40 protein-coding genes (2 of these 40 running past the window's edge) are annotated in these 57,671 nt (G+C 65.5%); 24 read left to right on the top strand and 16 right to left on the bottom strand.

Annotation, left to right across the window (positions count from 1 at the left end; genetic code table 11):
- On the top strand, positions 1-554 hold the end of the coding sequence (locus tag WG901_RS21215; RefSeq protein WP_339589120.1) for an NACHT domain-containing protein. 3,172 nt of this gene lie to the left of the window's left edge; the window shows 554 of its 3,726 coding nt (coding positions 3,173-3,726); its start codon lies beyond the left edge, outside the window; its stop codon occupies positions 552-554.
- A gap of 262 nt (positions 555-816) precedes the next feature.
- Positions 817-2,025 (top strand): MFS transporter, encoded by a 1,209-nt coding sequence (locus tag WG901_RS21210; RefSeq protein WP_339589119.1) that lies wholly within the window; start codon positions 817-819, stop codon positions 2,023-2,025.
- A gap of 50 nt (positions 2,026-2,075) precedes the next feature.
- Here WG901_RS21210 and WG901_RS21205 read toward each other — a convergent pair whose 3' ends face one another.
- Complete coding sequence (locus tag WG901_RS21205) at positions 2,076-2,972, bottom strand: HEPN domain-containing protein (RefSeq protein ID WP_339589118.1); 897 nt, start codon at positions 2,970-2,972, stop codon at positions 2,076-2,078.
- Between the two features lie 423 nt (positions 2,973-3,395).
- Between WG901_RS21205 and WG901_RS21200 the strand changes: the two genes are divergently transcribed.
- On the top strand, positions 3,396-4,922 hold the full coding sequence (locus WG901_RS21200) for an acyl-CoA carboxylase subunit beta (RefSeq protein ID WP_339589117.1): 1,527 nt from the start codon (positions 3,396-3,398) through the stop codon (positions 4,920-4,922).
- A gap of 118 nt (positions 4,923-5,040) precedes the next feature.
- Here WG901_RS21200 and WG901_RS21195 read toward each other — a convergent pair whose 3' ends face one another.
- The 3 genes from WG901_RS21195 to WG901_RS21185 form a co-directional block, all read right to left on the bottom strand.
- On the bottom strand, positions 5,041-5,697 hold the full coding sequence (locus WG901_RS21195) for a GntR family transcriptional regulator (protein WP_339589116.1): 657 nt from the start codon (positions 5,695-5,697) through the stop codon (positions 5,041-5,043).
- A gap of 121 nt (positions 5,698-5,818) precedes the next feature.
- Positions 5,819-6,337 carry an SCO family protein gene (locus WG901_RS21190; RefSeq protein ID WP_339589115.1) on the bottom strand — a complete coding sequence of 173 codons (519 nt, stop codon included), beginning with the start codon at positions 6,335-6,337 and terminating at the stop codon, positions 5,819-5,821.
- A gap of 10 nt (positions 6,338-6,347) precedes the next feature.
- Positions 6,348-8,081 carry a linalool dehydratase/isomerase domain-containing protein gene (locus tag WG901_RS21185; protein WP_339589114.1) on the bottom strand — a complete coding sequence of 578 codons (1,734 nt, stop codon included), beginning with the start codon at positions 8,079-8,081 and terminating at the stop codon, positions 6,348-6,350.
- A gap of 312 nt (positions 8,082-8,393) precedes the next feature.
- Here WG901_RS21185 and WG901_RS21180 point away from each other — a divergent pair, with 312 nt between their 5' ends.
- The 6 genes from WG901_RS21180 (at position 8,394) to WG901_RS21155 (ending at position 17,629) form a co-directional block, all read left to right on the top strand.
- Positions 8,394-11,306 carry a TonB-dependent receptor plug domain-containing protein gene (locus WG901_RS21180; RefSeq protein ID WP_339589113.1) on the top strand — a complete coding sequence of 971 codons (2,913 nt, stop codon included), beginning with the start codon at positions 8,394-8,396 and terminating at the stop codon, positions 11,304-11,306.
- 384 nt (positions 11,307-11,690) lie between these two features.
- Positions 11,691-12,587: an AraC family transcriptional regulator gene (locus WG901_RS21175; protein WP_339589112.1), complete on the top strand. Its 897-nt coding sequence runs from the start codon at positions 11,691-11,693 to the stop codon at positions 12,585-12,587.
- Between the two features lie 291 nt (positions 12,588-12,878).
- A complete protein-coding gene (locus WG901_RS21170; RefSeq protein WP_339589111.1) occupies positions 12,879-14,096 on the top strand; it encodes an acyl-CoA dehydrogenase family protein in 1,218 nt (405 codons plus the stop codon).
- Positions 14,086-15,162, top strand: a complete 1,077-nt coding sequence (locus tag WG901_RS21165; RefSeq protein ID WP_339589110.1) for a phosphotransferase family protein — start codon at positions 14,086-14,088, stop codon at positions 15,160-15,162. The genes WG901_RS21170 and WG901_RS21165 overlap by 11 nt, the downstream gene beginning before the upstream one ends.
- Positions 15,159-15,950 carry an enoyl-CoA hydratase/isomerase family protein gene (locus tag WG901_RS21160; RefSeq protein ID WP_339589109.1) on the top strand — a complete coding sequence of 264 codons (792 nt, stop codon included), beginning with the start codon at positions 15,159-15,161 and terminating at the stop codon, positions 15,948-15,950. The genes WG901_RS21165 and WG901_RS21160 overlap by 4 nt, the downstream gene beginning before the upstream one ends.
- A gap of 116 nt (positions 15,951-16,066) precedes the next feature.
- Positions 16,067-17,629: a tannase/feruloyl esterase family alpha/beta hydrolase gene (locus WG901_RS21155; RefSeq protein ID WP_339589108.1), complete on the top strand. Its 1,563-nt coding sequence runs from the start codon at positions 16,067-16,069 to the stop codon at positions 17,627-17,629.
- A 162-nt stretch (positions 17,630-17,791) separates the two neighbouring features.
- On the opposite strand, the gene WG901_RS21150 is transcribed toward WG901_RS21155, so the two are convergent.
- From WG901_RS21150 to WG901_RS21135, 4 genes are all read right to left on the bottom strand, one after another.
- Positions 17,792-18,565, bottom strand: coding sequence for a crotonase/enoyl-CoA hydratase family protein (locus WG901_RS21150; RefSeq protein ID WP_339589107.1), 774 nt, complete (start codon positions 18,563-18,565; stop codon positions 17,792-17,794).
- Positions 18,565-19,827, bottom strand: a complete 1,263-nt coding sequence (locus WG901_RS21145; protein WP_339589106.1) for an acetyl-CoA C-acetyltransferase — start codon at positions 19,825-19,827, stop codon at positions 18,565-18,567. The genes WG901_RS21150 and WG901_RS21145 overlap by 1 nt, the downstream gene beginning before the upstream one ends.
- Positions 19,828-19,885: 58 nt before the next feature.
- Positions 19,886-21,406 (bottom strand): acyl-CoA synthetase, encoded by a 1,521-nt coding sequence (locus WG901_RS21140; protein WP_339589105.1) that lies wholly within the window; start codon positions 21,404-21,406, stop codon positions 19,886-19,888.
- A 212-nt stretch (positions 21,407-21,618) separates the two neighbouring features.
- The gene (locus WG901_RS21135; RefSeq protein WP_339589104.1) at positions 21,619-22,431 is read right to left on the bottom strand and encodes an enoyl-CoA hydratase-related protein; all 813 of its coding nucleotides are present in this window, start codon (positions 22,429-22,431) and stop codon (positions 21,619-21,621) included.
- A 276-nt stretch (positions 22,432-22,707) separates the two neighbouring features.
- On the opposite strand from WG901_RS21135, the gene WG901_RS21130 reads away from it, so the two are divergent.
- The 7 genes from WG901_RS21130 (at position 22,708) to WG901_RS21100 (ending at position 30,580) form a co-directional block, all read left to right on the top strand.
- A complete protein-coding gene (locus WG901_RS21130) occupies positions 22,708-23,391 on the top strand; it encodes a TetR/AcrR family transcriptional regulator (RefSeq protein WP_339589103.1) in 684 nt (227 codons plus the stop codon).
- 244 nt (positions 23,392-23,635) lie between these two features.
- Positions 23,636-24,367 carry a nitroreductase gene (locus tag WG901_RS21125; RefSeq protein WP_339589102.1) on the top strand — a complete coding sequence of 244 codons (732 nt, stop codon included), beginning with the start codon at positions 23,636-23,638 and terminating at the stop codon, positions 24,365-24,367.
- A gap of 168 nt (positions 24,368-24,535) precedes the next feature.
- A complete protein-coding gene (locus tag WG901_RS21120) occupies positions 24,536-25,795 on the top strand; it encodes a spinster family MFS transporter (protein ID WP_339589101.1) in 1,260 nt (419 codons plus the stop codon).
- Positions 25,796-25,876: 81 nt separating this feature from the next.
- A complete protein-coding gene (locus WG901_RS21115) occupies positions 25,877-26,695 on the top strand; it encodes a phytanoyl-CoA dioxygenase family protein (protein ID WP_339589100.1) in 819 nt (272 codons plus the stop codon).
- Between the two features lie 109 nt (positions 26,696-26,804).
- A complete protein-coding gene (locus WG901_RS21110; RefSeq protein ID WP_339589099.1) occupies positions 26,805-27,599 on the top strand; it encodes an SDR family oxidoreductase in 795 nt (264 codons plus the stop codon).
- A gap of 503 nt (positions 27,600-28,102) precedes the next feature.
- Complete coding sequence (locus WG901_RS21105) at positions 28,103-29,908, top strand: tannase/feruloyl esterase family alpha/beta hydrolase (RefSeq protein WP_339589098.1); 1,806 nt, start codon at positions 28,103-28,105, stop codon at positions 29,906-29,908.
- A 102-nt stretch (positions 29,909-30,010) separates the two neighbouring features.
- Positions 30,011-30,580, top strand: coding sequence for a TetR/AcrR family transcriptional regulator (locus WG901_RS21100; protein ID WP_339589097.1), 570 nt, complete (start codon positions 30,011-30,013; stop codon positions 30,578-30,580).
- 22 nt (positions 30,581-30,602) lie between these two features.
- Here the strand turns inward: WG901_RS21100 and WG901_RS21095 are convergent, their stop codons facing one another.
- Both WG901_RS21095 and WG901_RS21090 read right to left on the bottom strand, forming a co-directional pair.
- Positions 30,603-31,433 carry a DeoR/GlpR family DNA-binding transcription regulator gene (locus WG901_RS21095; RefSeq protein ID WP_339589096.1) on the bottom strand — a complete coding sequence of 277 codons (831 nt, stop codon included), beginning with the start codon at positions 31,431-31,433 and terminating at the stop codon, positions 30,603-30,605.
- Positions 31,426-32,691 (bottom strand): MFS transporter, encoded by a 1,266-nt coding sequence (locus WG901_RS21090; protein WP_339589095.1) that lies wholly within the window; start codon positions 32,689-32,691, stop codon positions 31,426-31,428. Before WG901_RS21090 ends, WG901_RS21095 begins: the two co-directional genes overlap by 8 nt.
- Before the next feature lie 497 nt (positions 32,692-33,188).
- Between WG901_RS21090 and WG901_RS21085 the strand changes: the two genes are divergently transcribed.
- The 5 genes from WG901_RS21085 (at position 33,189) to WG901_RS21065 (ending at position 43,472) form a co-directional block, all read left to right on the top strand.
- Positions 33,189-35,894 (top strand): TonB-dependent receptor domain-containing protein, encoded by a 2,706-nt coding sequence (locus tag WG901_RS21085; protein WP_339589094.1) that lies wholly within the window; start codon positions 33,189-33,191, stop codon positions 35,892-35,894.
- Positions 35,895-36,049: 155 nt separating this feature from the next.
- Positions 36,050-38,704 carry an alpha-L-rhamnosidase gene (locus tag WG901_RS21080; RefSeq protein ID WP_465263055.1) on the top strand — a complete coding sequence of 885 codons (2,655 nt, stop codon included), beginning with the start codon at positions 36,050-36,052 and terminating at the stop codon, positions 38,702-38,704.
- Positions 38,705-38,814: 110 nt separating this feature from the next.
- Entirely contained in the window at positions 38,815-40,215 is a 1,401-nt protein-coding gene (locus tag WG901_RS21075) for a sugar porter family MFS transporter (RefSeq protein WP_339589092.1), read from the top strand.
- A gap of 175 nt (positions 40,216-40,390) precedes the next feature.
- Positions 40,391-41,245 carry an aldose 1-epimerase gene (locus WG901_RS21070; protein ID WP_339589091.1) on the top strand — a complete coding sequence of 285 codons (855 nt, stop codon included), beginning with the start codon at positions 40,391-40,393 and terminating at the stop codon, positions 41,243-41,245.
- 241 nt (positions 41,246-41,486) lie between these two features.
- Positions 41,487-43,472 carry a PKD domain-containing protein gene (locus WG901_RS21065; RefSeq protein ID WP_339589090.1) on the top strand — a complete coding sequence of 662 codons (1,986 nt, stop codon included), beginning with the start codon at positions 41,487-41,489 and terminating at the stop codon, positions 43,470-43,472.
- Positions 43,473-43,516: 44 nt separating this feature from the next.
- Here the strand turns inward: WG901_RS21065 and WG901_RS21060 are convergent, their stop codons facing one another.
- Positions 43,517-44,038, bottom strand: a complete 522-nt coding sequence (locus tag WG901_RS21060) for a winged helix-turn-helix transcriptional regulator (protein WP_339589130.1) — start codon at positions 44,036-44,038, stop codon at positions 43,517-43,519.
- 133 nt (positions 44,039-44,171) lie between these two features.
- Positions 44,172-45,860, bottom strand: a complete 1,689-nt coding sequence (locus WG901_RS21055; RefSeq protein WP_339589089.1) for a tannase/feruloyl esterase family alpha/beta hydrolase — start codon at positions 45,858-45,860, stop codon at positions 44,172-44,174.
- Positions 45,861-46,167: 307 nt separating this feature from the next.
- Between WG901_RS21055 and WG901_RS21050 the strand changes: the two genes are divergently transcribed.
- Positions 46,168-47,769, top strand: coding sequence for a carboxylesterase/lipase family protein (locus WG901_RS21050; protein ID WP_339589088.1), 1,602 nt, complete (start codon positions 46,168-46,170; stop codon positions 47,767-47,769).
- An 88-nt stretch (positions 47,770-47,857) separates the two neighbouring features.
- On the opposite strand, the gene WG901_RS21045 is transcribed toward WG901_RS21050, so the two are convergent.
- The 3 genes from WG901_RS21045 to WG901_RS21035 form a co-directional block, all read right to left on the bottom strand.
- A complete protein-coding gene (locus tag WG901_RS21045) occupies positions 47,858-48,232 on the bottom strand; it encodes a hypothetical protein (RefSeq protein ID WP_339589087.1) in 375 nt (124 codons plus the stop codon).
- Positions 48,233-48,608: 376 nt separating this feature from the next.
- Positions 48,609-50,186: an AMP-binding protein gene (locus WG901_RS21040; protein WP_339589086.1), complete on the bottom strand. Its 1,578-nt coding sequence runs from the start codon at positions 50,184-50,186 to the stop codon at positions 48,609-48,611.
- Positions 50,179-51,099 carry an NAD(P)H-dependent flavin oxidoreductase gene (locus WG901_RS21035; RefSeq protein ID WP_339589085.1) on the bottom strand — a complete coding sequence of 307 codons (921 nt, stop codon included), beginning with the start codon at positions 51,097-51,099 and terminating at the stop codon, positions 50,179-50,181. The genes WG901_RS21040 and WG901_RS21035 overlap by 8 nt, the downstream gene beginning before the upstream one ends.
- Positions 51,100-51,779: 680 nt before the next feature.
- On the opposite strand from WG901_RS21035, the gene WG901_RS21030 reads away from it, so the two are divergent.
- Together WG901_RS21030 and WG901_RS21025 are read left to right on the top strand one after the other, a co-directional pair.
- Positions 51,780-54,281, top strand: a complete 2,502-nt coding sequence (locus WG901_RS21030; RefSeq protein WP_339589084.1) for a TonB-dependent receptor — start codon at positions 51,780-51,782, stop codon at positions 54,279-54,281.
- Positions 54,282-54,385: 104 nt separating this feature from the next.
- The gene (locus WG901_RS21025; RefSeq protein ID WP_339589083.1) at positions 54,386-55,843 is read left to right on the top strand and encodes an MATE family efflux transporter; all 1,458 of its coding nucleotides are present in this window, start codon (positions 54,386-54,388) and stop codon (positions 55,841-55,843) included.
- Positions 55,844-55,869: 26 nt separating this feature from the next.
- On the opposite strand, the gene WG901_RS21020 is transcribed toward WG901_RS21025, so the two are convergent.
- A protein-coding gene (locus WG901_RS21020) for a tannase/feruloyl esterase family alpha/beta hydrolase (protein ID WP_339589082.1) crosses the window boundary here: on the bottom strand, positions 55,870-57,671 show its 3' portion. Its footprint extends 136 nt past the window's final position; only the last 1,802 of its 1,938 coding nucleotides appear in the window; its start codon lies beyond the right edge, outside the window — the gene reads right to left on this strand; the stop codon is at positions 55,870-55,872.

Raw genomic sequence — 57,671 nt, 5'->3', positions numbered from 1 at the left:
CCAAGACACTGCTCAAGCTTGTCGATACGCTCGAAAGCATACTCGGCGGCTTGCCTGCCGATGAGTGGGTTGCTCTCGACCGGGATTTCCAAGTGATCGGAGGGCGCCTGCGCGGCGTCATGACCTTGCCTAGCAACCAGGCTTTGGCGCGGCAAGCGCCGCGCCTCTGCGTTTATCTCGGCAGCCGTTTAGATCACGCCGGGCGCTTCGCGCTAGCGGGCGAACTTGCTCGGTCTACCGCCGAGTTTCAGGCGCCAGAGCGGAATTTCGTGTATCGGGGCATTTGCGATGGCATGCGTTTCGGTATGGACTGGGAGGATATGCTGCCCAAGATCAGCGAACTCTACCTAGAGGGATGCACCGCACCTCTCCCCATCGCGCCGGACGCAACGTTGTCGCAGGGCACCGCTGAACGCGTATCGCGCGATCCGGCACATTACCCGCTCTCGCTTGTCGCCCGAGCTGATAGCACCTTGCGCTCGCTTGCCGGCGCGGAGACGAGTAGCCTGGGCGAAGTCGCCGAGAGGGATCAGTGGTTCAAACTGCCCTGCTAGCGCGCGAGCGATCGAATTGCACTGGTGAACGAACGTCCGCTTCAGCACGGTTCGCCTTTGATTTCGGACAGTCCCTTTCGTCCAACAATGCCGGCGTTAGAATCACGTGAATGTATGGCCGGTTGTCGCGTTTGAGCCCGGGATTCCAGGCAAGCGCCCATGTCTAACCGAGTGGGCTCTAGACGGGAGGCCTCGCCGACAAAGCCCTTGCCCGGCCTCCTCGCAGTCCCGATAGATCGGTCTATAAGATCTGGGGAGTTCGATGCGCAATTTCGGCGAGTTTCGGCAGCACTGGCGGCCGTTGACGGCTTCCTTCCTGGGCATGGGGTCGGCGCTGTCGCTCAACAGCTATATCCTAAGCACCTTCGCGCCCTACATGATCGGGGAGTTCGGCTGGAGCCGCGCGCAATGGGCCATGCTGGGCATCGTGCAGGGTGTGATGATCGTCTGCCTGCCGTTGGCGGGGAGGCTGACCGATCTCTATGGCGTTCGCCGTGTTGCGGCGACTGGCGCGCTGACCTTTCCGCTGTTCCTGGTCGCGATCTCGATGATGAACGGCGACCTTCATGTCTATCTGGCCATCTATGTCGCCCAGACGATCGTTGGCGCGACCACGACCGCGACGGTCTATGCGCGCGTCGTTGCGGAAGCCTTCACGCTGCGCCGCGGTTTGGCTCTGGCCATCGCGGGCAGTAGTCCGCCGCTCGTCGCCGCGATCGGCAGCCCACTCGTCACCGCTTTCGTCGATAGTCACGGATGGCGGGCAGGCTATCTTGCCGTCGCGATCTATTGCGCGATCTGCGCGGTCGCGACGATCGCGCTGTTGCCGCGCGGTCGACCGCGCGGTGTCAGGTTGGAGGCGGGCGTGCAAAGGCGTGCAGGTGTCTATCGCGCGATTTCCGCGATGCCGGTGTTCTGGATGCTGCTGCTGGCCTGCTTCCTGGTGAACTTGCCCTTCACGCTGGCGATCTCACAGATCAAGTTGGTCGTGCTCGACCAGGGCATTTCCGATGCAGACGCCGCGATCATGATCTCCGCATTCGCCATCGGCTCGATTGTCGGTCGCTTCATCGCGGGCTTTGCGCTCGATGTGATCGCCGGGCACATTGTCGCGGCCATCGGCTTCGGGCTGCCGTTCATAGGGCTAATGCTGCTGGCCTCGAGCTATGACACGGTGCCCGTCGTCGGCCTGGCTATTCTATTGATGGGGCTGTCCTTCGGCAGCGAGGGCGACGTCATCCCGTTCCTGATCACGCGTTATTTCGACATGGCGATATTTAGTACGGTAATGGGGCTGCTCTCCGCCGCGATCGGGCTCGCGATGGCCATGGGCAACGTCATTCTCAGCGCCTCACTAACGGCGACCGACAGCTTCGATCTCTACCTGTTCATCGCTGCGGCAGGGTCGTTCCTGGGCAGCGGAATCTTCCTGGCGCTAGGTCTGCGCAGGTTCCGGCCGGCGGGGGCGTGATTGCCGGTTGGTAAAGGGCGGATCGGATATTGCGGCCGATAAGGCCAGCCTCAGGGGCGTGCGAGGTCGCCGATCCGTTTTTCGCAGAGAGCGGCCACGATGTCGCGCAGTCGTTTCACCGACACGTAAAGGGCGTCTAGATCCTCGATCGAGATGCTGTAGTTCGGCGAGTATCGTGCTTCGACATAGGCGCGCTTCAGCAACTCGAAGCGTCTGCGGTCGAGCTTGGTTTCGCGCGGCCATGCCTCGACGAGCCGATGCTCTTTGTCCTCGGATAGCGAGCGCAGGAATTTCACATTGTGCGACTTCGGGAAGTAGAAGGTCGAGGTCAGCAGGAAGCAGGCGTAAGCGCGCTCAGCTGCCTGATGCAGTAGAAATGCCGCGTCGTTATTTTGTCCTTCGGTCATCGCGAAATGCGCAAGCTTCAGCGCGCCATCGACGCGTTCGAGCCAATGCGAGAGATAGCGCTCAGCCTGCCGGACCGCGTCAAACTTGCTCAGCGGCACGGGGGTGGTGAGCGGGTGGTGCGGGAGCTCGTAGAGCAAGATACCGTCTCGCACGATGTCGGCCCAGAAATACTCGCCGCGCTTGAGCGCCTGGTTCACGTCATTGAGGTCGTGGACGATGATATTGACCTGGCGGCCGATGGTCTCGTCCCTCAAGATGCGGTCTTCGGCGATGTACCAATATTCGGCGATGTCGGTCAGCTTCTCGTGGCTGACCACGATCAGCAGGTCGAAATCCGACTGGTATCCGCCCTTGGGATCGTCGACCCAGTCGCTGCGCGCGTAAGAGCCGAAGAGGATGATCTTGAGGATCTTGCCGCCGCGCTTCCACGCCTGGTTGCCCAGCATGATCGCCTTCTCGAACTCCTCCATGAGGATCTTCGTGGCGCGCGAGAGCTCGGCCTGCTGCCGCTCGGGCAGGTGGGTCAGGTCGTCACGCATGGCCGGTAGCCGCCGGCCGAGAGCGGGGCGCCTGGATTGGCTTCGGGTATCTACGATCGGCCGGGGTCATGCGCCATTTTCGGCGGGCTCGCGGGGAAAAGCAATCGCGAGGGCACGCTTCTGCCGGTGAAATGGATCGGGTTTGAATCCAGTTTTGCCGGCGCCACGGGCGCGGGATCGCAGCGTGCTTGTGGAAGGCCTTTGCGATCGTCTCGAGGCAGTTGGGGTTGAGAGAAAATCTAACGGAATGCATGATCGGATTGTGGAATTCAAACTTGCATCAATTGTTGAATAGTCTTCGATCAATAATTGTATATCGCGAAATATCGTTCGGATTGAAGCTAAGCTTAGTGAGTTTAAATACTTTGATATTGGCTGGGCGTTCTGGGATGGGCGCCGCGATGTCAATGTCGGAGTCGTGATTTGTCGTCCAACATCGCGGAAATGGAGCGCCGTCGCGCTGGCGCACGTCTTGGCGGCGGCCAGAAGCGGATCGACGCGCAGCATGCCAAAGGCCGCCTGACGGCCCGCGAGCGGCTCGCCGTCCTGCTCGACGAAGGCAGCTTCGAAGAGGTCGACATGTACGTCGAGCACAACTGCGTCGACTTCGGCATGGAGGCGCAGGTCATTCCCGGCGACGGCGCGGTCACCGGGTCGGGCACGATCAACGGCCGTCTCGTCTTCGTCTTCAGCCAGGACTTCACGGTCTTCGGCGGCTCGCTCTCCGAGCGCCAGGCCGAGAAGATCTGCAAGATCATGGACATGGCGATGAAGGTCGGCGCGCCCGTCATCGGGCTCAACGACTCCGGTGGCGCGCGCATACAGGAGGGTATTGGCTCGCTGGCCGGCTACGGCCATATCTTCCAGCGCAACGTCAATGCTTCGGGCGTGATCCCGCAGATCAGCGTCATCATGGGGCCCTGTGCGGGCGGGGCGGTCTATTCGCCGGCGATGACCGACTTCATCTTCATGGTGAAGGATTCCTCCTACATGTTCGTCACCGGCCCCGACGTCGTGAAGACCGTGACGGGTGAGATCGTGAGCCAGGAGGAACTGGGCGGCGCCGCCGTTCACACGACCAAAACCTCGGTCGCGGATCTGGCCGGCGAGAACGATCTCGACACGCTCTTGGCCGTGCGGGACTTCTTCGACTACCTGCCGCTCTCGAGCCGCGAGGAGCCGCCGCTCCGGCCGAGCGCCGATCCCTGGGACCGCGCCGAGGCGAGCCTCGACACGCTGGTGCCGAGTATCGCCACGCAGCCCTACGACATGCATGAGCTGGTGCGAAAGGTCGTCGACGAAGGCGAGTTCTTCGAGATCCAGCCCGCCCATGCCGCCAACATGCTCTGCGGCTTCGGGCGGATCGAGGGGCGCACGATTGGCATCGTCGCCAACCAGCCGATGGTGCTTGCCGGCGTGCTCGACATCAACGCATCGAAGAAGGCGGCGCGTTTCGTCAGCTTCTGCGACGCCTTCAACATTCCCATCGTGACCCTCGTCGACGTGCCGGGCTTCCTTCCGGGCACCAGCCAGGAGCACAACGGCATCATCAAGCACGGCGCCAAGCTCGCTTTCGCCTATGCCGAGGCGACCGTGCCCAAGATCACCGTGATCACCCGCAAGGCCTATGGCGGCGCCTATATCGTCATGGCCTCCAAGCAGCTCGGCGGCGATCTCAACTACGCCTGGCCCACGGCCGAGATCGCGGTCATGGGCGCCAAGGGTGCGGTCGAGATCATCTTCCGCGGCCACGACGCCGACGGCATCGCGACCAGGACCCGCGAATACGAGGAGCGTTTCGCCAATCCCTTCGTCGCGGCCTCCAAAGGCTTCATCGACGAGGTGATCTATCCACACTCGACGCGGCGGCGGATCGCGCTCGCCTTGCGCAAGCTGCGGCACAAGCTGATCGAGAACCCGCGCAAGAAGCACGGTAACATTCCCCTGTAGTCGTCCGGCAGAACGATCTCTCACGAGGAAGGACGGTCGTCTGCCGCACAGGCGGCTGCCGCTGGCTCGTGGCGCTTGCGCGTTCTTCGCGGATTTCCTGGCGGGTGAAAGCCCTCGACTAGGCCATGCCGTGCGCCGCGGCGTGCTCGGCGACGGCCTCGCGCATCTGTTCGTTGTGGCGGTGCGCGAGCGCGCGCGCGCGTTTCTCGTCGCCCTCGACGACCGCCTTCACCAGCTTCTCGTAATTGCGCATGCGGATGGTCTGCAATTTGCGCGACTGGTAGCGCGCGTAGATGATGTGCGTTCCCACTGCGGGAAACACGCGGGCAAGCTCGCGGTTGTTCGCGATCCTGAGCACGGTGCGGTAGAGTTCGCGCCGCGCCCGGCTGAACAGGGCTTCCGCGCCGGAGCGATAGGCGTCCTTGAGACCGGTGAGGGCTTGGTCGAGTTCGGCCTCGTGCTGCGGGGCGGCATAGTGTGCGGCCGCGAGCCCGAAAAGCAGTTCCATCATCGCGCCCGAGACGTCGAAGACCTCGTTGGCCTCGTCGATCTCGATCCGCCGCACCGAAGCCGAGCGGTTGCGGTGCAGATTGATCACGCCGCGCGCGGCGAGCCTTTGCATCGCCTCGCGCACGGCGTTGCGGCCGACGCCGAACTGCGCGGCGAGATCGGACTCGACGAGGCGCTGACCCGGCACGATGGCGCCCGCTTCCAGTGCCTCGAGCAATCCGCGGAACACCGAATGGGTCGCGCCTTCGCCGCTCAGTTCTTCCATGTCTCGTCAGGTCTCCCGTTCACGGTTTTCCGCCCTTAGGCGACGGGCGGCGTGGCCGGCAACTCGTCGGCACCGCTCCGCATCGCGCAGGGGAGGGGCATAGACCGATTGGGGCACCCGTTTAGGCGGCGCCTTCGATGCGCGCGCGAAGGTTTTCCGCGATCCGCTCGGCCGGCACGACGTCGGCGAAATGGGTCACATAGGTGCCGTCGCGTCCCATGAGGAAGGTCATGGCGCTGTGGGGCACGTCGTAATCGCCATCTGGCCCGGCCTCCTCGCGCTGGGCATAGACCTTGAAGAGTTTCTTCACGCGGTCGATCTCGGCCTTCTCGCCGGTGAGCCCGAGGAAGCGCGGGAAGCGCTCCTCGAGAAAGCGCCGCAAGGTCGCGGGATCGTCCCGGTCGGGATCGACCGTCACATAGAGCGGCTGGACGTCGCTCGCATCGGCGCCGGCCAGTTCGAGCGCTTGTGACAGCTTGGCGAGGTTCTCCGGGCAGACGACCTTGCAGTGCGAGAAGCCGAAGAAGATCAGCATGAAGCGCCCGCGGTAGGCCTCGTCGGTGACCGCCTGCCCAAAATGGTCGGTCAGGTGAAAGGCGCCGCCGAGCGTGACGGTCGGGCGGATGGCCTGTTCGCTCATCGCATCGGCCTCACGCGAAGCGGACGACGAAGGTCGTCTCGCGCTCGACCGGCACGGTCAGGCGCAGCTTGCCGGCCTCGAAGGTCGTATCGGCAATGCTCGTGCGGGCGAGCGCGGTCGCGTTTCCGTTGGCAACCACTGCGCCGTCGATCTCGAGGCGCCATTCCTGACCGGTGCGTGTGAGGTTGGCGAATTCGAGCATGGTCATCGCACCCTTGGCGCCGCGGTGCGGCCTGACCGTCACCACCAGCGCCTGGCGATCGGCCAGGTAGCGCCCGCGCACGACGTCGACCTCGCGCGACACGTCGCTAAGGTTCGGCTCGGCGAAATGGGCCGCTCCCCAATGGCTCTGGTAGAGCTTGTGGAGCCCGTCCTCGACGTTGAGGCGTGCATAGGCGAAATTGACGTTGCCCGAAGTCGGCGTGACGCCGACGAACCTGCCGTCCTCCCAGCTCGCATCGTGCACCGGATAGTAGAGGCCGCCGTCGCGCCAGGTCGGATTCATGTTGCGATCGGCATAGGCGAGGAGCTCGGCGAGCCGCGGGTCCTGGCGCTCCGACAGGGTGAGCGCAGTCCAGCCCCAGAAGCCTGCATAGGCGAGGTTCTTGCCCGACTTCTTGACGATCGCGGGCACCGGCTTACCCGCAAGGACGTCGACGCCGCGCGCGAAGCGCTGGCCCGGGCGGCCGGTCTGGCTGGGCGGGACGACGACGATCGAGCCATCGGAGTCGCGTGCCAGCGAGGCCGCCGCGACGAAGTCGAAGACGCTCTTGGCATAGTCGGGCATCGTCGCATTCATCAGCCACTGCGACCAGTTGCCAGCGGTCATGACCGGGCCCTCGTCGAGCGAGAAGCCCTTGCCGTCGTCATGCGCGAGGTGGTTCTGCTCCTGGAACCAGAAGAAAGGGGTCTCCTGCCCGGGCTTGAAGCCGCCGAACCGCTTCCAGGCGGCGATGTGGCTGGCGACCGTCTCGTCGGCGCGCGTGCCGCCAAGACGCGTGTCCTGCCACTTGAGGCCCCAGAGCGGGAACTGGTTGCACCCGAGGAACACGGCATTGGGCTGGCAGGCGACGCCCAGATGGCCGTTCTCGACGAACTGCCAGTAGATCGCGTCGTTGAGCGACTTCAGGCCATATTCGACCTGCTGCTTGCCAAAGCCCATCGCCTGCATGTTGTGGAACACGAAGGCGTCGGGGGCATCGTACTTGGCGTCGTTGAACAGGTAGGCATAGAGCGCGGCGACGTGGTTGAGATGGCCGCTGTAGAAGATGTTCTCGCGCGCGATCGGATCCCACGATGGCTTGCGTGGCTCCTTCTGGTCCGGATTGAAGAAGGGGCTGCCCTGGCTCACCGAGAACCAGAACTGCCAGACCTCGGGAAGCAGCATCTTGCGCACCACCCGGTCCATATCGGTGCGGAAGAAGCCGGGCGCGGCCGGCATGCGGTGGAAATGCGCCTGGGCGAGGCCATGCGCCATGCCCGAGAGCTGGTACTGATAACCGGTCCAGTCGCCGACATGGAGCGGGTCGTCGCTGATCATCGTGCCCCAGTCGCCGTCGGGCAGGGCGAGGGTGTTGCGGAAGTGACGGAGATGACCCGACTGTAGCTCGTCGAGCTTGGGCAGCTTGTCGAACTCGCCGGCCACCGGCACGGCGCGCGCGATCGCGCGCGGTGCCGCCGCCACGACGACGGCGCTCGTAGCGGCGCCCAGCAGCGCGCGGCGGGTCAAGTCAAACTGGCTCATCACAATGCCTCTCGCACAAGCCGCGCCGCTCAGGGCCGGCGGTTTAATGTCTCGTGCCGTTTTCGCATAATCACCCCATCAGTAACAGCGCGCAGGGGGCCGGATCTTTGCACTTCCTGACCACGGTTCAGACAGATCTTGCTCTTGGTTAGCTTGCGTCCCGACCCGCTCTTAGGTCGCGCTTCGTAGACCGGGGTCGATTTGTCATATTCGACTGGAGTCGGTGGCAGAGCGTTCAAGCGCGAGGGCGTCGTCGACCAAGGACTGAAGCGGCTCCGGGGCTCTTTGGAATAGAAACGGGAGGAGGAATACATGTCCATCAGGAAGTCCGCGATCGGTCGCACCGTCATTCTGGCCGCGCTCGCCTCGGTGTCGATGCCCGCGCTCGCGCAGCAGGCGGCCGATGCCGAAGAGACCGGCGCCAAGGCGGCGGGCGACGACATCGTCGTCACCGGCTCGCGCCTGATCACCGATGGGAGCAGCTCGCCGACGCAGGTCACGGTCGTGACCAACGAGGTCCTGCTCCAGACGACGCCCTCGAGCGTCTCGGACGCTATGCGTAAGCTCCCCCAGTTCGCGAACTCGAGCAGCCAGTCCAATTCGCAGGCCGCCAACAGCTCGTTCTCGGCAAGCTCCTACCTCAACCTGCGTTCGATCGGTCCGGTCCGCAATCTCGTCCTTTTCGACGGCAACCGCCTGGTGCCGTCCTCGACCGTCGGCGCGGTCGACATCAACACGATCCCGCAGATGCTGATCCAGCGCGTCGACGTCGCGACCGGCGGCGTCTCGGCGGTCTACGGTTCGGACGCCGTCTCGGGCGTCGTCAACTTCGTCATCGACCGCAAGTTCAACGGCGTGAAGACCTTCGCCCAAGCCGGCATCAGCAGCCGCGGCGACAACGCCACCCAGCGTCTGGGCGTCGCGGCGGGCACCTCGTTCGGCGGCGACCGCGGTCACATCGAAGGCAGCATCGAATACTTCCGCAGCGAAGGCATCGAGAGCAACAAGAACCGCGAGAACGGCGCCGCGCGCTACACCGCCACCGGCACCGGCACGGCGGCGAGCCCCTTCCGCCTGACGAGCAATTCGCGGCTCGGCACGACCTACTCGTTCGGCGGTCGTATCGTCTCGACGCAGAACGCAGCCGGCGCGACCATCGTCACGCCCTTCACCGATACCAATTTCTCGACGAACGGCGTGCTGAGGCCCTTCGTGCACGGCGCTGCGACCGGCACGCCGGGCATCGAGAGCGGCGGCGATGGCGCCTACTACGAGAGCTCGCTGCTCTCCTCGCTCGAAACCAAGCAGGCCTTCCTGCGGCTCGACTACGCTCTGACCGACACGCTCAACGTCCACGCCCAGGGCGCCTATACCGAGGCGGACAGCGTTGGCGTCTACATCCAGCCGATCGTCGGCGGCGCTGGCGGCCTTGCCACGACCATCTCGGCGAGCAACGCCTTCCTCTCGCCCGCGCTCCAGCAGCAGCTCGCCGCGGCCGGGGTCTCGACCTTCGTCATCCGCAAGTTCCAGATGGAAGTGCCGCGCGTCGTCCAGGATACCAACGCCCGCAACATCTTCGCCAACATCGGCTTCGATGGGAAGATCGGCTCGCGCTTCGACTGGTCGGTCGACTACAGCCACAACGAAGCGCGCCGCATCGACATCATCCGCGGCAACGGCAACACCGGCCGGCTCTGGGCGGCGCTCGATGCCGTCGTCGCCCCGGCGAGCTACACGGGCAGCGATTTCCTGCTGAACGGGCAGGGGCAGCGCGTCGTCTGCAACGTCACCCTGACCAATCCGAGCCTCTATCCCGGATGCTTGCCGCTCAACGTTTTCGGCCCGAGCTCTGAGGACCAGCGTGCCTCGGCCTTCACCCGCGGCGACACCCGCAGCGTCCTCACCCAGAAGCTCGACACGGTCACCGCCACGATCAAGGGCTCGCTGTTCAGTCTCCCCGCCGGCGAGGTCCGCGTCGCGGTCAACGGCGAATATCGCAAGCAGACCCTGCTCGGCGACAGCACCAACCAGCCGACCGCGCTCACTAGCTGCACGGGACTGCGCTTCAACTGCAACCCGGCCGCGCCCGTCGCGGAATACCGCCAGAACGTGATTGCCAATTCGCGCGGCGAAGTGAGCGTCAAGGAGGTCGGCGGCGAAATCCTCGTGCCGATCCTTGCCGACGCGCCCTTTGCCAAGTCGCTCAACCTGACGGGCGCCGTGCGCTACACCGACTACTCGACCAGCGGCGGGGTCACGACCTGGAAGGCGGGTCTCGACTGGCACGTCACCGATGACCTGAGCTTCCGCGCCACGCGCTCGCGCGACATTCGCGCGCCCACCGTCTACGAGCTGTTCGGTCCCCAGCAGTTCGCGCGCTCGGGCTACAACGACATCCTGACCAACACCAACGACACGGTCCAGGTCATTGCCGGCAGCAACGCTGCCCTGGCGCCCGAAAAAGCGGACACCTTCACCGTCGGCGGCGTCTACAAGCCGCGCTGGCTGCCCGGTCTCAGCATCGCGGTCGATTACTTCAACATCAAGATCAAGGACGCGATCTCGCTGATCGACGGCACCAGTGCCACGGTCCAGCGCCAGTGCATCGACAGCGGCTTCACCTCGGCGGTCTGCTCGCTCTACGTCCGGCCGCTGCCGAACTCGAACACGACCGCGGCGAACTATCCGACCCGTGTCCTCCAGTCCTATGTCAACGCGGCCCGCGAGAAGACGAGCGGCGTCGACGTCGACGTGATCTACAAGGACCACTTCCTCGGCGGCGACTGGAATTTCCGCGTGATCGGCACCTACCAGCCGACCTATACCCGCGTGCTCTTCGCGGGCGACCCGCTGCTCAACAATGCGGGCGTTGACGGCCTGCCCAAGTACCGCGTGACCGGTTTCCTTGGCTATGCGGTCGGTGCCTTCTCGATCGACACGCAGACCACTTGGCACAGCGCGACCAAGCACAGCGCGCTCTCGACCGTCGTCTTCGACTATCCCGATAGCCCGGCCAAGGCGTTCACCGACCTTACCGTGACCTACGACATTCCCACGGGAACCTCGATGAAGCCGCAGTTCTTCGTGACGGTGAGCAACCTCTTCGACACGACGCCCGGCATCTTCGCCGCGCCCGCGGGCACGCCTGGCTTCGGGCCGATCACCACCAACGGCGAGGATCCCGTCGGACGCTACTTCACGGCGGGCTTCCGCACCCGCTTCTGACGCGTATTTTCGCGGGCTAGCAGTGGCCGCGAAGAGGGCGGCGCGCTTGGCCGGTGACCGGGGACGCCCGGCCCCCCCAGGCGCGCCGCCGAATCGCTTGTGCCGAGCGAACCACGGACTTCGAAGGCCGCGAGGATGCCTGTCGATAGGTGAACATTATTGTAGGGTCAGAATGGCGCGAAGCCGCCTTGGCAGGCAGGGCACACCGAAAGCCAAAATACGCCAAATACCGGAGTTTTTGAGAGATTTCGCTATGTTGCCCGCCCTTCGCAGCGCGCAATCGATCTCGGGTGATCTGGAGGTCGCACGGATCGTTTTCGTGATATACCACTCTTTGAATTTGTCTTTGTCACTGGTATGACATGACCACGGCGGCACTCGTGTATGAAGCGGGGCCCGACTGAGAGGATCAAGGTGCTGCAGACTTCGGTTTGGAACAGCGAGGCCGTCATCGCCGACGCTTTGTGCAATGGACCCGAGCTCGAGTATCGCGATGGCTCGGGTAATCTGCGCTTCAGCCGCTGGCGGCGCTTCATGGGCAGCTACGAAGTGCCGGCGCTGCCTGCGCCGATGTTCGTCGTGCAGATGGGCGGCAAGTCCGACGTGCGTTTCTGGGATCGCGATGGTTGGAGCGAGGCGACCACTTTCCCTGGTGCCGCGACCCTCATACCGGCCGGCCACAAGACGCGCTGGCTGGTCGATGGCGAGCTCGACGTCATCACCTTCAGCTTCGGCGCCGAGGATCGGCGCGATCGCGCGCAGGCCGAATTCAGCACGTTCCAGTTCGCCTATTGCGACCCTCTGGCGGCAGCGCTCTCCGAACAGATCCTGGGCGAAATGTGTCAAGGCGCGGCGACCAACGACAACGATTATCTCAACAGCCTCACGGCCATGCTGTCGACGCATCTGCTCGCCGGGCGCAACGTCGCGGGCCGGACCCGCTATCCGACCTCGGGTTTCTCGTCCTATCGCATCCATAAGGTGATGAACGCGATCACGGCCGATCCCGCCAAGTCGCATAGCCTCACCGAGCTCGCCGAGCTGGCGGGGATCACCGAATCCCACCTGTGCCGCGTGTTCAAGGAAGCGATGGGAACCACGGTTCACGCCTATCTGCTCAAGGCGCGGCTCGACCGTGCCCGCCAGCTGCTCTCGCGCGCGGAACTGCCGATGAGCCATGTCGCCGAGCTTTCCGGTTTCTCGGGCGCCAGCCAGCTCGCGCGGGCCTTCCGCCAGCATCTGGGTGAAACCCCGAGCCACTACCGCGCCCGCATGTTCTGAGAAGGACGGCGCGCGGGCCGGCGCGCCGTTGTCGCTGCCCCCAACGGTGTCGCGCTTGCGACCCCGTCCCATCGGGCGCCCGTGGTCGAAAGGTCGAGCTCGAGACGGGGCTCGCGAGAGATGCCTCGCGCCGTCGCTGACGCCAGGCGTGCACCGCAGGATTCGTCAAAATAACCGTCAACTGAGGTTCTGGTCGCGCGTGCAGCTCTGGGCGATGAGGCAGTGCGGGGCAGGCTTGCCTCGCGTTGAACGCGCGCGTTGGCGCGCGCGGCTAGCTGGGACGACGATGTGATGGCGAATACCGACGCGGCGACAGGGCCGGCGGCCGACATGGATCAGGCGCTCGCCATTGCCGAGCGCGTCGAGGCCTTCGTGCGCAATGTCGTCGCGCCCTACGAGAGCGACCCGCGCCGCGACCATCATGGCGGACCGACGGACGCGCTTGTCACCGAACTTCGCGAGCACGCGCGCGGGGCCGGCCTGCTGACGCCGCATATCCTCCCCGGCGGTGAGCACCTGAGCCAGCGCGGCACGGCCAAGGTGCTGATCGCCACAGGCCTCTCGCCGCTCGGCCCGCTCGCCTGCAACACCGCCGCGCCCGACGAGGGGAACATGTACCTCCTCGCCAAGGTCGGCAGCGAGGAAATCCGCGAGCGCTTCCTGGCGCCATTGAAGGCGGGCCGCACGCGCTCGGCCTTCTTCATGACCGAACCCGCCGAAGAGGGCGGCGCCGGCTCGGATCCCATGATGATGACGACGACCTGCCGCCGTGAAGGCGATCGCTGGATCATCAATGGCCGCAAGGCCTTCATCACCGGGGCTGAGGGCGCCGGCGTCGGGATCGTCATGGCCAAGGCCCCCGACGTCCAGCAGGGCGGGGGCGCCTGCATGTTCCTCGTCGACCTGCCCGACCCGGCCGTGCGCATCGATCACGTGCCCAATACGATCGATACCTCGATGCCCGGCGGCCATGCGACCGTGACCATCGACAATCTTTCGGTCAGCGCCTCGCAGATGCTCGGCGAGGCCGGCGAGGGCTTCACCTATGCCCAGGTCCGCCTCAGCCCGGCACGGCTCTCGCATTGCATGCGCTGGCTCGGCGCCTGCATCCGCGCCAACGAAATCGCCACGCACTACGCCAACCGCCGCATGGCCTTCGGCAAGACGCTCATCGACCACGAAGGCGTCGGCTTCATGCTCGCGGAAAACCTCATCGACCTCAAGCAGGCCGAGCTGATGATAGACTGGTGCGCGGGCGTGCTCGACCGCGGCGGCCTGGGCACGGCCGAGAGCTCGATGACCAAGGTTGCGGTTTCCGAGGCCCTGATGCGTGTCGCCGATCGCTGCGTCCAGGTCATGGGCGGCACCGGCGTCACCGACCAGACGATCGTCGAGCAGGTGTTTCGCGAAATCCGCGCCTTTAGGATCTACGACGGTCCGACCGAGGTCCACAAATGGAGCCTCGCCAAGAAGATCAAGCGCGACTGGAGGCGTGACCATGGCGAATGACCTGGGCGCGGACGCGATCGCCGCGGCCAATGTAGGCGCGGGCGCGGTGCGCAGCGCCTTCGACGAGGCGGCTCTTGCCGCCTGGATGACGCGCAACGTCGAGGGCTTCGAGGGACCGCTCCTGGTCGAGCAGTTCAACGGCGGCCAGTCGAACCCGACCTACCGGCTGACCGGTGCGAACGCGCGATATGTGCTACGGCGAAAGCCGCCCGGGCCGCTCGTCAAGGGCGCGCACGACGTCGCGCGCGAGGCGCGCGTTCAGCAGGCCCTGGCGGACTCGGACGTGCCGGTCGCGCCGATCCTCGGGCTTTGCGAGGATCCCGAGGTCCTGGGCAGCGAATTCTACGTCATGGCCCTCGTCGAGGGACGGATCTTCTGGGACGCGGGCTTCGGCGAGGTCGCGCCGGCCGAGCGCGCGGCCTATCTCGACGAAATGAACCGCGTCATGGCGGCGCTCCATCGCGTCGACTACCAGGCTGCGGGGCTTGCCCACCATGGCCGGCCGGGGAACTACTTCGCCCGCCAGGTCGCGCGCTGGTCGCGCCAGTACCAGGAAGACGAGCTCGCCGGCCGCGATCCGGGCATGGATGCTCTCGTCGCCTGGCTGCCCGGTGCGATCCCCGCGAGCGAGGAAACCACGCTCATCCACGGCGACTTCCGCTGCGACAATCTGATCTTCCATCCGAGTGAGCCGCGCATTCTCGCGGTGCTCGACTGGGAGCTGTCGACGCTCGGCCATCCGCTCGCCGACTTCGCCTATCATGCGATGTTCTACACGATGCCGCCCGACATCGTTGCGGGGCTGGGCGGCCAGGATCCGCGCGCGCTCGGTTTGCCCACCGAGAGCGAATACCTGGCCGCCTATTGCCGCCGGACCGGGCGCCAGGCCATTCCCGACTGGGACTTCTACATCGCATTCAACTATTTCCGTCTCGCCGCGATCTTCCACGGTATCCGCGGGCGGGTCCTGCGCGGAACCGCCGCAAATGCCGAAGCGGCTCGCCGCGCGGAAGCCTTCAGCCGGCTCGTCGAACTCGGCTGCCAGGCCATGGAGCGCTGCCGATGAAAGAGGCTCGGATTCTCCTGCGCCGCGAGGGCGCGGTCGCCGTCATGACGATCAATCGTCCTGGCGCCGGCAACACCATCGATCGCCCTCTCACGGCAGAGCTCGAGGTGATCGCGAGCGCGATCGCACAGGACTCGGCCGTGCGCTGCGTCGTGCTGACGGGGGCGGGCAAGCTTTTCTGCGGGGGCGGCGATATCGCCGCCATGGCGGCGGCGGCTGATTGTTCAGCCTATCTCCAGGGTCTCGCCGACGCGCTCCATCGATCGGTCGAGGTGCTCTCGAGCATGTCCAAGCCGCTGCTTGTGCTGGTGAACGGGCCGGCCGCCGGCGCGGGGCTAAGTCTCGCGATCTTGGGGGATCTCGTCCTCGCCTCGCGCTCGGCTCACTTTACCGCCGCCTACGGCTCCGTCGGTCTGACCCCCGACGGCGGCATGAGTTGGCTCCTGCCGCGTCTCGTTGGCCTGCGCCGCGCCCAGGAGATGATCCTCGGCAATCGCCGCGTCTCCGCCGAGGAGGGCGCCGCGATCGGACTCGTCACGCGTGTCGTGGATGACCACGATCTCCTTGCCGAGGGCATGGCGCTCGCGCGCCAGCTGGCCGAGGGGCCGACATTGGCGCTCGGCATGGCGCGTTCGCTGCTGCGCGAAGGCCAGGGCGTCTCTCTCAACCATCAACTCGCTCGCGAGGCCCGCACGATTGCCTCGGCCGCGGCTCTGCCGGACGCGCGCGAAGGCGTCGCCGCCTTTCTCGACAGGCGGCCCGCGCAATTCTCGGGAGAAACGCGATGACTGGCGGAGCGGGCAAGCGCGCAATGCGGCATCGATTGGCGCGCTGGGGCCGGCGGCCCCTTGCCAGCGCCGGGCTCCTCGCGCTCACCCTGTCGCAAGCCATGATTTCTCAAGCCATGGCGAGCGAAGCCCGGGCAAAAGGCGGCCCCGCAGCCAAAGGTCTTGGCGAGGCAGCCGGTCGCTGCGCTGCCCTCGTCGATCTCGTCGTGCCCGCCAGCGCGATCGGTCTGCCTTCGGGCGGGGCGCGCATCGGCACGGCCTCGGTATTTTCCGCCGAAGCCGACCTTCCCGAGACCTGCCGCGTCAACGGCGCCATTCTCCCGGCGACGCCCGGCGCCCCTCAAATCACCTTCCAGATCAACCTGCCGCGCGCCTGGAATGAGAAGGCCGTGCAGTTCGGCGGCGGCGGCTTCAACGGCTTTCTCGTCGATGGCCTGAGGTCCCTGCCGGGCGTCGTGGCCGGTGTCGCAGACGTTCCCAATCCACTCGCTCGCGGCTTCGCGACATTCGGCAGCGACGGCGGTCATCTCGTCGCCAATCCGTTCGATGCGAGCTTCGCGCGCAACACCGAGGCGCGCGAGAATTACATGGGCGCGGCGGTGAAGCGCCTCCACGATGCCGCGGTCGCGGTCGTCGGCGCCTATTACGGCAAGGCGCCGCGGCGCCTCTACTATGCCGGCGGCTCGAAGGGCGGTCACGAGGCGCTCGTCGCCGCCCAGCGCTACGGCGCGGACTTCGACGGCGCGATCGCCTACTACCCGGCCAAGGATTCGGTAGGGCTCATCCTGGGCTGGGGCGCCCTGACGAAGGCGGCTTATGGCCCGGGTGGCGGCGCGCTCTCGCCCGTCAAGCAGGCCTTCGTGCACCGCGCGGTTCTTGCGGCCTGCGACGGTCTCGACGGGCTGGCCGATGGCGTCATCGCCAACACCGCGGCCTGCGAGGCCGCGATCTCGCCTGTCTCGCTCGCCTGTCCCGCCGCTTCGGCGCCCGCCGGCGACTGTCTCGATCCTTCCGAGGTCGCCGCGCTCGCAGTGGCTTCGCGCCGCACGGTCTATCCCTATCCCCTGGCGAACGGCGTCGCCTCGATCGGGCCCTTTCCCGTGCTCAGCGAAGGCAGTCTCGACCAGACCTGGCTCTCGGCGGGCGGGCGCGCCGCGACGCTCTACGAGCAGCTCAACAACGGTATCGCCCGCAATTTCTGGACGAACGATGCTGCAGCCGGTCTCGACCGTCTCGACCTTGCAGCGCTGCGCAGTGTGATCGAGGCCCATTCACGGGCATCCGACGCCACCTCGACCGATCTCGAGGCCTTCCGTCGCCACGGCGGCAAGCTGATCCTCGTGCAGGGGACGACCGACATGCTCGTCCCGCCCGCCGCCACGACCGACTACTACCGGCGTCTTGCCGGTCGCTACGGCGAAGCCGTCGAGGGTCTCGCGCGCTACTTCATCCAGCCCGGTTACGGCCACGGCAATGGCCCTTTCACTCTGTCCTGGGATTCGCTCGGCGCGCTCGACGCGTGGGTTGAAACCGGACGCTTTCCTGCGGCGCCCGTGGCGACAGACGGGAATGCTGCTACGCGCGGGCGCCAGATGCCGCTCTGCGCCTATCCACTGTTTGCGCGCTTCACGGGCGGTGATCCGCGGGCCGCGACGAGCTTTCGCTGCGCAGCCCGCTAGCGGCCTTGGCCAACCCAGCGACGGTCATGTCGGAGACAAGGTCGGATGGGTGACGATGTCACGCCATGTCGGCCGCGAGTGCCGTCGGCGCCGGGCATGTCCTAGAGGAGGTCGGAGTGGTGCCGGTAGGCGCAGTCCTGGCAAGCGCTGGCGCGCGGCCTTTCAGCTTCCCGTCCATTGCGGCGCGCGGCGCTCCGCGAAAGCCGCCGCGCCCTCGATCGCATCGGCAGAGGCCAGCACCGGCTCGGTGATGCCGGCCTGGCGATCCCACATCTCCTCCTCGCCCCACAGGCGCGAGGCATTGATCAGTTCCTTCGAGGCCTGGACCGCCAGCGGACCGTTGGCCGCGATCTGGCGCGCAAGATCGAGGGCCGAGGGCAGAGCGCGCCCCGGCGTGAGCCGGTTGACGAGGCCGAGGTCGTGCGCGCGTGGTGCCTCGAGGAAATCGCCGGTCAGTGCGAGCTCAAGGGCGAGGCGGTGCGGCATTTGGCGGGGTAGCCGCATCAGTCCGCCGGCCGCGGCGACGAGCCCGCGCTTGGCTTCGGGAATGCCGAAGCGGGCGTTCTCGCTCGCAACGATGAGATCGCATGCGAGCGCGAGTTCCATCCCGCCGGCGAGGGCATAGCCGTCTACGGCGGCGATCAGGGGCTTGCGCGGGGGCCTCTGCACGAGGCCCCCGAAACCGCGATCGCCCACGCTGGGCCGCTCGCCCGCGAGGAAGGCTTTGAGGTCCATGCCCGAGCAGAAGCTGCCCTGGGCGCCCGTGATGATACCGACCTGGAGGCGAGGATCGTCATCGAGGCGATCCATGGCCTCGGCGATCGTGAGGGCCATGGCGAGGTTCATCGCGTTCTTCGCCTGGGGGCGGTTGAGCGTCACGACGAGAACGCCCTCGTGCTCCTCGACAAGCACCGGAGCTTCGATCGTTTGGGACATCAGGCGATCTCCTCGACGCGTTCGATGATGATCGCGGGCGCCATGCCGCCCGCCGCGCACATGGTGACGAGGGCGTAGCGCCCGCCCGTGCGCTCGAGCTCGTCGAGCGCGGTGCCCACGAGGATGGCGCCGGTCGCGCCGATCGGATGGCCGAGCGCGATCGCGCCGCCATTGGGATTGACCTTGCTGCGGTCGAGCCCGAGATCGCGAATGAACTTCTCGGCGACGACCGCGAAGGCTTCGTTGACCTCCCAGACGTCGATGTCGTCGGTCGTGAGGCCAGCGCGCGCGAGCGCCTTGCGCGCGGCGGGGACCGGCGCGTTGAGCATCAGCGTCGGGTCGTCGCCGATATTGACCGCGGCAAGGATCCGCGCGCGGGGCTTGAGGCCGTTGTCGCGCGCGAAGTTCCCCGAGGCGAGGAGCAGCGCGGCCGCGCCGTCGACCACGCCCGAGCTGCTGCCCGCATGGTGAACGCCTTGCCAGTCGAGGTCCGGGTAGCGCTTCTGGATCTGCTCGCGCTGGCTCGTACCATGGCCCGAGGGCATGTCGGCGGCACCGTCGAACGAGGCGCGAAGCGCGCCCAGGCCCTCGATCGTCGTGTCGGGCCGGACGAATTCGTCATGATCGAGCGCGAGGCTGCCGTCCTCGTTGAGGACGGGCACGATCGAGCGGGCGAAGCGCTTCTCGGCGATCGCCTTGGCAGCCTTGCGCTGGCTGTCGAGCGCATAGGCGTCGAGCTCGGCGCGCCCGATCCCTTCTCGCGCCGCGACAGCGTCAGCGCAGACGCCCTGATGCGATTGAGGGTGCAGCGCGTCGAGCGCGGCATGACCGGCGCCCATGCCGTAGACGTCGAGATCTGCCGCGAGCTCCTCCTGGGTGAGCGTGTTGGTATAGCTCATCATCTCTGTCCCGCCGGCGACGACGCAGTCCTCCTGTCCCGAGCCGACGACCGCGGCAGCGAGCGACACGGCGCTGATGCCGCCGCCGCAGAAGCGATCGATCGTCACGCCGCTCGCCTTGGTGTCGTAGCCGGCCGAAAGCGCGGCCATGCGCGCCAGATCGCCGGCCTGCTTGCCGCGCTGGGCCGAGGTCGACCAGATCACGTCGTCGACTTTCGCCGTGTCGAGGCCGTTGCGTTCGGCGAGCGCACGCAGGACCGTCGCGGCGAGATGCTGGGGGTGCAGGTGGGCGAGCGAACCCTTGCCGACCTTGCCGATGCCGCGCGGCGTGCGCACCGCGTCGATGATATAGGCGTTTGTCACGTCGATCTCCTCGATGGGGCGCTTGCTGGCGCTCCAGAATTGGTAGGCGTCGCCCGGCTCAGGCGTTCGGGCGGAATTCTTCGACGAGCCGGCGCTTCATGAGCTTGCCCGTCGGCTCGCGCGGAAGATCCTCGCGGAACGCGAAGTGGCGCGGCGCCTTGACCCCGCCGAGGTGCTGGCGGGCATAGGCCTGGAGCTCGTCGGCGAGGCCCTCGGTGCCAACCACGCCGGGGGCGGGCTGCACGACGGCAAGGACCCTTTCGCCCATCTCGTCGTCGGGAATGCCGATCACGGCAACGTCCGCAACCTTGGGGTGAACCGTCAGGCAGTTCTCGATTTCCTGCGGGTAGATGTTCACCCCGCCCGAAATGATCATGAAGCTTTTGCGGTCGGTGAGGTACAGATAACCGTCATCGTCGACCCGGCCGATGTCACCCATCGAGGCATAGCCGTTGCGGTCGTAGGCCTGGGCCGTGCGCTCGGGGTCCTTGTGATATTCGAACCGCGGTCCGTCAGCGAAGCAGACATTCCCGGTCTGCCCGGCGGGCAGCGGATTGGCCTCGTCGTCGGTGATCCGCAGCGTGCCGACGACCGCGCGGCCGACCGATCCCGGCTTTTCGAGCCATTCGACGGGGCCGATCGAGGTGATGCCGCAGGTCTCGGTCCCGGCATAGTATTCGTGGACGATGGGCCCCCACCAGTCGAGCATCGCCTGCTTGACGGGAACAGGGCAGGGCGCGGCGGCGTGGATCACCGCTTCGAGCGAGGAAACGTCGGCGCGCGCGCGGACATTCTCGGGGAGCTTGAGCATGCGCACGAAATGGGTCGGCACGAAAGTCGCGTGGGTGATCTTGAAGCGCTCGATCAACTCCAGGGTGCGGGCCGCATCGAAGCGCTCCATCACGACGACGGTGCCGCCCATGCGAACGACCGCGAGCGCCCAGCGCAACGGCGCCGCGTGATAGAGCGGCGAGGTCGACAGATAGACCGTGTCGGGCCCCATGCCATAAAGCGTGCGCCCCATCGCCATGAGCGATGTCTCTTCGTCGACCGGCCCATCGGGAAGCGGGAACTTGATGCCCTTGGGCCTACCTGTCGTGCCCGACGAATAGAGCATGTCGGTTCCCGCGCTTTCATCCGCGATCGGCGTTTCCGGTTCCTTGGCCGCAAGCTCGCTCCAGCTTGGGACACCGGCCTTGGAGAAGGACCAGGCGAAGAGCGGTCGGTCCGACGCCGCGTTGGCCTCGCGGGCGAGCGCGGCGTTCTCGTCGGACGCGATCAGGATGCGCGCGTCGCTGTCTTCCAGGATATAGGCGATGTCGCCAGCGCTGACCTTGGTAGAGATCGACGTGAGGTAGAGGCCGGCGCGTTGCGCTGCCGCTCCCAGGATGAAGACTTCGGGACCGTTGTCGAATAGCGCAGCGACCACGTCGCCGCGCTTGAGGCCTTTGGCGCGAAGCAGGTGTGCGGTCTGGTTCGACAGGGCTTCAAGCGTCCTGAAGTCCAGCTCCATGCCGCGATCCGGCAGAATCAAGGCGAGCTTGTCCGGCGTCGAGCGGGCGTGTGCGGCGGAATGCATCTTTGGCTTTCTTGACAATGATCCCCGCTTCGGGGGTTGCCGCCACGAGACAGATCCGCCGCCTGCGTATCAAGGCAAGGTCAATTTTTGTCGCATTTATAAATGGAATCGCGCAATCGCGGCCGGTGTCGCGCCGCCGCCGCGTCCGCTCTAGAGGCCCAGCTGGCTGCTACGGGACATATGCATCCGTGGCTGTGCCGCGCGACGTGGCTCTAGCTGTTGGTCCAGGCTGGTGGGCGACGCTCCGCGAAGGCCCGCAAGCCCTCGGCGAAGTCGGCGCTGTTCTTCCAACGCTCGAACGCGGGATAAGCGGCCTGCCGCGCGAGCGCCGTTTCGACGTCGGGTTCGGCGAGGCCCTGGCGCACGATCGCCTTCGAGGCCTGGATCGCGACGGGTGAGGCCTTGAGAATGTCGTCGCACCAGCGCTTGACGGTTGCCGCCAGCTCTTCGGGAGCGACGACCTCGTTGACGAGACCCTGGCGCAAGGCCTCGGCCGCATCGATCCGCCGCGAGGTCAGGATCAAGCCCATCGCGAGGTTATAGGGAATCCGGCGCGCGAGCCGGTGGAGACCGCCAGCGAGGGCGATCGCACCCACCAGGGGTTCGGGCAGGCCGAACTGGGCCGTCTCCGCAGCGATGACGATGTCGCAGGCGAGCGCGATCTCGAAGCCACCGCCAAGCGCGAGGCCGTTGACCATGGCGATGAAGGGCTTGTCGCAGTCGAAGCGCGTGGTGAGACCGGCGTAGCCCGAGGCGGGGTAGGTAGCGATGGCAGTGTCGGCCGCGGCCGCGGCCTTGACGTCCGAGCCCACGCAGAAGGCACGGGGCCCTGCGCCCGTCACCACGCAAATCAGCTGCTCTGGATCAGCGGCGAAGGCGTCGAAGGCATCGTGAAGCGCATAGTGCGTCGCGACGTCGAGCGCGTTGAGAGCCTCGGGGCGATTGATCGTCACCCAGCTCACCGGGCCATCACGCGTGACCGCAACCGGCTGCGAGAGGGCGTCTTGCGAAGGGACGTTCGGCACGGGGGAGTAACTCCTGCTGCTCTGGGACGGGCTCGTCTGTGGGCAGGCGCGTCCTCGATAGGCGGTCATGCCCGGCGCCCAGGTCACTAACCGACGGCACTCCTTGTGTGACGTCAGGCGAATTCAATCAATAGATCTATTAAAAACTTCTGCGCCGACGACGTGGATGCTAGGGGCAGGGGGCGTGCGAGGTCCGGGCAGTGTTCTGAACTGGTGACGACCTGCCGCGGCGACCGCGACGGCACGAGGGCGTGAAACGAGACGAGCGAGGCGGTATTGCAGGCAGGATCCAAATCGGCGGGTGGTGCGTCCGAAAAGCGCGGCCGCGGCCGGCCGGCGCGTCCGGCGCTCGACACCCAGGAGACGCGCGACGGCCTGCTCGAAGCCGCGATCCGACTCTTCGCGCGCCATGGGTTCGAGGCCGTCAGCACCGGCGACATCGCCAAGGCGGCCGGCCTGACCCAGTCGATGGTCCACTACCATTTCGGTTCCAAGGACAAGATTTGGCGCGCAGCAGTGACCCGTCTCATGCGTCGTCGCGGCCCGATGTTCGCGCCGACCCGGCTCGAGCACGCGCCGCTCGATCCCGTCGCCAAGCTCGAACTCCTGATCCGCAATCTGGCGGCCGCCAATGCCGCAGAGCCCGATTACGCGCGGATCGTCATGCAAGAGAGCATAGCCGACAGCGACCGTCTGCAATGGCTGATCGAGGAATTCATCGCCCCCGGCTTCAAGGTCTTCGACGATGCCATCCGCGAAGCGCAGGAGCGCGGCCTGATTCGCGACCTGCCGCTGCACGACCTCACCAACATCGTGACCTCGACCGTGTCGCTGACCTTCAGCCTGGGGCCTCTCGTGCAGAAGCTCTACGACGTCGATATGGGCTCGGAGGGCTATCTGTCCTCGCTCAGCTCCTCGATCGTCGACGTTCTGTTCGCAGGCCTCAAGACCCGCCCCTGAGCCATTTCAAACTTAAGCCGCGCGGCGTCGTACCGGGCAAGACATACTCTCCGCGCGATGCGACCCGGGGAGGTCGCGATGCGGGCTCGAACTTCGCTCGCGATTTTATAAATTAATCTATTTATTAAATTCGCGAGTGCTGGCATAGCGCCGCCTCGCCGGATCGTGGAACAGCCTCGCGCTGCCGCCGGCTTGCAGGCTTCGTCGTGGAGCCTTCGCAATTCTTCGGGAAAGGAATGTGGCAGTGGGTTCGATCGAACGGCAGGACATTCGGGCGAAGCTGGGTGAGGACGGCACCGCGCCGTTCCGGTCGCTCGCCGATCTGCTCGAGCGCCGCTTCAGCTGCCGCGCCTTCCTGCCCGACGAGGTACCCCGTGCGGTTCTCGAGCAGATGGTGACCCTCGCCCAGATGACCCCGTCCTGGGCCAATACCCAACCGTGGCAGGTGACCATAACTTCGGGCGCCGCGACCCAGCGGCTGCGTGAGGCGCTCCTCGCCGATTTCGACAGCCCCGAACCTTTCGCGGCGCCCGATCTCGCCTTTCCCGACACCTATTCGGGGGCGCGTCTCGACCGCCGGCGCGAAGTGGGCTGGCAGCTCTACGAAAGCACGGGCGTAGCCAAGGGCGATCGCGAAGCTTCGGCGCGCCAAGCCCGCGAAAACCAGCGCCTGTTCGGCGCGCCCCACGCGCTCCTGATCCACACCAACCGCGAGATGGGCACCTATGGCGCGATGGATTGCGGGCTCTACCTGGGCAACTTGCTGCTGGCCGCCGAGTCCCTCGGGCTCGGCATGATCGCCCAGGCCGCGCTCGCGCAGCATTGCGGTGTGATCCGCGACCTGTTCGGCATTCCCGACGATACCGTCTTCGTCGTCGGCGGTTCGATCGGCTACCCGGACCGCGACAATCCGGTGAACCAGTTCCGCTCGCGCCGCGCACCCTTCTCCGAATCCATCACCTGGCTCGACGAGTGATGACCCTGGCGATCACGCGCGAAGGCGGGCCGCGCCTCGCGCGGGCGCGCCGCGCGAAGTGTGCGCTCCGTCAGGGATGACGGCGTCGCCGCGCCCGCCGTGGTAGGTGATGCCGGGCGTCGACCCCGCAAAGGGGCGGCGGACTTTGTAACGAGAAGAGGTGGGAAGATGGATATCGAGGCATCGCAGGTTCGCCAGCGCGGATCGACTCTGGTCGTCGCGATGCTCGCGGGCGCCTACAGCCTGAACTTTCTCGACCGCCAGCTGCTGTCAATTCTGGCCGAGCCGGTAAAGGCCGACCTCGGGCTGACCGATACCCAGCTCGGCCTGCTATCGGGTCTCGCTTTCGCGGTCTTCTACACCCTGTTCGGCATTCCCGTCGCCTGGCTCGCCGATCGCAGCAATCGCGTCCGGATCATCGTTGTGGCCTGCGCGCTGTGGAGCCTGTTCACCGGCGCCTGCGGTTTCGCGCAGAATTTTACCCAGCTGGCTATCGCGCGGATCGGGGTGGGCGTCGGCGAGGCTGGCGGTTCACCGCCGTCCTATTCGATCATCGCCGACTACTTTCCGCCCGAACGCCGCGGTGGCGCTCTGGCGCTCTATTCGCTCGGCGTGCCGATCGGTACGACGGCCGGCGCCGCGCTGGGCGGATGGATCGCATCGGCCTACGGTTGGCGCGCGGCCTTCATGGCGATCGGCGTCTTGGGGCTCTGTTACGCGCTCGCGCTGCTATTGGTGGTCCGCGAGCCTCAGCGGGGACGGCTCGACGCGGGGCCGGTCGAGACCGTGCCGATCGCTACGACCCTTCGGCTGTTCCTCACCGACGCCACCCTGCGCACGACGACGTTCGCCGCCGCGATCTCCGCCTTCATCGGCTATGCCATGCTGAGCTGGACTCCGGCGATGCTCATGCGGACCAAGGGCATGGCCCTTTCGGACCTGGCGATCTACTACAGCCTCGTTTCTGGCATAGCCGCGGCCATCGGCACCCTTGCCAGCGGTTTTCTGATCGATCGGCTCGGAGAGCGCGACCGCCGCATGTATGGGCTCGTCCCGGCTGCTGCCTTCATCGTGTCGGTGCCGTTCTATATCGCGGGCGTCCATGCCGACACCTGGCAATGGGCTCTCGTTTTCCTCTCGGTTCCCTTCGCCTTCTACGCCTCTTACCTGCCGCCCGCGCTCGCGATCGTCCAGAACAGTGTCGCTCCTGCCCAGCGCAGCACGGCCTCCGCCTTCCTGCTGTTCATCCTGGGCATAGTCGGCCTGGGAGGCGGTCCGCTGTTCATCGGCGCCGTCAGCGATGGCGCGGCCGCGCGCGGGGCTGCCACACCGTTGCAGGTCGCGATGTTCGCGCTCGCTCCGGCCTTCGTTTTCGCTTTCGTCGGACATCTGGGCGTCGCCCGCGTGATGAAGCGCCGGAAATCGTGATCGGGCGACGGACCCCGGGTGCGGGTCGGCTCACCTGGCAAGACCAGGCCAATTGAAACTCTTCGAAGCAAGGATTTAGCGATGACCCAGGACTACGGCCGCAAGGGCGACGACTATCGCCTTTCTCCCGACGAAATCGATCAATTCCACCGTGACGGCTACGTCATCTTGCGCGGCGTCATGAGCGAGGAGGAGCTGGCGCCGCTCGAGCAGGAATTCGAACGCTTCATCCGCGGCGAGGTCCCGAACATGGGCCGCGACTTCTGCGACATGTCGGGGCCCTACGATCGCAAGTTCGAGGACTTCGCGCTGGTCAACGCCGTCCTGCCCCGCAAGTACGACAGCGGGCTCCAGGGCAATCTCTACGAGCGGCGCACGGGTTCGATCGCCCGCCAACTTCTGGGCGTGACGGCGACCCTCGACTACGACCAGTTCCTCGCCAAACGACCCGCCAAGCCCGATGCCGTGTTCACCTGGCACCAGGATCTTGGCTACTGGCCGACTGGAACGCCTGACACCCAGACCGCGACCTGCTCGCTCGCCCTCGACGCTGCCGATGCCGAGAACGGTTGCCTCAAGGTCGTGCCGGGCTCGCATCGCAAGGGGCTGCGTCCGCATCGTCCGCTGATGGGAGACCGCGAGGAATCGCATATCCTGAGCGTCGAGCTCACCGACGCCGATCCGATCGTCGAACTGCCGCTGCAGCGCGGCGACATCACCGTTCACGACGAGATGATCATCCACGGTTCGGGCGGCAACGTCTCGCCCGATCGCTGGCGGCGCACCTACATCACCGCCTTCCGCAGCAAGGCCTGCGTCGACTTCGAGCGGTCGATCGGCTTCACCCATTCCCACAACGACACGATCAACTGGGAAACCCATCTCGGCGCGCTCAGCTGATCTGCCTCGCGCTCGCTGATCCGATCCGGGCTGGGCGAGTCCAGGTTCGGCGCACGCGCTGTGACCGGCCACTTCGCCGGCTTCCTTTGCCAGTTACCGGGAGTTTAACATGAAGATCGACAATACTATCGCCGCGGTCGTCACGGGCGGCGCTTCGGGCCTCGGCCGCGCCAGCGCGCAGGCTCTTGCCAATGCGGGCGTCAAGGTCGCCGTGTTCGACATCAGCGAGGAAGCCGGCGAAGAGTTCGCCAGGGAAATCGGCGGCCTATTCTGCAAGGTCGACATCACGGACGAGGCGAGCGTCGAGGCGGGCTTTGCCAAGGCGCGCGCTGCCCATGGCCAGGAACGCGTCGTCGTGCACTGCGCGATGGTTGCGGGCGGCGGCAAGACCGTCTCTTTCGACAAGACCACGGGCGGCTACAAGCGCATGGCCACCGACCAGATCGCCAAGGCGGCCGAGGGCATCTTCACCGCCTCATACCGCGTCGCCTCGATCGCGGCGCTGGGCATGGCCGGCGCCGAGCCGATGGGCGATGATGGCGAGCGCGGCACGATCATCCTCACTTCGTCGGCGGCTTCGCAGGACGGTCAGATTGGCCAGGTCGCCTATGGCGGCGGCAAGGGCGCGATCAACGCCATGGTCCTGCCGATGGCGCGTGACCTCATGGACCTCGGCATCCGCGTCAACGCGATCCTGCCGGGCATCTTCACGACGCCGCCGATGCTCAAGGTGAAGGAACTGAACGAGGCGGTGTTCGACGGTCTGGGCAAGGCCGTGCCGTTCCCCAAGCGCCTCGGCAAGCCCGAGGAGTTCGCTTCGCTCGTGCTCGAGCTGATGCGCAACACCTACTTCAACGGCCAGCTGATCCGCCTGGACGGCGCGATCCGCATGCCTCCTAAGTAAGCGCGCGGGCCATAGCCAGAAGAAATAGGGGCCGCGCGCGAGCGCGGCCATTGTTTCTTGCCCGGATCACGTTGCCGGGAAGATCGTCTCGATGCCGATTGCCTGGTCTGTGATCTGGTGCACCGCCAATGTTGAGAGGTCGAATACGGCCGGGCCTATGTCGCGCGGTTCGCTCATGCCCGGTGGCGCCCGCCCGTTGGCGATTGCAGGGCAGGAAATCGCTTGAAGCCAAACGTCGTTGCGCAAGTGTCTGGTGCGTCGGGTTTTATAAGGCACGCGGTGCACCCGGCTACTCCTCGACAGTACGATCGGGTATGTCACCCCCAATTGGGCCCCTCGTTGTCCGCCATTCGAGTTGTGTCGATATTCTTGACGTTTTTTGCGCCCTTTTCCGAGGCTCTCATGAGCTTGGCCAATATGTACATACGGTAGCGTATTGACTCGTCTCTCCGGTCCATGCACTTCGCCGTCAGATGGTGAAATGCCCTTTGGGAGACGCGAAAATGCAGGCACATCGCCGAAAGATCCTTCTCGGAGCCGTCGCGGCGGTCAGCGCGGTCGCGGCCGTAACCGCGGTTGGCGCCGCCTCGCGCAAAGACCCCGCCGGTCCGCCGCCCTCGGCCGACTTCGCCGCGACTTGCACGCCCGAGGCGATGACGGCGGTCGTGGCGGGGCTCGGCGCGGGCATCGAGGTCAAGCAGGTCCCCAACGGTCCCCAGCTGCCGCGGGGCACGAAGCTCGTCCCCGCCGCTGGCCGCGTCCCCGCCTATTGCCAGGTCACGGGCAGCTACGTGACCAATCCCAAGACGGGCAAGAAGGCCCATTTCCTTGCGACCTTTCCCGAGCGCTGGAACGGCAAGTACCTTCAGCTAGGCTGCTCGGGGTCCTGCGGCTATCTCCTGATGAACGATCCGGCCGCCCCGCCGATCACGATCACGGCGCAGGGCTATCCCGGACAGCTGATCGAGAAGGGCTACGCTACCTTTGGCAACGACCTGGGGCACGTGGCAGCCAGCCCCGTGGCTATGGGCTCGGACTGGTTGAAGGCTGCCGACGGCTCACTGGATGTCGATGCCCTGGAGGACTATCTCTTCCGCGCAGACTTCGTCATGGCCGACATGGGGAAGGCCTATACCCGGGCATTCTATGGCCGCGTGAACGGCGCCGGCGCGCGGATCACCCGTTCCTATTTCAGCGGCTGCTCGCAGGGCGGACGCGAGGCGCTGATCGCCGCCACGCGCTTTCCTGAGAAGTTCGACGGCATCATCGCCGGCTCGCCGGTGGTGAACCAATCGGGCATCCTCTGGCACGGCATGGCGCGCGCGCTCTTCGCGCGCGACACGGCCCCCGCCAAGCTGACCCCGGGCCAGATTGGCTTGCTCAAGTCGCGCGTGCTCGACGTCTGCGACGGGCTCGACGGCGTCAAGGACGGCCTTATCCAGAACCCGGCGGCCTGCCAGATCCATCCGCGCGATGTTCCTATCTGCCGTCCGGGCGAAGCGGGCGATACCTGTCTCTCGAAGGCCCAGGCCGACAGCGTCAGCCTCTATTTCGCGGGCGTAACCGACCCGGCCGGCAATCTCGTGCAGCCAGGCATGCCGATGAGCGACCAAGGCTACGGCTTCGTCGCGCCCGTTCCGGCCGGCATGCCCATCGATGCCGACATGCGCTTCCTTGTCGGCAAGGCGTTCGACGGGATTCCGCTCGCGACCGCGCGGGAAGGCGGCCCGGGTCAGATCGACGCACTGCACGCCGTCGTCGATGCCGCCGCCTATCGGAAATATCTCGGCGTCCTGCGGCGGGGCACGGTGATGCCCGAGGATTTCGCCAAGCTTCTCAAGAGTAAGGCCCGGCTCCTGTGGTATCATAATCTCAGCGACGAGATCCTGACGCCGTTCATGTCGATCAACGCCTACAAGGAGCTCGCCGAGCGGCACGGAGGCTACGCCAGCCTTCGTACGCGCATCCGCTTCTTCGGCGTTCCAGGAACCGGGCATTGCGGCATGGGCGGCGACGGGCCGAGTAATTTCGATGCCGCCAGCGCGCTCGAGGACTGGGTGGAGAAGGGGGCGGCTCCCAACGCCTTGCTCGCACGCCAACTCGACCCGGCATTCAACAACCTCCTGATGGGCAAGGTCGACTGGTCCCGCCCCGCGCTCAGGACCATGCCGCTCTGCGCCTTTCCACAGATGGCGGCCTACAAGGGAACCGGCGACATCAAGCGCGCGGAGAACTGGGAATGCCGCGCGTCCGACACTCGCATGCTGCAGCTGGGCGCCTCGGGCCTGCAGTCTGGCGTCCGGCGATAGAGGCGCGGCCAAGCTTGGGGCACTCCCCGGGCCGCCGCGGAGATTGAGGGAACGATGCGTGACGCGAGAGTACAGCTGCGATAACGGTAGGCCATGGAAACCTTGAAAGACGAAACGAGCCGCCCATCCGGCAGCGGCGTTCGCCTCACGCGCGAACGCTGGATCGAGGCCGCGATGGAGATTCTGGGGCTGCACGGCATCGATGGGGTTCGGGTCGAGCAGGTGGCCAAGGCGCTATCGGTGACCAAAGGTAGTTTCTACTGGCATTTCAAGGACCGGGACGAGCTGCTCGAGGCCATTCTCGAGCACTGGCGGCGAAAGAATACCGTCGACATCCTTGAATATGTCGGCAGCCTCGAGTCGCCTCTGGCACGGCTGGAGCGTCTTGTCCGCCTGCCGTTCCATCTGCAGGACACCGATCCCGTCGGCCTCCCGCTCCGGCTATGGGCGCGGCATGACGAACGCGCGCGAAAGGCGCTGCAGGAAGTCGACGAACTGCGCCTGCGCATGAAGGCGCAGATATTCATTGCCTGCGGGTTCGCGCCCGAAGAGGCGCGCGCGCGCGCCGTCCTGCTCTATTCTTACATGCGCGTCGCGCCCACGCTCGTCGAACTCGAGGACATGCCGCTCCGCGACCTCTGCGAGCGCCTACTTCTCGCCTCCGCCGCCTGAGGCGATTGCGCTGTCTTGCGTCTTAGCGCGCAACGATGATCTTGATCGCGTGCTTCGTGAGCAGCGTCAGGGCCTCCACCGGCAATGGGCCATCGGTCACGAGGATGTCGACCTCCTCGAGCCCGCAGACGATCGCGCCCGATCCTGCGAGAAACTTCTCACTGCTGGCCAAGACGATAAGCCGTTCCGACCGGCCGATCATTTCGCGCTGTGCCGCTACGCGCAACGGATCGCGATGCATCAGGCCGTGGGGGCCGATGCCGCCCGCTTCGAGGAATAGCTTCAGCGCGTGAAAGCGGGGCATCGATGTTTCGCCCGACGGCGCCAGAATTAGGTTCTGCTCTCGGAACAGCGAGCCCGATGGCACCATGATCCGGGTCTCGGGCTGTGCCGCCAGGGCATTGATGAGGGCCAGTGAATTGGTCAGCACCTGGAGGCCGAGATGGCCGACATGCTCGCACATCTGCAACGTGGCCGCGCCGCCATCGATCATGATGGCCTCGCCTGGATCACACAGGCCTGCCGCGGCAAGGCCGATCGCACGATCCTGCGGGGCATGGTCCGGCGCCGATGGTCCCGCCTGAACTCCAGGCGCTCGCGCCGTTCGCCCGGGGCGCTGGCCGTCACCATGGCGCGTGGGCGTGCCTGAGGTCTCGATCCGTTTCGCACCGCCGTAGACTCGCTCGACCAGGCCAGCCGCGGCGAGGCGGGCGAGGTCTCGCCGGATCGTCGAGGCAGCGACAGTCAGCTGCTGTTCGAGGCTGCGATAGGATACGAAGCCGGTATCCTCGACAACCCCGAGGATATGCCGCTCGCGCTGTTCGGCGTGGAGCCACACACTACGATCAACCACTGACCGTCCCTTCGCGTTCGCGCTCGAGTTCGGCGAGTGATTTTCCCGCGTTCCGGGGAGCCCAGAGGATTCCGATCAGACCGCTGGCAGCAAGGAAGCCCGTCAGGATCCAGGCGAGCGTGTGGAACCCGGTGGAGGTGAGCCACGGCACGAAGAAGCTGAAAATGCCCAGGCCGATCCTCACGATCGCGAAGGCTATGCCCTGCGCGGTGGAGCGGAGCAGCGTCGGAAACATTTCCGAGCTCCACAGCTGGAAGAAGCTCTGCGCGCCGAACGCGCCGCCGAACTGCATGAGCAGGACATGGAGCAGGGCGACGGGCAGGGTCAGGGGCAGAACCGCCAGTAGCGCCATTCCAGCGACCTGGATCGCGGCCGAAGCTCCGAACAGGAGGCGCTGGTCGACCCGATCCGAGAGCCGCATGAACATCACGTAGATCGAGATCATGCCGAGACCAAAGCTCAAGGCCTGAATGGCGACGCTCTGGGCCTGCGTGGCGGCTCCGACCGTGCGCAGGATGTAGGGAAAGAAGAAGCCGTTTGTTCCCGCCCACAGGTTCCAGAAGCCGTACATGCCAACGAGGCTCGCGAGCGAGACGAGGTACTGGCCCTTGAACAGTACCGTCCAGGACGCTCGCGACCGGTCGGGATCGTCGCGGGCTGCTTCCCAGACCCGGGATTCGCGCATGCGCGAGCGCATCAGCGTCAGGACGAGCGCGACGACCAGCAGGTGCGCGAAGACAATCCGCGCGCCCAGAATGCCGAGGTCGGTGAGGGCAAGGCTCATGAGGAGTACGACGACAGGGCCGAGGTACCAGAGCAGCTGGGCCACGCCCGAGTGCTTGCCCCGTTCGCCGTCTGGCGCCTGTTCGGCGATGAGCGACCAGCTCGCGGGGATATCTGCGCCGACCGCGAGGCCGACGATCACGAAGCCCGTGACGATCATCCAGGGAGCGCTCGCGAGGACCAGCAGGGTCATGCCCGCCGCGTAGACCAGCATGTCCCACTGGTAGATCCGCTTGCGACCATATCGGTCGCAGAGCCAGCCGCCGACCAGAGCGCCGATGCCGGCCGAAATTGCATTCGCCGAAAAGGCCGCGATCAGGCCGACGAAACCATCGGTAAGTGAATAGGCTTCCTTCCACAGGGCGAGCGCGACCGATCCTGCGACGATCGAGCCCGCGTCGATATAGTTGGCAAGGCCGGCGAGAATTGTATCCCGCCAGGGGTGCTGGCTGTTCTCCGGCGCGAGCTTATCCATTGTCCTGCATCTCCCTTCGGCCTGACGAGACCGGGACGTCGGCGCGAACCGAATCCATGCCTTGCCGTTCGGCTTCTCGCGTCTTGCGCCTGCCTCGATGGAGGCGCTTAGTCCGTGGAGCCGATTGATCGTTATTGCTTAGAATCAATCCATACGTGTCCGATAGTGGGCTCCGCCCACGATTCAGCAAAAAATGGCGAAATCCGCGACAATTTTTGTTCCAAGTTATACATACTCAGCAGTATGGTATCACAATTGGCATCTTGACGTGAATGACCGGATTTGGTTGTTATGCGTAATAACCGCGCAAACGCGGCATACGCCCGCGTATTGAAAAAGAGGGGATGATGGGGATGCTCAAGGGACTAGGCTCGCGCGTTCGGCATTGCGGCATTTCGAGCCTCGCGCTCGCCGTGGCCGGACTAACTCTGCCGGCGACACTGCACGCGCAGGAAACAGAAAAATCCGCAGAGGATGTTGCGAATGCTCGCGATATTGTGGTCACCGGTACCCTGGTGCGCGGTATCGCCCCTCCGGGAAGCAACGCGGTCGCAGTCACGCGCGAGGACATTCTCGCAACGGGTGCAAATTCCACTGCCCAGATGCTGCAGACCATTCCTCAGCTAAACTACTTCAACGACCTCCTGGCGCCCCAGGCTCAGGGCAACCGTATCGCGGTCAATCGGCCGAGCCTGCGCGGGCTCGATTCCAATACCGCGGGCGGCACCACGACGCTTTCGCTCCTTAACGGCCACCGCATCGTCGGCGCGGGAATCGTTTCCACCGGCGTCGATCCCGCGATCATCCCGCCCGGTGCGCTAGAGCGTGTCGAGGTCGTGCCCGATGGCGGTTCGGCGATCTATGGCTCCGATGCTGTCGCCGGCGTCATCAACTACATCACGCGCCGGAAGGTCGAAGGCATCCAGGTCGAGGGACGCTACGGCATCGGCGACGACTACAACCAGTGGGACGTGAATGCCGCGCTCGGCCATAGCTGGTCGACCGGCTCGGCATTCATCGCCTACAACTACGCGCAGCACGACTCTATCCGCGGTCGTGACCGCGACTACATCCGCCACTTCCCCTCCGCCCAGGCATTTGCGACCATCCCCGGCTTTCCCGCCGCGCCCACGTCCGCAAGGGGACTTGAGTGTTCGCCTGGTAACCGCGTCGAGCTGGCGGCGGCCGGTAACTACCCGTTCTCGCAGGGGCAGCCCGGGCGCGTGACGGACTGCGATTACAGCGACGATCTCGCCTTCTACCCGAGTGAAAAGCGGCACTCCGTCTTTGCCGGGCTGTCGCAGGAATTCGGCGAGGGCATCAAGCTCGACGTCCAGGGGTTTTACTCGAACAACAAGGTGCGCTTCCCCGCCGGCGGGCAACTGCGCGCCAACCGTTTCCTGTGGCCCAGCCTGCTCGGTCCGGCGCCGGCACCCAACTTCATCAGCTCGCCCTATATCTTCAGCAACTTCACGCTGAGCCCCGCGCAGCAGGTCTATTTCGCCTGGGGTGAAAACCAGGGGCAGCAGATCGACGTCGAATCCTACGGCATCCTGCCGACCCTGACCGCCGATCTTGGAAGCGGATGGCAGCTGCGCGTGCTCGGCAGCCAGAGCTGGAGCACGACGCTCTCGCGGCAGAACACGGTCAACGCGATCGCGGGCGCGCTCGACAACGCCATCGTCGCGGGCCTGTTCAATCCCTACAATCCCGCGTCGAGCGATCCTGCGACGCTGGCCGTCCTGGGAAGCGGCGAATCCTACGGTCGCGCCAGCCAGCGCCTGTCCGACGTGCGCATGACGATCGATGGCGATCTCATGAAGCTGCCGGGCGGCTCGGTGAAGCTCGCCGTCGGCGCCGAATGGTACCGCGAGGCCCTAAACGTCAGGAAAGGCGACACCCTGCGCGGCCAGGATACCGGCAACGCCGATGCCTTCGTGCCCAACACGCTCACGGCCGACCCCAATGATCGCGTGCTGCTGCAGCCGGCACGGAACCTGCCGCTCGCGCGGCTGAGCCGTAGCGTAAAGGCGCTCTTCGGCGAACTCGTGATCCCCGTATTCGGCGAGCAGAACGCGGCACCCGGTTTTACCGAACTCACCCTCTCGGCGGCGGGGCGCTACGACCATTACGACGATGTCGGCGGAACGTTTAATCCCAAGTTCGGCATCACCTACCGTCCGGTCGACTGGCTTCGCCTGCGCGGCACATGGGGCACCTCATTCAATGCCCCGAGCCTTGCCGACGACCCGCGTGCCGAACCGCAGAGCTTCGCCTCGATCTCGGATCGCTTCACGATCAACTTCCTCACTCCCGCGGATCGTCAGGCCTCGGTCGGCAACCGCGCGATTGCGGTCGTGCAGGGCAATGCGCCCGACATCAAGCCGCAGGAGGCCACGACCTTCACGATCGGGGCGGATATCGAACCGATGCAGGGCCTGAAGCTGAGCGCGACTTACTATAACGTCAAGTTCAAGGGGCAGATCGGCTTCCCGCCGCTGACAGTGCCGGCGCTGATGTGGGGGCCGCTCGGCAATCTCGTCTATGTCGCCGACCAGGGCGAAGTGAGCCAGTCCCTGATCGACCAATTCGTTGCCGGCTCTCAGACTGTGGCGGGCAACTGCCTTCAGGTTTCCTGCACCTTTGCCATCCTCGATATTCGCAAGCGCAACCTGGGGCGCATCGATCTCGACGGTCTCGACTTCAATGCGAGCCTGGCCCACGAGACGAGCTTCGGCTCGATTAACCTCGGCGCCAACGCGACCTACGAGCTCAATCGCAAGCTTGTCCTCGCGCCTGGACAGCCTGCCGCCGACCTCCAGCTCGAGAACGGCTCCGCCTCGGTGTTTCGCCTGCGCACGACCGTCGGCGCTACGGTCGGAAATCTGAGTGGCCAGTTCATCTGGAGCCACCGCTCGGGCTTCGACCTCGCGGCGCCCGTCTCGGTCGGTCTTCCGACCGAGCAGAGCAAGATCGACGCCTACGATCTTTTCGACCTCTATCTGCGCTACAATCTCAAGACCCGCGGCGAGGGTTCGAATTTCATGAAGTCGCTGGCCTTCACGCTCAGCGTCAACAACATCTTCGACACCGACCCGCCCGAATACCGCACCTTCGATGCCTTCGACGCGGCGAAGGCGGGCTTCGTCAATGGATCCACCGTCGGGCGCCTCGTCCAGCTCGGCGTGAGCATCGGCTTCTGAGGCGAGGCCATCCGGACCCGTGCCGCCCTGGGTCCGGATGGCCAGAAGTTTTGCGCGGCCGTGTTCGATCCGGAAGCGCGTTCCCTGACGCGCTTTCGGATCATTCCATATCGTGAGAGCCGCATGACAGGCGCAAGTTCAGTGAGGCCCCGGCAATGATGTCCTGCTCCGCGGGGGCTCAGGTGTGCGACCCCTCGGTTATGCCCGTGGCACTTGCCTTGGCGGACGATGCTGGTCTTGCCGCGGTCTGGTCTCCTCGTCCCCGTCTGCAGTGGCGTCTTGCGACAGACCGCAGCGGGGTCGGGCAACGCGCCTACGAAGTCGAGACGTCGCGCGAGCCCGACTTCGTCTCGGTCCTCGCGACGACGGGCAGAGTCGAGGGCGAATATCCCTTCAGTCATCTCTGGCCGGGCATGCCGCTTGCGAGCCGCGAGAGGGTCTGGGCCCGCATACGCGTCTGGACCGATCTCGGCCGGACCCTATGGTGCGAACCCTTGGCGGTCGAAGCCGCGCTGTTCCGGGAGGCTGACTGGACGGCAAGGCCGATATCGCCAGCCTTCAACGTGGGGGTGCGGTGCTCCGCGCCGGCTCCGCTCTTTCGGCGTGCTTTTTCGATCGACCGGCCCGTCGCTTCTGCCCGCCTCTACGTGACGGCGCTGGGGCTTCAGCAGTGCTGGCTCAATGGCGCGCCGGTCTCTGCTGACCTGCTGGAGCCGGGATGGACCGCCTATGGCGAGCGTCATCTCTACGCGACATACGACGTGGGCGACCTGCTGCGCAGCGGCGAGAACGTGATCGCCGGCGCGGTGGGCGATGGCTGGTGGCGGGGCAAGCTGACCTGGACGAACCGGCGCGCGGTCTATGGCGACACGACGGCGCTCCTCGCCCAGCTCGAAGTCGATTTCGTGGACGGTACGCGGGTGATCATCGCGACCGACGAGCAATGGCGCGCCACGACGGGCATGATCCGCAGCGCAGACATCTACGATGGCTGCGAGATCGACAGGTCGCTCGAACCCGAGGGGTGGCGAGAGCCCGGCTTCGACGAGCGGGAATGGGCGCCCGTCGAAATGCTGGAGCTGCCGAGCGGCCTCGAGCAAAGACGCATGCCGGCCGCGCGCATCGTCGAGCGCCTCGTGCCGCGATGGTCGCGGGGCGCCGACATTCGGGTCGACTGCGGGCAGAATCTCACCGGCTTTCTCGAACTGACCGGCGAGGCGCTCACGCGCTCGCGGATCACGGTACGCCACGCCGAGGTTCTGGAAGCCGATGGAAGCCTGCACCTAGCCGCGCTCCGCGGCGCGAAGGCGACCGATGTCTACACCGTCGAGCCGGGACGTTTCCGGCTCGCGCCCGCGTTCACCTACCACGGCTTTCGCCATGCGCGCATCGAGGTCGTGGGAGAGGCGGTGATTGATGGCATCGAAGCCTGTGTCGTCTCTTCCGATCTTCGCGAGATCGGCGCCTTCTCCTGTTCGGACTCTCGCATCGAGCAGCTGGCATCGAACATCCGCTGGTCGCAGCGCGGGAATTTCGTGACGCTCCCGACCGACTGCCCGCAGCGTGACGAGCGCATGGGCTGGACCGGCGACATTCAGGTCTTCGCACCGACGGCCTGCGCGAACTACGACGTGCGCGGTTTTCTCGCGAGCTGGCTTCGCGACCTTGCGATCGAGCAGGCGGGCGACGGGCAGGTGCCAAGCACGGTGCCCAACGTGATCGAGGGCCACCCATACGAATTCGGCGGCGTCGGCTGGGCCGATGCCGCCGTTCTCGTGCCCTGGGCCCTTTATGAGGCTTACGGCGACAGGCAGGTGCTCGAAACCCAGTTCTCCAGCATGTGCGCCTGGGTCGACTGGGCCGCCTCGCGCCGCAACCCGCAAGGCGTGTGGCGCGGCGACTTTCACCTCGGAGACTGGCTCGATCCGGGGGCGCCGCCCGATCGGCCCGAAGAGGCGACGACCGACCGCGACTTCATCGCCTCGGCCTATCTCTCCTTCAGTGCCGGCCGCCTCGCGCGGATCTGTCAGGTTCTCGGGCGGGAGGTCGAGGCGGCCGGCTACGTTTACCTCTCACAAGAGGTCGCCGACGCCAGCTGGCGGGTCTGGGGCCAGATTGCGCAAGGGACGCAGGCCGGATGCGCCATTGCGATCGCCTTTGCGATCGCGCCCCCGGCGCAGCGCCGAGGTGTCGGTGAGCGGCTCGCGGACCTCGTCGCCATGGCGGACGGCCGTATCGGCACGGGGTTCCTCGGTACGCCGCTCGTGCTCCCGGCGCTCAGCGCGGCGGGGCAGCACGAGGCGGCCATGCGCCTTCTTCTCAACGAGAATTCTCCCGGGTGGCTGAACCAGGTCCTGAACGGCGCGACCACCATGTGGGAACGATGGGACGCGATCACATCCGACGGGAGCATTCATGCCGGCGACATGGCGGCTGAGGATGCCGAAACCATGATGAGCTTCAATCACTACGCCTACGGCTCGGTCGGAGCCTGGCTCTATCGCCATCTGGCCGGGCTCGCGCCCGCCGACTTGGAGCTTCCCGGCGCGCGGCCCGGCTATCGCCAAATCCGCTTCCAGCCCCAGCCGGGCGGCGGGATCGATGCCGCGCGCGCTGCCATCGACACTCCCTTCGGCACGGCCGGTATCGACTGGCGGATCGTGGACGACTGCTTGTCGATAAGGCTGCGCGTACCGCCGGGTGCCAACGCCACGTTCACCGTGCCTTCGGGCTGGGTGTTTCCCGAGGCCGGCCGCGATGCACCTTTCGGATCGGGCGAGTTCGAATTGCTGCTCGCCCGTGGCGCATGACGGCCGCGATGGAGCGCGTGATTGGCCGGGACCTGATCGGGCCGCACGTGATCGGGGCGCACCGCATGGGAAGCGCGGATTGATTGACGACAGGCAGCAAGGGGACAGAAATGATCACACAATCCCGGGGCGGTAGCCCTGCCTATGTCGGCTTGATCGTCGCCGTCGCGACGATCGGCGGCTTCATGTTCGGCTACGATTCGGGCGCGATCAACGGCACGCAGGACGGGCTGCGGCACGCCTTCGGGCTCAGCGAGGCGGAGCTCGGCCTGACGGTCAGTGCCCTATTGCCGGGATGCGCGCTCGGAGCCTTCCTCGCCGGGCGTTTCGCCGATCACGTCGGCCGCCGCACCGTCATGATGATGGCCGCGGGCCTGTTCGTCGTCAGCGCGCTCGCCTCTGGCGCCGCGACATCGGCGCTCATGTTGGTCGCGGCGCGCGTCTTCGCCGGCGCCGCGGTCGGCGCAGCCAGCGTCCTGTCGCCTGCCTATATCAGCGAAGTGGCACCAGCCCACATCAGGGGGCGGCTCGCCAGCGTCCAGCAGGTGATGATCATCTCGGGTCTCACCGGCGCTTTCCTCGCCAACTATTACCTCGCCGCCGAGGCGGGGTCGTCGCTCGGCGACTATGCGGCGGGCCAGCCGGCCTGGCGCTGGATGTTCTATCTCCAGGCCATACCGGCCCTGCTTTTCCTCGTCACACTCGCCTTCATCCCCGAAAGCCCGCGCTATCTCGTCGCCAAGGGCCGGCGGGCGGCCGCAAGCCACGTCATCGAAAAGATCCTGGGTCCGGGATCGGCACCGTCGAAAGTGGCCGAGATCGAAGCCTCGCTGGCGGGAGGCGAGGCGCCGCGGCTCGCGGACATCATCGCGCCAGGCGGCGGCGTGCGGCCGATCGTCTGGGTGGGCGTGGGCCTCGCGGTCTTCCAGCAGCTCGTGGGGATCAACGTGGTGTTCTACTACGGCGCGCTCCTCTGGCAGGCCGTCGGCTTCAGCGAGAGCGATGCGCTCAAGATCAACATCCTGAACGGTGTGGTCTCGATCCTCGCCTGTTTCGTCGCCATCGGTCTCGTCGACAGGATCGGGCGGCGACCGCTGCTCCTTTCGGGATCAGCGGGCATGACCGTCAGCCTCGCCATACTCGTCTGGTGCTTTTCGCAGGCCATGATCACGGATGGACACGTCAGCCTGCCCGAAGGTGTCGGCCGGATCGCGCTCGTGGCGGCCAACGCCTACGTGGTGTTCTTCAACCTCAGCTGGGGGCCGATCATGTGGGTCCTGCTCGGCGAGATGTTTCCGAACCGAATTCGCGGTTCCGCGCTCGCCGTGGCCGGCGCCGCCCAATGGCTGGCGAATTTCGCGGTGAGCGCGAGCTTTCCCTGGCTCGCCCAGAACATCGGCTTGCCCGTGACCTATGGAGCCTACGCGATCTGCGCTGCGCTCTCCCTCGTCTTCGTCCAGCGCGCCATTCAGGAAACCAAGGGGCTCGAACTCGAGCAAATGACGGGCTAGCGGGGAAATGGACGATGGCCCTTGCCCAGAACAGCGCGCCGCGAGCCGTGGCGGCGCTCGCGCAGCGCTCGGCCGGATCGACCCCGCCCGAGGCAGCGACGCCGCCCGGGCGGGCTCGGCCAATATTGCTTCGGCGCGCGATCATGTCGTTGCCGTGGTCGAAGGTGCGGCGGCAATGACGACCGAACTGGAAATGTCGGCCGGTGCCTATCGCCTGCGCATTTCGCCCGAACGCGGAGGCTCCATTCTCGCCTTCGACTGGCAGGGCGCCGAGCTCATGCGATCGGCGACCGGTGATACGATCCTGGATGTCGCCTGCTTCCCGCTGGTGCCGTTCTCCAATCGGATAGCCCATGGCCACTTTCTTTGCGATGGAATCGAGCGGAGGCTCACGCCCAATTTTCCGGGCTCGGCCCATCCGCATGCTCTTCATGGGTTCGGGTGGCTCGCGGCCTGGACAGTACGCGAAGCTGCCCCGACACGATGCGTTCTCGAACATGTCTACGAGCCGGGCGAATGGCCCTGGGCCTATGTCGCACGGGAGACCTTCGCGCTCGATGAGCGCGGCCTCACGTTGACCCTTGCCGTGACCAACCGGTCCCTAAGCGACATGCCGGCGGGCCTGGGCTTTCATCCCTATTTTCCGCGTGATGAGGCCACGGTCTATCACGGCCTGCACATGGCGCAGTGGCAGACGTCCGCGGACGGGCTTCCCGAGGCGATCGAGTATGCGGCCGCGCCAAGAGACTGGTGGGGCGGAAGGCCGGCTGCGAGCCGCACCGTCGATACCGTCTATGCCGGGCGTGTCGGTGATCTGCGCATCGATTGGCCCTCGCGCAACCTTTCCCTTTCCCTGAAGCCCGATGACGCGCTCGATCACACGGTCGTGTTCACGCCGAGCGGGGAGGGCTATTTTTGTGTCGAGCCCGTGAGCCATGCGACGAACGCCATCAATACCGATGCGATGACGATGTTGCCGCCGGGAGCGACCCTGACCGCGAGCCTCAGGATGGAGACTCGCCATGTCTGAGCGGGCGCCTGCCCAGAGCAGGGGGGATCCGACCCCAAGCATCGATCCCCGGTGCCAGGGTTCTTGGGCGTCCGCATTGCCGAGGCTGAAGGAAAAAAGGGAGGTGTCCGTGAAATCTGCAGGACGTTACTGGGGCGCGGCAGCGCTCGCACTTGCCGCTCCGGCGCCTTGCTTGGGTCAGGCGGCGCAAGATGCGACGGTCGGCGCAGGAAGCTGCAGGATCGAGATGTCCGGCGGGCCCATGGAGATCACGCCCGATTGTGAGGACCCGCTCTACAATGCGAAGACCTTCGTCGTGGACAGGGTCGCGCAAGCGACGACGCCCATGCCGCACACCCGTGTCGAGGCGCACTTCTCCGCGCCTACGGGGCAATCATCCTACAAGGTGACCCTCTACCTGCCGTCGGCGACGGCCTGGGAAGGGCGCTTTTTCCAGCATGCCTATCCGCTCGAGCAACCGGAAAACCCAGGCGACATCGCATTCGCTCTCGGCAACGGCGCCTATCTCGTCAACGTCGCGGGCGTTCCATGCGGCTGCGGCGGCTACCGCCCGGACGCGGCCGCGGCAAAAATCGCGCGGCGCTACGCCCAGGACTTCTACAAGTCGGATCGGACGATCCGCGGCTACCTGTGGGGTGGCAGCGGGGGCGGTCTCGTCACGGCCGGCGCCATGGAGCATACCCGGGGCGTCTGGGACGGGGCAGTCCCCTATGTCATGCCGAACGCGGCGTCCTTGGCCAACGTCAATGCGAGCGGATCGCTGTCGGGCCTCGCCCTGGGCGGGCGGCTCACCACCATTGCCGATGCGGTCGCGCCGGGAAGCGGGACAAGTCCCTTTGCCGGGCTCAACGCAGAGGAGCATGCCATCCTGGCTGAAACGCTGGCCCTCGGAACCCCGCTTGCGACTTTCGAAACGCCGGGCATGTTCGGCGGCGGCAGCAATCCGCTGCTGATGGTCCTCACGGCCGGCGTGAAGGAAAAGGATCCCGCCTATGTCGAGGATTTCTGGTCAAAGCCGGGCTACGAAGGGGCAAACCCGCCCGGTTACCTCAAGGGGGCGATCCGCGACGAATGGGCGACGGTGACCGAAGTGGGGCGCGACGCCGAGGGTCGCGTCGCCAGCATCAAGCTCGACCGGGCGCCCTCGCTCGGCACAGGCCCCCTTGCGGGCATGTCGTTCGAATATTGGCTCTACGATGCGGGTGGGCGCACCAAGCTCGGAGAACTGGGAGGTCGGCTCGACAAGGACACGATCTGGCAGCAGGATCGTGCTCCAGGTGCCACGGGACAACTGGGGCAGGGGATCGAAGCCTTGCTCAAGCGCACGGTTCTCGGGGCGGCGGACAGCGTGGCGCCCGGGCAGAAGGTTCTCGTGAACAATCGCAACTTCCTCGCGCTGCACTTCTATCATCGCCATGCGATGCCGCTCGACCGGGACATGTACCCCTATGATGTCCTGCGCGCCGCCGACGGAAAGCCGCTCTACCCGCAGCGCAGCTATCTCGCTGCTACGGAGTCGGCGACCGGTACGGCGGGGGGCGGGCGCCAGACGGGCGAGATCACGATGAAAGTGATCCTCGTCCAGTCCATGGTCGATGGCGGCGCGCAGCCCTGGATGGCCGATTGGTACGCGAAGCGGGTCAGGACGGCCATCGGTGCAGGAGCCTACGCACGCAACTTCAGGCTCTACCTGAACGACAATGCCGGCCACCTCGACATTCCGCCTCCGGGAAAACAGGCGGCCTCGAGCATCGACTATGTTCCCGCGCTACACCAGGCCGTTCTCGACGTGATGAACTGGGTCGAACGAGGCAAGGCACCGCCGGCTTCGAGCCGCTATGCCGTCACGGGCGGTCAGCTGAACCTCGCGGCGACCGCTGCGCGACGCGGCGGCATACAGCCCGTCGTCGAACTAGAAGGGGGGCGAATGGACCGGATCGAGGCATCCGTCGGCCAGGCGATCTCGTTTCGCGGCACGGTCTCCGTGCCCCCGGCCGCCGGCAAGGTCGTAAGCACGGCCTGGTGGTTCGGAGACGAGGCTTTCGCGCTCGTGCCCGAAACCGCGCCTGCGCCGTCGAGCAGGTTGAACGTCGAGCGGACCCATGTCTATTCGAAGCCCGGCACCTATTTCGTCACGCTGTGGGCTGCCTCCCAGCGCGAAGGAAAGCCTCGCGAGACCGGGACTGCGGTCCAGAATCTCGATCGCATTCGCGTCGTCGTGCGCTGAAGACGACACGCGGAAAGATGGCGAAGTCCGTGGCCTTCCGCGCGCTATGAGAGGTCGGGCACCGCCCTGGTGAGACGCTGGGACGTCGTGGGGCGGCCCTTGCCAAGGGGAGGCGAGAGCGTCGCCTCGTCCTGCCATTCGAGTTCGGACCAGCCTATGTACCTGTCGTCGTGGGCCCTGATCGTGATTGTCGCGATCGGCCGGAAGTCGCGGGTGTCGACGAGCACTGGGTTGGATGGTTCGCCGCTGCCGTACTTCTCTCCCCATTGCCGCAAGGCAAGAATGGCGGGCAGGAGGTCGACGCCCTTTTCGGTCAGCCGGTATTCTATCTTGCGACGATCGTTCGCGCAGGGCTCGCGGACCATGATGCCGCCGTCGACGAGACGACCGAGCCGGTCGGACAGGATATTGCGGGCGATCCCCAAGGTCTTAAGGAAATCCTCGAAATGCTGAACGCCGTTGTAGGCTGCGCGAAGGATCAGGAAGGACCAGCGTTCGCCGATCGCCTCGAGCGCCGCTGGCAGTCCGCATCGCAGATCAATTCGGGTCTCTTCCAACGCTGACATCCTAGCTAGGCGACGATCCACGCCTGTCCGTGCCTAGGCCATGGAGCCGGCGCAGAGACAGCTTCTCCCATCGCGCGCGCGGGGAACGGCCACCTTAGAAAGGCCGGGCGAGGCCGGGAAGCCATCGCGACGCTCAAGGCCGGCTGCCTTCGCGGCCTGTTTCGGGAGCAACGCAGCGGAAGCTGGCGGCAAGATCGGGGGCGCCGCCCTGGTAGCGGGCGTAGGTCGGATATTCGCATAGCGGGCGCGTCCGCCGGTTCCGCTCGGGGGTGTCGTCAGTGGCGGTGAGATCGGCCGGTGCGGTGCCGCGCTCCACCCAGCCTTCCAACGCGCTCAGCATGTCTGCCTGGAAATCGAACTTGGCGCCGTGGCGAAGTCCGATGCCGTGGCCAAACCCGGGGACGCGATAGTAACGAAGGTGTGCGCGGCCTTTGCCGGGCCCGTAGGCCTTGAACATGCGATCGTGGAATTCGTCCGACCAATCCGCCGAATGGACCTGATCTGAATTGCCGTGAACCAGCAGGATCTTTCCACCTTTGGCGACGAAGCGTGCCATTGTCGGATCGACGTCCATTCGGCGGGCAAGATAGATCATGCGGCGCTTGATCGCCGCGGAACCGTCGGCCCGGAACGAGAAGAGATCTGCCGAAGGATCGCGCGCTACGGCGAAACGGACGAAGGGATCCGACAGGACGGCGCCAAAGGCCGTCTCGTTCGCGCCGCCGAAGTTGGTATCGCTTGTGATCGGTCCACCCGGCGACACTTTGCCCATTCTGGGTTGCGCCCCGCCGTTGAGCACGTTGTAGGCGTGGAAGCGGTCGACCCCGTTCGGTAGGCGGAAAGGAAGCTTGCGCTCCGTCCCATAGGCCCGGACCAGCCCGGCGACTTGCGCCGGCGCAAGACAGTCGTCCGAGGGAGGCTTCCCCTCGGGGCACCGCAGGCTGGCGGGATCTACGTGGCACGCCCCCGTGTCGCCGACGAGGCCATCCACGAGCCCGTCGAGCCCGTCGCATCGATCGATGACCGCACGGCTGATCGCCGCCTGCTGGGCGGGGTTGGACCATGCGCCCGGGGATGCCAGAGCCTGAGCGTTGTCGATCCAGCCGCTGAAAGCCCCCACCGCGGACCACACAGGGTAGAAGGCAATGACGCCGTCGTAGAGCTCGGGCCAGCGATCGGCGGCGTAGAGCGCCTCGCGGCCGCCACCAGATCCACCCGTCGCATAGGTCAATCGCGGCCTGGCGGCGTATCGACGCTCGATGATCGCCATGGCCGCATCGTGCGTCTTGCGGAGCTGATTGCCGGCGAAATTCTCGAACGCCTCGTCATTGGCTTGCCAGTCGGGCGTGCGGTACTCGTGGCCGGAATCGCTGCCGAAAGCCGCGTAGCCCCGAGCGAGAGGCGTCGGCAAGTGCTCAGCTCCCACGACGGCGCTCGAGCCGCTCACGACGAAGCCGTCCCATCCGCCGCCCATTAGATGCATCGCCTTCCCGTTCCAGTCGTCGGGCAGGGCGACGTTGAACTTGATCGGAAAGCCCTTGGGATCGATCGGCCGGATTTCTCCATCGACACTGCAATAGCCGACTTTCCCGGGCTCGCTCGCTGCGACGGTTCTCGCCCCCGTAATCCGGGCGCCGCCGGTGGGCAGCGCCATGCGTGAGGCTTCGATCGTCAAGCCCTGCAGGCCTTCGCAGGACCGCGCGGCCTGCGCTGCGCCCGTCGTGGGCTGGCCCTGCTGCGCCCAGGCCGCTTGTGGCGCGGTCAAGCAGATCAAGGCCGTGAGCCCCCCTGTGATAGTGACGCTGCGAAGATCCCCGATCATGCTACTCTCCGTTGAAATGAACCCGGCGCTTGGTCGAACTGCTGGATGCGAGCGGCCGGTTCGATTTCGAACCATCACCTTGGACCGATTGGCTTTCCCCGTCGTGCGTCTCGCCGCGGCGCTTCAAGGCATTGCGCACTTGAAAGCCCGGACGTCTGCGGTCCCACCCAGCGAAATCGACAGTCACGTCGAATCCACTTGCTGTCTGATTAACTAGTAACATATTCATCCGTCGCGACCCGTCAAGCAATCGCGCAAGAGATCCCCCGCGGCGGCCGCCAAGCCAGAATTGAAGAGAGGAAGCCTCATGTTCCGAACTGCCTGCTCGTTCGCTTTCGCGCTCTCCCTGATTGCGAGCCCAGTCATCGCGGAGCGGCCGGTGGTCGGCCCGACCACGAGAATCTCATCGGGTCGCCTGGTCGGTGTTCGGCAAGGCGACGCGATTGCCTATTTGGGCATCCCCTATGCAGCACCGCCGATCGGTCCGAACCGCTGGCGATCGCCTCGGGCGGTTGCGCCGTGGAAAGGCGTCAGGGCTGCCGACAGGTTCGGTCCGAGCTGCCCACAATCCATCGTTCCAAGTCTGGGCCCTTGGACTCACGAGTACCTGCCGAGCGGCGACACCAGTGAGGACTGCCTGAGCCTCAATGTCTGGCGCCCGCGAACAGCGTCGAAGAACCTGCCCGTGCTCGTCTGGATCCACGGTGGAGGCTTTACCTCCGGTTCCGCGTCCGTGCCGGTCTACGACGGCGCCGCTATGGCGGAGAAAGGCATCGTCGTCGTCTCGTTGAACTATCGGATCGGGTTCTTGGGGTCGCTAGCGCGGCCAGAACTTCGCAACAGCGGCGGCGGAAATTTTGGCATCCAGGATCAGATCGAAGCCTTGCGCTGGGTGAGGCGCAACATCGCGGCCTTCGGCGGCGACTCTCGGCGGGTGACCATCTCGGGCCAATCGGCCGGTGCCTTCTCGGTGCACTATCTGATGCTTGCGCCCGGAGCGCGCGGGCTCTTCCGGCAAGCAATCGCGCAGAGCGGCGTCGGCCTCGGAACTGGTTACGACCTGTGGCTCGACAGTCGCGAAAATGCCGAAAGGAGCGCCGTCTCGCTATTCGAGGCTGCAGGTGCGCGGACGCTCGACGAGGCGCGCGCGCTCTCCTTGCCTCAGCTTACTTCTGCATACTTCAAGGCTGGCGGAATTCCGGGATCGCCCAGCGGTTTCAAGACGAAGCCCTACGCCGACGGCGCAGTGTTGCCGCTCGATCCGGCCGCTGCCCTCAAGGAGGGGCGGTACAATGACGTACCGGTGCTGATCGGCCTGACCGCGGACGAGGGCAGCGGCCTCAACCCGTCCTATCGTCTCACCGATCAAGTAAGATACGAACGCTTCCTGAGCGCGCGATACGGCGTCATCGCATCGCGGCTGGGTACGCTCTATCCGCTGGCCAAGCCATATCCGGCCGCCGATGGCGGATCGCCGATGCCATCGCTCATTCGCGATTCCGGGATCGCGGCGACAGTCGCCTGGAGCAAGGAGCGCAATCGAACGAGCCGGTTTCCACTCTACGCCTACGTCTGGACGCATGTCGAACCGGGGCCCGAGGCGACGCGCTATGCGGCCTTTCATACAAGTGAGGTCCCCTACGTTTTCGCAACGCTCGGGAAGGCGCCCGAGCGTCCCTTCACACGCGAAGACTGGCGCATCTCGCGCATCGTCCAATCCTATTGGCTCAATTTCGTGAAGACCGGAGATCCTAATGGCGCAGGTCTGCCGCGATGGCCGGTCTTCGGCGCGAACCGCGCCATTGTCGAACTGGGCGGAAACTTCGGCGAATATCGGTCTCGTAACGCCGAGGCCGAGGCGGCCCTCGTCGAGCACATCACCAACGGGCACTCGCTGTTTGGTCCGTGAAGACGGGCTGTCGCTGCGGTTCGAGGTATGCGGACCGTTGCGGGACCGGGCTCGGGAAGGGGCCGAGCTTAGCCTGGCGTCACGCGGATCAGGGTGGGCCTGCGAGCGGAGACTCCTCGACGCTGTCGAGCCCAAGCATCGATCGAAGCAGGCTGAGAAGCTCGCTGCGCAGCGTTTCCATCGATACCGAGGCGTCGACAAGCCACTGGAGTAGCGAACCGCGGACCATTGCCATGACGATGATGCTGGTGGACTTGGTGCAATGCAGGGGCGCAATCTCCTTTTTCGCCACAGCGGCCTCGAGATTGCGCCATATGAAGGAGGTCGCGGCTTCGTTGAGCTGCTGAACAACCTCGCGATAGGGCGATGCCTTCGACGATGCTTCGGCCAGCAGGACATGGACGGCGATGGTCAGATCGGCCTGCTCCGAGCGGGCGTCGAGAAGCAGGGCCGCGGTCTTCATTACCGCCTCCAAACCCGTCCCGCGATCCTCGGGTGCGCCGAACAGAGCGCCTGACCTCACGTGGAGATGGGGGACGAGCTGTCGGATCATCTCGTCGCGCGTGCCGAAGACGTGCGTGGGCATCCCCCGACTGAGTCCGGCGCGGTCTGCGACTTCGGCCAGGCTGAAATCGAGCGAACGCCGCTCGCCAAGCAGCGCGAGGGCAGCATCGAGCAGCCGCTCCGTGGATTCGCCGCGCCGTTCGGCTTGGGTTCGACGAGGCGCGACCGGTCTGGCGCGGTCCGAACGCGATTCCTTTGCCTGCGAAATGACGCAATTCCTCCTTCAGGCCACCCCAGCGGACTTACAAAGACGTAGGCAGCTGCGCCAGCTACCCTCATGGCGCGATGGCCGGCGCCTTTTCCTGACTGTCCTTCGAGCCGAACCGCACCGCAAGCGCAAGTTTGTCGACCTTGCCGGCCGCCGTCTTGGGCAGTTCGGATACCTCGAAGACTCCCTTGGGAGTCAGCAGAGAGCCCTTCGCACGGCGCACCCGCGCACAGAGTTCTTCCTCGTCGAGTCGCCGCCCGGGGCGCATTACGACCACGGCATGAACGGCTTCGCCCCAACGCGGATCCGGCAAACCAATCACGGCCGCGGCGGCAATGTCAGGGTGACTGGTCAAGACATCCTCCACTTCACGGGGGTAGACGTTGAAGCCACCGGTCACGATCATGTCCTTCTTGCGATCGACGATGTATATGCGCCCCACTTCGTCCAGGCGTCCCAGATCTCCTGTATGCAGCCAGCCGCCGGCAAGAGCCTCCGCTGTAGCGTCCGGTGCGTCGCGATATCGCATCATGACGCCGGGGCCTCGTACGCAGATTTCACCGATCTCACCCGGGGCGACCTCGTTCATGCCTTCACCGAAGATGCGAACCTCGCATCCCTTGACCGGGAAGCCGCAGGCCGCGAGGACTTCGGGGCGTGCTGGATCGTGGTCGGCGGTCTCCAACACCGCGATCGGATGACACTCTGCCTGTCCGTAGAGCTGCGAGAATACTGGGCCGATCCGCGTGATGCCCTCGGCGAGACGGGCGGGCGACATGGCCGCGCCGCCATAGAGCAAAAGGCGTAGCGAAGACGTGTCGACCGTCGCCAACTCCGCGCTATCGAGCAGATCGTAGATCATCGTCGGCACGGCGAGCGTTAGTGAAATACGCTCGCGCTCGATGATCGCGAGAATTTCCGCCGGATCGAATCTGTCGACCATCGAGACCCGGCCACCGCGCAGCAGCGAGGGCAGGATTTTCACGCCCGTGACGTGGCTGATAGGGCCCATCGCGAGAAAATTTGGCGCATCGGGTATTTCGAATGACGATAGCGTCGCGATGGACATCGAGGCGACCGAGGCCATGGATCGCTCGACGGCCTTGGACTTGCCCGTCGTGCCTCCGGTTAGACCGACCATACCCAAGCCTGAAGGTTTAGAGAGATCGCGCAGTGATACGCTTCCCACCTTCTGAGCGGCGAGGAAGAGGTCGCTCGAAGACGGTGAACCACCGAGCGTGAAGATCGGCACGCCGGGAAGTGACGCACCGAGAATCTCGACGCGGTCCGGGAAAGCCGCGGCGTCGATGACGATTGCCGATGGTGCGACCTGTCCCGCTTGCTCGGCGTGGGTCGCCGCAGTCGCGAGCGGATGGAGCCAGCAGGGGGCGAGGCCGAGCGCCGAGGAGGCCGCCGCAGCAGCCCATGCTTCCCAGCGGTTTCGCGAGAGGATTGCCACGGTTCCACCCTCGGCGGCGCCAGCCTGCGCGAGCACCGACTGCAATCTGCCAATGACATCGCCGAGCTCGGCATAGGTCACGGGCCGCTCTCCGGCGAAGGCCGTCCGGCCCGCGAACCGGCGCAAGGCCACCATCAGGAGCGCCGTAGGCGTCGGCAGGCTGCGCAGATCAGCGTCTTCAGTCATGTGTCATCGCTTCCGCCATGGCGCGGCCCGCGGCTCGGAATTCGGCAGCAATGTCCTCGATTAGGGTCTGGACCGCGGGAATGGCATTTACGCCGGATACGCTGTGACCCGCGCTCCAGACCTCGCTCCATCGCCTGGCACCGGCGCTGCCGCCCGAGCCGTACATCTGATCGGACACCTCGGCCGCGATCTCCTCGGGCAATTCGTGCGGAGAGAGACCGGCTGCCTCGATCGAGGGGATCAACATGTTCGAGGGGAGCCCTGTGAAGGCGGACGTGAGCAGGACATCGTCGAGGTCGGAGGCGACGAGCATGGCCTTGTAGGCGTCCGAGGCGGCGCTCTCCCGGGTGGCGATGAAGCGCGTGCCCATATAGCCGAAGTCGACGTCGAGAGCCCTGGCGGCGAGCAGTCCCTTTCCGTCGGCTATGCCGCCTGCGAGAACCAGGGGGCCAGAGAAAAATTTGCGCACCGCGCGCGCGAAGGCCATGCCATTGGCCGACCCCGTCTGGCCTCCGGCGCCGGCGCTGAGCAAAACCAGGCCGTCGGCGCCCGCATCGAGCGCCTTGCGCGCATGGGCGAGCGAGGCGACGTCGGCGAAGACGAGCGCACCGGCTTCGTGAAGGGCAGGTATGGCCGCTGCCGGCGATCCGACGCTGGTGATGACGAGCTCGACTTTTGCCTCGCACAGGAGGTCGAGCTCCTGCGCCATCGTCTCGCGGCGCATGATCAGATTGGCGGCGAAAGGCGCATCGGCAGGTCCAAGCTGTTCCCGTAGCTCGCCCAGCCACCGGGAAAGTTCATCAAGCGAGCGGCAGTTGGCTGTGGGAAAGGCGCCGATCACGCCTGCGCGGCAGGCCGCGGCCACGAGCGGGACATTGGAGACGCGGAACATCGGCGCGGCGATCAAGGGCAAGCGGAGGCGCCCGGCGAACCTGTGCTGAATATCGGTGCCCATGGCTGACCTCACTCACTCTTTCCTGATGGCACGGTTGCGCAACACCGGATGGTTGCTGGCCGCTCGTCGACGATCGGCGTCCTCCGCCCATCGGCTGGTAGGTCGGCGGTAGCAGCGAGCGCACTACCTGAAAATATACTAGTCATATGGATAACAAGTGTGTCAAGGGTCTAGCGCTTCCTTGCGGACCGCCCGCGTGCATGCGGCTCGTGAATTGAGGGCCTCGCGGTTGGAATGAGCGGCATAAGATCCTTTGATTGGGAATACGATACCGTATGTTTTGTCGCTAAGATGGTTCTTGCGTGCCGAGGTTAAGCGAGCTCGGGCGGGATCGTCTTGTACCGTCAGTTTATCGGATTGGCCTTAGTTGACCCAGCGACATGCGACAAATTTAGCGCATTTTTCGTGACGTCAGGGCGCTTTGTCGATCGAAGTTCGAGGTCGTCGAGCAGCGCTCGCGGATAGGCAAGAAATGTCTCGCTGCCGCCAAACAAAACATACGGAAGCGTATTGACATGCTTTTGGAGGCAAGGCAGCTAGCGACCCCGCCGTCCCGTCGAGGACGGAAGAACAAAAGTAGACGGAGAGGGCAGGGAATGAAGCATCATGTGGTTAGGGCCGGTCTTTGCGGCGTAGCTATGATCGCGCTCGCGGCGGCCGCGAGCGCAAGCGCGCAGGATGTCGCGTCGACGCCGGGTCAGGGCATGTCGGGCGACATGGCCGGATCCAACCCGGCCGACATCATCGTGACGGCCCGCCGCGTCGAGGAGCGGCTCCAGGACGTGCCCATTTCGATAACCGTGTTCGATCAGCGCCAGTTGGCCGATCGCAACGTCTCGTCCGCGGCGGATCTTGCCGCTTACACGCCTTCGCTGACCACGAACACGCGATTCGGCGGTGATTCCGCCTCGTTCGCCATTCGCGGTTTCACACAGGAGCTTCGCACGACCGCGTCGGTCGCTACCTATTTCGCGGACGTCGTCGCGCCGCGAGGCGGTGGCTCGACCCAGGGCGGCGACATCGCCGCCACCGGCAGCTTCTTCGATCTCCAGAACGTCCAGGTCCTGAAAGGTCCCCAGGGAACACTTTTCGGACGAAACACGACGGGCGGTGCAGTCCTCCTCGTGCCGCGCCGACCGACGGGGCGGGTCGAGGGCTATGTCGAAGGATCGGTCGGCAATTACGATATGCGCCGTCTTCAGGCCGTCGTGAACCTGCCGCTGAGTGACACGTTCAAGGTTCGGGCCGGCGTCGATGCCCAGAAGCGCGACGGCTATCTCAAGAATATCTCCGGGATCGGGCCCGAGGACTTTGCCGACATCGACTATGTCGCCGGCCGCTTCAGCATGCTCGGCCAGCTGACGCCCACGCTCGAGAACTACACGGTCGCGACATACAGCCAGTCGAGCACGAACGGGGCCATTCCCAAGGTCACCGACTGCTTTCCGACGGTCTTCCCCTTCGGCGTTCTGGCCTGCGACCAGATTGCGCGGCGTAGCGCAGAGGGCTTCAATACCGTCGAAAACACCTTGCCCAACGCCGTCCAGCGTACCGAGCAATGGCAGGTGATCAACACGACGACCTGGGAGGCGAGCGAGAACCTGACGGTCAAGAACATCGCCAGCTACGCTTCGCTCAAAAGCTTCCAGAACATCGACTTCTTCGGTGCCCGCTTTCTCGTTCCGACCTCGCTGACCGTTCCCGGCAGCGGCGTCACCATTCCCACGGGCGTTTATGCAGGCCGAACGCTGGCGTTCGTGCCGGGCCAGTCGCCACCAAACCGCTATTCCAACGAGCAGTCGACTTTCAGCGAGGAACTGCAGTTCCAGGGGGCGGGTGGTGACGGCCGATATTCCTGGCAGGCGGGGCTCTATTACGAGCAGAGCGACCCGCAGGGCGTCTACGGCTCGCAAAATCCCTTGCTCCTTCAATGCGACGATGCCGGACGTTTCCAGTGCACCGATGTCTTTGCCGCCCTGCTGCGGCAGCCTGCGGTCGGCTCGATGGGACAGCAGCTCGCCAAGACGAGTTTCCGCAACATCGGCATCTACGCGCAAGGCAGCTACGACATCGCCAGCCAGCTCAAGCTGACCCTGGGCGCGCGCTATACCTGGGACCGGACGCGAAGCGAGGCGACCAACGTCACGTTTCGCTTCCCGGCGCCCAATACGCCCGTCGGCTTCTGCGTGAATCCCCTGATCCGATCCGCCAGTCTGCCAATCACGGCATCGAGCGACTGCCTCGAGCGCCTCGAGAAGAAGTCGCAGGCTCCGACCTGGTTGATCGGCCTCGACTACGCCCCGACCACCGACCTCCTGCTCTATGCCAAATATGCCCGCGGCTACCGGCAGGGCTCGACCAATCCCTTCGGCGCCACGGGCTATCAGACCTACGATCCCGAGCGGGTCGACACCTACGAGCTGGGGGCGAAATCGTCCTTCCGCGGCGCAGTCTCCGGGACCTTCAACCTTGCAGGCTTTTACAACGATTTCACCAACCAGCAGCTCAACGTCGGCTTCATGAACAGCCAGAATCGGATCGCTCCCAATTCGGCGATCGTAAATGCGGGCAAGTCGCGAATCTACGGCGTCGAAGCCGAAGCGGCTCTTACGTTCTTCAACAGCCTTCAGGTCAGCGGCAGCTATGCCTACCTCAACACCCGCCTGCAGACGATCGACGCCATCCAGACCGTTCCCGGCAGCCTCTACGATGTCTTCCTGGGCGGACCGCAGCCCGGGGATCCGCTGATCTACACGCCCCGGCACAAGCTGACGGTGACTGGAACCTACACGCTGCCCCTGCCGAGCGAAGTCGGTCGCCTCAGCCTGGGGGCCACCTATTCGTACGCCGAGAAGATGAACAATATCGGGCCCGTCCGGACCGAACCATCGCTCGGTCTGCTCACGCGCGCTGGAATTGCCGACATCCACGTCATCCCCTCGGTCGAGCTGGTTAACCTCAACCTGAACTGGGAGAGCATCGCCGGTGCGCCGGTCGACCTGTCGCTCTTCATGACGAACGTGTTCGACAAGAAGTATTACCTGGCGCGCAACATCCAGGTCACCTCTGGCTTCGTCTCGCGCTACGTCGGCGAACCGCGCATGTTCGGCGCGCGTCTGCGATATCGTTTCGGAAATTGAAGAGGCATGACGGAATGGGAAGGCGCGCGACCGCGCCGCTATCGTTGCGGGGCTGCGAGCGGGTTTCGTAAGAATTGCCGCATGTCCGGCCGCTCGGTCTCGGCGTGAAATTCCAGGCATCCGGAGTGAATGAAATCGATCGATCCAAACCAGGCAGCGAGGAACGGCCCCGTCAGGGCGACCTGACCCAGGGACCGGTCCTGCGCACGCTCATCGGCTTTTCCGTGCCGATGCTGATCGGCAACGTGATCCAGACGCTCAACGGGTCGATTAATGCGATCTGGGTAGGGCGTCTGATCGGCGAAAGCGCTCTGGCTGCGACGGCCAATGCCAATGTCGTCATGTTTCTCTTGTTCGCTGCCGTCTTCGGCCTGGGCAACGCGACGACCGTGCGCGTCGGGCAACTCTTCGGCGCAAGCGACATCGACGCGGCCCGGCGCACCTTTGGCGGCGGGGTGGGCTTCTGCCTGATGTTCTCGGCAGTCGTTGCCGTGATCGGTGCCCTGACGTGCGAAGGGCTTCTTCACTTGCTTGCGACGCCGTCCGGGAGCTTGGAGGAAGCGGAGATCTATCTTCGCGTCGTCTTCGTAACGATGCCCTTCGGAACCCTGTCGATGATCCTGGGCATGGGGCTGCGCGGCACCGGGGACTCCAAGACCCCGCTGCATGCGATGATCCTGACGGTTGCTCTCGACGTGGTGCTTAATCCCCTGCTGATACGCGGCTTCGGCCCCGTTCCGGCCTGTGGTATCGGCGGCTCGGCCGCGGCGACGGCACTCGCGAACGTCGCCGGCGTTCTCCTCATTCTCCGGCGGCTCTATGCGCGTGACTTGCCGATGCGCTTGCGCGGCCGGGAAATCGGCTACCTCCTGCCGCGCAAGGACGATCTCGCCTATATTGTCGGCAAGGGGCTCCCGATGGGGATGCAGATGCTGCTCATTACCTCGTCGCAGGTCGTGGTTGTCGGTCTCGTCAACCGGGAGGGACTGAACGCGACGGCCGCATACAGCGCCTCGATGCAGCTCTGGAGCTATCTCCAGATGCCGGCATTCGCGATCGGGACGGCTGTCAGCGCCATGGTCGCCCAGAACATCGGGGCGCGACGGCATGATCGCATCGGCGAGATCACCCGCGTCGGCATGCTGACGAACCTTGCGATGACGGGCGTGCTCGCCTTGCTGATCGTCCTTGCCGCAAGGCCTTTGCTCGCTGTTTTCCTCGGCGCGGCCAGTCCCGCCATGCCGATCGCGCACCACCTTCAGCTGGTCGTGACTTGGTCCTACGTCGCCATGGGCGTGATGATGGTCCTATCGGGGACCATGCGTGCCTACGGCGTCGTGATGGCGCCGCTCGTTATCCAGATCGTCTCGCTCTATCCGATCCGTCTCGGCTTCTACTTCTTGTTCTATCCGGAGTTCGGCGACGATGCCCTGTGGTGGTCGTTTCCCGCCAGCACGATCGCCTCCGCCGCCATGACCTGGCTGCTCTATGTAAAGGGAAGTTGGCGTCGGCGTGATCAGGCGGCATCGTCAACGCCTGGGGATCCGGTGGCCGCCAAATAGGCCTCGCCACCGGTCGCGGCGCGCGATCAGTCGATCACGCCCGCCTCGCGGCCACTCTCCCCGATCCGCAGCATGCGCTTGTCTTGCGGCGAGCATCGCCAGTTTGCCGCGTCATACACGTTGCCGGTACCGCTGTAGCGCGCCATCTCGGGAAACTTGCAGAGCGGCATCGTGCGCTTGGGTGCCTTGCTGTAGTCGGTCATGGGGCCGTTGGTCGGATAGAGCGCCGCTGGCAGCGCTTCGGGCGCCTTGCCGTTTTCGACCCAGTCCTCGATGGCGCCCAGGGCATCGAAATTGCCGGGGCCGTTTCCGCCGAGGCTGCAATGGGCGGTGCTTGGCAGGCTGAATAGGCGCACATTGCGCTGCAGTTTTGCATAGCCGCCAAAGGTTCTGGCTAGCTGCTTGTAGTAATTGGTCATCATGAAGGGCGTCAGACCGCGGTCACCGAGATTGCTCCAGATCAGCAGCTTGCGGTCCTGGCCAATCATCGCTCGCAGCAATTGCGGATGAGTGCCGATGCCCATGCGCGCGCTCTCACGGGCGCGCTCGACTTCGGCGCGGGGCACGACGATATGATAGCCCTTGACCGGCCCTGGCCCGCCTTGGCGAAAGCTAAACAGCGCGCGAACGGCGAAATCGGGTTCGTCGCCATGCACGAAGGCCTTGAGGATCGAGAAGCCAGAAGAGGGAAGCCCGTCAACGCCCGCGGGCGAATCTGGCCAGGGAGCGGGATCGGTGAGGTTGGCGGGTCGGGTCTTGGGGCGGAACGTCGCATCGAAATCGCTGACCGTGTAGCCGGGCTGTATCACGCGGCCGTGCTCGTCCGTCACGGCGCTGAGTACGGTGCTTACAGTCTCTGCCTGGTCCTTGGTGAAGCATCGGTCCGCGGGAGCTCCCGCTTCGCAAAGTGGCAGATCTCGTTGCGCACGGAAGTTGCAGGCTGCCGGATTCTGTATGAGGCCGTCGGCGACGCCGTCTGCCTTGTCGCACTTTGCCGTGACGATCGGTGCCACCATGGCGATCAATTCGGGAGAGAGATCGGCTTGTGGTGACCGGATCGTCGCCAGTGCCATCCCGGTTCCCTGGAAGCCTACGCCCATCATATCCGCATAAGGCGAGCCTGCGACTATGCCGTCGAACATCTCCGGAAAATACGTCGCCGCCACGAGTGCGTCGCGCCCACCGCCCGAGCATCCCATGAAGTAAGAGCGACGCAGACTGCCGGGAGCTCCAGCGGCGCTGAATACCGCGGAGGTGAGCTGCTTGCCGACTTGCGCCAGAACTTTGTCGGCACGGTAGTAGAAGTCCTCGATGGCATCGATGTCGATGCCGCCGCCAGACTTGTAGGCCCAGCTGGCCCAGTTCATCCCCGAATGACCCTGGTCAGTGCCGAAGGTCGCATAACCTCTCCTGATGGCGTCGCCGGGCTTTCCTTGGGCTACGATCGTGACGAGGGGGCTCGCCGCATCGTTCAGAACGATGCTGCCGCAATGTCCGAAGCATCCGTATTGCAGGTATCGGCCGTTCCAGTTTGCCGGAAAGGTGGCCAGGAAGTTGGCCGTTTTGCCGGTCTTGGGATTGGTGACGAAGCTACCTCGTGCCTGGCAATAGGCCGGCACGCCCGTGCTCGCTCCCACCAGCCTGACACCGCCGGTCGCCTGAATCCTGATGCCAGGTGCGACCTTGTCGGCCACGGCCTGCATGGCCCCGGGCGAGCAGACCGAGGAAAGATCGAGGCCGCCTTCGGTCGCGCTGGCAGGCTGGCTGGCTCCTCCGGAAAGCGTGGCGGTCAGCGTGCCCGCGAGCGCGGCACCTGCAAGCCAGGACG

It is taken from the genome of Novosphingobium anseongense, assembly GCF_037482895.1.
Classification (GTDB): domain Bacteria; phylum Pseudomonadota; class Alphaproteobacteria; order Sphingomonadales; family Sphingomonadaceae; genus Novosphingobium; species Novosphingobium anseongense.
Note: the sequence above shows the minus strand (reverse complement) of the source record. Positions and strands in the feature narration are given on the sequence as shown.

Excerpts from the sequence above, each read along its gene's own strand:
- WG901_RS21070 (WP_339589091.1), top strand. The coding sequence starts at position 40,391 with ATGACGACCGAACTGGAAATGTCGGCCGGTGCCTATCGCCTGCGCATT.
- WG901_RS21120 (WP_339589101.1), top strand. The coding sequence starts at position 24,536 with ATGGATATCGAGGCATCGCAGGTTCGCCAGCGCGGATCGACTCTGGTC.
- WG901_RS21045 (WP_339589087.1), bottom strand. The coding sequence starts at position 48,232 with ATGAAGACCGCGGCCCTGCTTCTCGACGCCCGCTCGGAGCAGGCCGAT.
- WG901_RS21090 (WP_339589095.1), bottom strand. The coding sequence starts at position 32,691 with ATGGATAAGCTCGCGCCGGAGAACAGCCAGCACCCCTGGCGGGATACA.
- WG901_RS21160 (WP_339589109.1), top strand. The coding sequence starts at position 15,159 with ATGAAAGAGGCTCGGATTCTCCTGCGCCGCGAGGGCGCGGTCGCCGTC.
- WG901_RS21210 (WP_339589119.1), top strand. The coding sequence starts at position 817 with ATGCGCAATTTCGGCGAGTTTCGGCAGCACTGGCGGCCGTTGACGGCT.
- WG901_RS21180 (WP_339589113.1), top strand. The coding sequence starts at position 8,394 with ATGTCCATCAGGAAGTCCGCGATCGGTCGCACCGTCATTCTGGCCGCG.
- WG901_RS21175 (WP_339589112.1), top strand. The coding sequence starts at position 11,691 with ATGAAGCGGGGCCCGACTGAGAGGATCAAGGTGCTGCAGACTTCGGTT.
- WG901_RS21195 (WP_339589116.1), bottom strand. The coding sequence starts at position 5,697 with ATGGAAGAACTGAGCGGCGAAGGCGCGACCCATTCGGTGTTCCGCGGA.
- WG901_RS21075 (WP_339589092.1), top strand. The coding sequence starts at position 38,815 with ATGATCACACAATCCCGGGGCGGTAGCCCTGCCTATGTCGGCTTGATC.
- WG901_RS21185 (WP_339589114.1), bottom strand. The coding sequence starts at position 8,081 with ATGAGCCAGTTTGACTTGACCCGCCGCGCGCTGCTGGGCGCCGCTACG.
- WG901_RS21170 (WP_339589111.1), top strand. The coding sequence starts at position 12,879 with ATGGCGAATACCGACGCGGCGACAGGGCCGGCGGCCGACATGGATCAG.
- WG901_RS21105 (WP_339589098.1), top strand. The coding sequence starts at position 28,103 with ATGCAGGCACATCGCCGAAAGATCCTTCTCGGAGCCGTCGCGGCGGTC.
- WG901_RS21190 (WP_339589115.1), bottom strand. The coding sequence starts at position 6,337 with ATGAGCGAACAGGCCATCCGCCCGACCGTCACGCTCGGCGGCGCCTTT.
- WG901_RS21030 (WP_339589084.1), top strand. The coding sequence starts at position 51,780 with ATGATCGCGCTCGCGGCGGCCGCGAGCGCAAGCGCGCAGGATGTCGCG.
- WG901_RS21080 (WP_465263055.1), top strand. The coding sequence starts at position 36,050 with ATGATGTCCTGCTCCGCGGGGGCTCAGGTGTGCGACCCCTCGGTTATG.
- WG901_RS21040 (WP_339589086.1), bottom strand. The coding sequence starts at position 50,186 with ATGACTGAAGACGCTGATCTGCGCAGCCTGCCGACGCCTACGGCGCTC.
- WG901_RS21205 (WP_339589118.1), bottom strand. The coding sequence starts at position 2,972 with ATGCGTGACGACCTGACCCACCTGCCCGAGCGGCAGCAGGCCGAGCTC.
- WG901_RS21050 (WP_339589088.1), top strand. The coding sequence starts at position 46,168 with ATGTTCCGAACTGCCTGCTCGTTCGCTTTCGCGCTCTCCCTGATTGCG.
- WG901_RS21065 (WP_339589090.1), top strand. The coding sequence starts at position 41,487 with ATGGAGATCACGCCCGATTGTGAGGACCCGCTCTACAATGCGAAGACC.
- WG901_RS21140 (WP_339589105.1), bottom strand. The coding sequence starts at position 21,406 with ATGCATTCCGCCGCACACGCCCGCTCGACGCCGGACAAGCTCGCCTTG.
- WG901_RS21155 (WP_339589108.1), top strand. The coding sequence starts at position 16,067 with ATGGCGAGCGAAGCCCGGGCAAAAGGCGGCCCCGCAGCCAAAGGTCTT.
- WG901_RS21150 (WP_339589107.1), bottom strand. The coding sequence starts at position 18,565 with ATGTCCCAAACGATCGAAGCTCCGGTGCTTGTCGAGGAGCACGAGGGC.
- WG901_RS21055 (WP_339589089.1), bottom strand. The coding sequence starts at position 45,860 with ATGATCGGGGATCTTCGCAGCGTCACTATCACAGGGGGGCTCACGGCC.
- WG901_RS21165 (WP_339589110.1), top strand. The coding sequence starts at position 14,086 with ATGGCGAATGACCTGGGCGCGGACGCGATCGCCGCGGCCAATGTAGGC.
- WG901_RS21060 (WP_339589130.1), bottom strand. The coding sequence starts at position 44,038 with ATGTCAGCGTTGGAAGAGACCCGAATTGATCTGCGATGCGGACTGCCA.
- WG901_RS21115 (WP_339589100.1), top strand. The coding sequence starts at position 25,877 with ATGACCCAGGACTACGGCCGCAAGGGCGACGACTATCGCCTTTCTCCC.
- WG901_RS21110 (WP_339589099.1), top strand. The coding sequence starts at position 26,805 with ATGAAGATCGACAATACTATCGCCGCGGTCGTCACGGGCGGCGCTTCG.